Annotated in this window: 44 protein-coding genes (2 of these 44 running past the window's edge); 25 read left to right on the top strand and 19 right to left on the bottom strand. The window is 36.8% G+C overall.

From position 1 onward, the window contains the following. From AC3FI7_RS06150 to AC3FI7_RS06100, 11 genes are all read left to right on the top strand, one after another. Nucleotides 1-35: the final stretch of a hypothetical protein gene (locus AC3FI7_RS06150; RefSeq protein ID WP_491461653.1), read on the top strand. It extends 544 nt beyond the left edge of the window; only the last 35 of its 579 coding nucleotides appear in the window; its start codon lies beyond the left edge, outside the window; it ends in the stop codon at nt 33-35. A gap of 25 nt (nt 36-60) precedes the next feature. Further along, entirely contained in the window at nt 61-654 is a 594-nt protein-coding gene (locus tag AC3FI7_RS06145; protein ID WP_142722727.1) for a hypothetical protein, read from the top strand. 28 nt (nt 655-682) lie between these two features. After that, nucleotides 683-2044, top strand: coding sequence for a peptidoglycan-binding domain-containing protein (locus AC3FI7_RS06140; protein ID WP_491461652.1), 1362 nt, complete (start codon nt 683-685; stop codon nt 2042-2044). 101 nt (nt 2045-2145) lie between these two features. Further along, nucleotides 2146-2313 carry a bacteriocin-like protein gene (locus tag AC3FI7_RS06135; RefSeq protein ID WP_172616992.1) on the top strand — a complete coding sequence of 56 codons (168 nt, stop codon included), beginning with the start codon at nt 2146-2148 and terminating at the stop codon, nt 2311-2313. Between the two features lie 766 nt (nt 2314-3079). Further along, entirely contained in the window at nt 3080-3919 is an 840-nt protein-coding gene (locus AC3FI7_RS06130) for a hypothetical protein (RefSeq protein ID WP_142722729.1), read from the top strand. Nucleotides 3920-3931: 12 nt separating this feature from the next. Then, nucleotides 3932-4951: a hypothetical protein gene (locus tag AC3FI7_RS06125; protein WP_142722730.1), complete on the top strand. Its 1020-nt coding sequence runs from the start codon at nt 3932-3934 to the stop codon at nt 4949-4951. Continuing rightward, complete coding sequence (locus tag AC3FI7_RS06120) at nt 4951-10377, top strand: pyocin knob domain-containing protein (RefSeq protein WP_343658677.1); 5427 nt, start codon at nt 4951-4953, stop codon at nt 10375-10377. Before AC3FI7_RS06125 ends, AC3FI7_RS06120 begins: the two co-directional genes overlap by 1 nt. A gap of 252 nt (nt 10378-10629) precedes the next feature. Further along, a complete protein-coding gene (locus AC3FI7_RS06115) occupies nt 10630-11211 on the top strand; it encodes a Crp/Fnr family transcriptional regulator (protein WP_142722732.1) in 582 nt (193 codons plus the stop codon). Between the two features lie 76 nt (nt 11212-11287). Next, nucleotides 11288-11968: a CPBP family intramembrane glutamic endopeptidase gene (locus AC3FI7_RS06110; RefSeq protein ID WP_491461651.1), complete on the top strand. Its 681-nt coding sequence runs from the start codon at nt 11288-11290 to the stop codon at nt 11966-11968. A 160-nt stretch (nt 11969-12128) separates the two neighbouring features. Then, on the top strand, nt 12129-12644 hold the full coding sequence (locus tag AC3FI7_RS06105; protein WP_491461650.1) for a hypothetical protein: 516 nt from the start codon (nt 12129-12131) through the stop codon (nt 12642-12644). Nucleotides 12645-12667: 23 nt separating this feature from the next. Next, entirely contained in the window at nt 12668-14413 is a 1746-nt protein-coding gene (locus tag AC3FI7_RS06100) for a CocE/NonD family hydrolase (RefSeq protein WP_491461649.1), read from the top strand. A gap of 41 nt (nt 14414-14454) precedes the next feature. Here the strand turns inward: AC3FI7_RS06100 and AC3FI7_RS06095 are convergent, their stop codons facing one another. Then, entirely contained in the window at nt 14455-14910 is a 456-nt protein-coding gene (locus AC3FI7_RS06095) for a helix-turn-helix transcriptional regulator (protein ID WP_343658673.1), read from the bottom strand. 1337 nt (nt 14911-16247) lie between these two features. On the opposite strand from AC3FI7_RS06095, the gene AC3FI7_RS06090 reads away from it, so the two are divergent. Together AC3FI7_RS06090 and AC3FI7_RS06085 are read left to right on the top strand one after the other, a co-directional pair. Next, complete coding sequence (locus tag AC3FI7_RS06090; RefSeq protein ID WP_491461648.1) at nt 16248-18980, top strand: M4 family metallopeptidase; 2733 nt, start codon at nt 16248-16250, stop codon at nt 18978-18980. A gap of 920 nt (nt 18981-19900) precedes the next feature. Beyond that, nucleotides 19901-21700, top strand: coding sequence for a BamA/TamA family outer membrane protein (locus AC3FI7_RS06085; RefSeq protein WP_142722738.1), 1800 nt, complete (start codon nt 19901-19903; stop codon nt 21698-21700). Between the two features lie 109 nt (nt 21701-21809). Here AC3FI7_RS06085 and AC3FI7_RS06080 read toward each other — a convergent pair whose 3' ends face one another. The 5 genes from AC3FI7_RS06080 to AC3FI7_RS06060 form a co-directional block, all read right to left on the bottom strand. Continuing rightward, complete coding sequence (locus AC3FI7_RS06080) at nt 21810-22268, bottom strand: organic hydroperoxide resistance protein (protein WP_142722739.1); 459 nt, start codon at nt 22266-22268, stop codon at nt 21810-21812. A 42-nt stretch (nt 22269-22310) separates the two neighbouring features. Next, nucleotides 22311-23609: an epoxide hydrolase family protein gene (locus AC3FI7_RS06075; RefSeq protein WP_142722740.1), complete on the bottom strand. Its 1299-nt coding sequence runs from the start codon at nt 23607-23609 to the stop codon at nt 22311-22313. 260 nt (nt 23610-23869) lie between these two features. Further along, nucleotides 23870-24676, bottom strand: a complete 807-nt coding sequence (locus AC3FI7_RS06070) for an SDR family NAD(P)-dependent oxidoreductase (RefSeq protein ID WP_491461647.1) — start codon at nt 24674-24676, stop codon at nt 23870-23872. A 74-nt stretch (nt 24677-24750) separates the two neighbouring features. Continuing rightward, nucleotides 24751-25338 (bottom strand): TetR/AcrR family transcriptional regulator, encoded by a 588-nt coding sequence (locus AC3FI7_RS06065; RefSeq protein WP_343658670.1) that lies wholly within the window; start codon nt 25336-25338, stop codon nt 24751-24753. Between the two features lie 512 nt (nt 25339-25850). Continuing rightward, nucleotides 25851-26210 (bottom strand): prevent-host-death protein, encoded by a 360-nt coding sequence (locus AC3FI7_RS06060; protein ID WP_142722743.1) that lies wholly within the window; start codon nt 26208-26210, stop codon nt 25851-25853. A 252-nt stretch (nt 26211-26462) separates the two neighbouring features. Here AC3FI7_RS06060 and gnd point away from each other — a divergent pair, with 252 nt between their 5' ends. The 5 genes from gnd (at nt 26463) to AC3FI7_RS06035 (ending at nt 32696) form a co-directional block, all read left to right on the top strand. Continuing rightward, nucleotides 26463-27881, top strand: a complete 1419-nt coding sequence (gnd, locus tag AC3FI7_RS06055; protein ID WP_343658669.1) for an NADP-dependent phosphogluconate dehydrogenase — start codon at nt 26463-26465, stop codon at nt 27879-27881. A 13-nt stretch (nt 27882-27894) separates the two neighbouring features. Beyond that, nucleotides 27895-29376 carry a glucose-6-phosphate dehydrogenase gene (gene zwf / locus AC3FI7_RS06050; protein WP_343658668.1) on the top strand — a complete coding sequence of 494 codons (1482 nt, stop codon included), beginning with the start codon at nt 27895-27897 and terminating at the stop codon, nt 29374-29376. Between the two features lie 26 nt (nt 29377-29402). Beyond that, a complete protein-coding gene (gene pgl / locus AC3FI7_RS06045) occupies nt 29403-30113 on the top strand; it encodes a 6-phosphogluconolactonase (RefSeq protein WP_491461646.1) in 711 nt (236 codons plus the stop codon). Nucleotides 30114-30807: 694 nt separating this feature from the next. Next, the gene (locus AC3FI7_RS06040; RefSeq protein WP_491461645.1) at nt 30808-31446 is read left to right on the top strand and encodes a TetR/AcrR family transcriptional regulator; all 639 of its coding nucleotides are present in this window, start codon (nt 30808-30810) and stop codon (nt 31444-31446) included. A 611-nt stretch (nt 31447-32057) separates the two neighbouring features. Continuing rightward, nucleotides 32058-32696 (top strand): TetR/AcrR family transcriptional regulator, encoded by a 639-nt coding sequence (locus AC3FI7_RS06035; RefSeq protein ID WP_142722748.1) that lies wholly within the window; start codon nt 32058-32060, stop codon nt 32694-32696. Between the two features lie 74 nt (nt 32697-32770). On the opposite strand, the gene AC3FI7_RS06030 is transcribed toward AC3FI7_RS06035, so the two are convergent. Genes AC3FI7_RS06030 through AC3FI7_RS06015 form a run of 4 tightly spaced genes read right to left on the bottom strand, consistent with a single transcriptional unit; the run spans nt 32771 to nt 38308 of the window. Beyond that, on the bottom strand, nt 32771-34300 hold the full coding sequence (locus AC3FI7_RS06030) for a peroxidase, FMP-type (protein ID WP_343658667.1): 1530 nt from the start codon (nt 34298-34300) through the stop codon (nt 32771-32773). Between the two features lie 18 nt (nt 34301-34318). Then, on the bottom strand, nt 34319-35785 hold the full coding sequence (locus tag AC3FI7_RS06025; protein WP_491461644.1) for a ferritin-like domain-containing protein: 1467 nt from the start codon (nt 35783-35785) through the stop codon (nt 34319-34321). A gap of 4 nt (nt 35786-35789) precedes the next feature. Then, complete coding sequence (locus AC3FI7_RS06020) at nt 35790-37865, bottom strand: GMC oxidoreductase (protein WP_491461643.1); 2076 nt, start codon at nt 37863-37865, stop codon at nt 35790-35792. Continuing rightward, nucleotides 37862-38308 (bottom strand): hypothetical protein, encoded by a 447-nt coding sequence (locus AC3FI7_RS06015; protein ID WP_491461642.1) that lies wholly within the window; start codon nt 38306-38308, stop codon nt 37862-37864. Before AC3FI7_RS06015 ends, AC3FI7_RS06020 begins: the two co-directional genes overlap by 4 nt. A 455-nt stretch (nt 38309-38763) precedes the next feature. On the opposite strand from AC3FI7_RS06015, the gene AC3FI7_RS06010 reads away from it, so the two are divergent. Next, nucleotides 38764-40077 (top strand): M20 metallopeptidase family protein, encoded by a 1314-nt coding sequence (locus AC3FI7_RS06010; protein ID WP_491461641.1) that lies wholly within the window; start codon nt 38764-38766, stop codon nt 40075-40077. Here AC3FI7_RS06010 and AC3FI7_RS06005 read toward each other — a convergent pair. Both AC3FI7_RS06005 and AC3FI7_RS06000 read right to left on the bottom strand, forming a co-directional pair. Continuing rightward, on the bottom strand, nt 40074-40490 hold the full coding sequence (locus tag AC3FI7_RS06005) for a RidA family protein (protein WP_491461640.1): 417 nt from the start codon (nt 40488-40490) through the stop codon (nt 40074-40076). The two genes, AC3FI7_RS06010 and AC3FI7_RS06005, sit on opposite strands and share 4 nt — an antisense overlap. A gap of 153 nt (nt 40491-40643) precedes the next feature. Next, complete coding sequence (locus AC3FI7_RS06000; RefSeq protein ID WP_491461639.1) at nt 40644-41246, bottom strand: FMN-dependent NADH-azoreductase; 603 nt, start codon at nt 41244-41246, stop codon at nt 40644-40646. 117 nt (nt 41247-41363) lie between these two features. On the opposite strand from AC3FI7_RS06000, the gene AC3FI7_RS05995 reads away from it, so the two are divergent. Both AC3FI7_RS05995 and AC3FI7_RS05990 read left to right on the top strand, forming a co-directional pair. Next, a complete protein-coding gene (locus tag AC3FI7_RS05995; protein WP_142722756.1) occupies nt 41364-41720 on the top strand; it encodes a winged helix-turn-helix transcriptional regulator in 357 nt (118 codons plus the stop codon). A 108-nt stretch (nt 41721-41828) separates the two neighbouring features. Continuing rightward, nucleotides 41829-42425 carry a Crp/Fnr family transcriptional regulator gene (locus tag AC3FI7_RS05990; protein ID WP_142722757.1) on the top strand — a complete coding sequence of 199 codons (597 nt, stop codon included), beginning with the start codon at nt 41829-41831 and terminating at the stop codon, nt 42423-42425. A gap of 13 nt (nt 42426-42438) precedes the next feature. On the opposite strand, the gene AC3FI7_RS05985 is transcribed toward AC3FI7_RS05990, so the two are convergent. The 5 genes from AC3FI7_RS05985 to AC3FI7_RS05965 form a co-directional block, all read right to left on the bottom strand. After that, entirely contained in the window at nt 42439-43281 is an 843-nt protein-coding gene (locus AC3FI7_RS05985; protein ID WP_142722758.1) for a universal stress protein, read from the bottom strand. After that, entirely contained in the window at nt 43278-43754 is a 477-nt protein-coding gene (locus AC3FI7_RS05980) for a MarR family winged helix-turn-helix transcriptional regulator (protein ID WP_291896629.1), read from the bottom strand. Before AC3FI7_RS05980 ends, AC3FI7_RS05985 begins: the two co-directional genes overlap by 4 nt. 217 nt (nt 43755-43971) lie before the next feature. Next, nucleotides 43972-45177, bottom strand: coding sequence for an MFS transporter (locus AC3FI7_RS05975; RefSeq protein WP_491461638.1), 1206 nt, complete (start codon nt 45175-45177; stop codon nt 43972-43974). 88 nt (nt 45178-45265) lie between these two features. Next, complete coding sequence (locus tag AC3FI7_RS05970) at nt 45266-46180, bottom strand: helix-turn-helix domain-containing protein (protein WP_491461637.1); 915 nt, start codon at nt 46178-46180, stop codon at nt 45266-45268. Between the two features lie 168 nt (nt 46181-46348). After that, on the bottom strand, nt 46349-46864 hold the full coding sequence (locus AC3FI7_RS05965) for a hypothetical protein (RefSeq protein WP_142722762.1): 516 nt from the start codon (nt 46862-46864) through the stop codon (nt 46349-46351). A gap of 114 nt (nt 46865-46978) precedes the next feature. Here AC3FI7_RS05965 and AC3FI7_RS05960 point away from each other — a divergent pair, with 114 nt between their 5' ends. The 3 genes from AC3FI7_RS05960 (at nt 46979) to AC3FI7_RS05950 (ending at nt 50701) form a co-directional block, all read left to right on the top strand. After that, on the top strand, nt 46979-48394 hold the full coding sequence (locus tag AC3FI7_RS05960) for an aminotransferase-like domain-containing protein (RefSeq protein WP_343658658.1): 1416 nt from the start codon (nt 46979-46981) through the stop codon (nt 48392-48394). Nucleotides 48395-48698: 304 nt separating this feature from the next. Further along, nucleotides 48699-48875 carry a histone H1 gene (locus AC3FI7_RS05955; protein ID WP_002978882.1) on the top strand — a complete coding sequence of 59 codons (177 nt, stop codon included), beginning with the start codon at nt 48699-48701 and terminating at the stop codon, nt 48873-48875. A gap of 254 nt (nt 48876-49129) precedes the next feature. Beyond that, nucleotides 49130-50701 (top strand): M20/M25/M40 family metallo-hydrolase, encoded by a 1572-nt coding sequence (locus AC3FI7_RS05950; RefSeq protein WP_491461636.1) that lies wholly within the window; start codon nt 49130-49132, stop codon nt 50699-50701. Nucleotides 50702-50770: 69 nt separating this feature from the next. Here AC3FI7_RS05950 and AC3FI7_RS05945 read toward each other — a convergent pair whose 3' ends face one another. Continuing rightward, nucleotides 50771-51421, bottom strand: a complete 651-nt coding sequence (locus AC3FI7_RS05945; RefSeq protein ID WP_491461635.1) for an HAD family hydrolase — start codon at nt 51419-51421, stop codon at nt 50771-50773. 42 nt (nt 51422-51463) lie between these two features. After that, a complete protein-coding gene (locus tag AC3FI7_RS05940) occupies nt 51464-53587 on the bottom strand; it encodes a Tex family protein (RefSeq protein ID WP_491461634.1) in 2124 nt (707 codons plus the stop codon). Nucleotides 53588-53805: 218 nt separating this feature from the next. On the opposite strand from AC3FI7_RS05940, the gene cas9 reads away from it, so the two are divergent. Then, on the top strand, nt 53806-57671 hold the 5' portion of the coding sequence (gene cas9, locus AC3FI7_RS05935; protein ID WP_491461633.1) for a type II CRISPR RNA-guided endonuclease Cas9. The gene runs 322 nt beyond the window's last position; only the first 3866 of its 4188 coding nucleotides appear in the window; the start codon lies at nt 53806-53808; the stop codon falls past the right edge of the window.

The following is a 57671-nucleotide window of genomic DNA, read 5'->3' as shown; positions in this document are numbered from 1 at the left end:
ATTTAAATCATGTCCATTTTACGATTTCAAAATAAATACTAACCATCAAAACTAATACCGATGAAATCATTAACTTTTTTTCTGTCGCTGATCGCTATGTTTATATCAGCTGATCTTTTTGGACAGGGAACTTCCGGAACACCAGCTCCCAAACCTGTACCAACATCTGCAATACCTCTAACCCCGATATCAGATGTTGAAAAATGGGTTGCCATTTCTCCTGTTTTACTCTTTCTGTTAATTATATGCATTGTTTTTTTAAAACTGAAAAAAGACAAGGTATCTCTGAAAGACTTGCTTTTGGATAAAGATGCCAATGTACAGATGCAAGAACAGCAAACAGAAAAGCTTAAAGCTTTTGCAAAAGCAGATTTTGTAAATCAGAAGGCATTAATGGACGCAGCTGCTGAAGTTAATAATACCGTTGATCCAACTACAGAGCAGAAGCCTAATACAAGTGTAAGTCGTTTTTTAGCTTTTATAAGTGGTTTAGTCTCTGTGGGGCTGGCCTGTGTTCTTACCACTTTTGCCATGTGGAACCACTTTGATACTAATGAATTTCCAAAATTAAATGAACTGTTAGGAGTTTTACTTTCATTGGGAATCGGGGTGATACCATATGCATTTAATAAGATCAGTACAGCAGTTAAATAACAGAATCAATATTTAATTTAAAAAGACTATGAATACCGGAAAACAACTATTGGAAGCAGCCCGAAATCATATCGGAGAAAAATATGTTTATGGTGCCATTGTACCATTTGAAAACTCAGATTATAAAGGCCCATGGGACTGTGCAGAATTTATTTCCTGGATCGTCTATCAGGGTACAGGAATTAAAATAGGAATAAGAGGTAAAGAAGCCTACACGGGATACTGGGCCAAAGATGCAGCTGCTTTCTGCAGAAAAATAACCATTAATGAAGCCTCTCAAACCTATGGCGCTATTTTATTCAGACCGCCTGGTTACAAAGGAATAAAAATAGGACATATTGCTTTCAGTGATGGTAAAGGCGGAACTGTAGAAGCTAAAAGCGCAAAAGAAGGCGTCTGTGAAAGCACTATTAAGGGAAGACAATGGGAATACGGGTTTTTGATCAATGGAGTTGATTATGAGACTAATTTAAAAACAGTTGCTGATTATCATTATCCGTCATTGAATTTTTATGTGAAATCACCAGCTATGAAACATGCTCTTGTTGAGGAGGCTAAAAAAAAGCTTTCGAAACTCAATCTGTACCATGGTTCTATTAATGAGATCTACGATAGTGAAACTGCTAAAGCAGTTGTCAATTATCAAAATATGAAAGGGCTTGTAGTAGACGGTGCGTTGGGCAGAGATACCCTGAGATCACTGAAGGTACGGCAATATACTACTGTTGAAAAGAGCATGATATGGTTTAAACAAAATTTTGAGATGAAAATTAAAGAAAAGTTAACAGGGACTCCTTTTGATCTTCATCTCATTATGGCAATTGCCTACCAGGAGACCGGCTATGTATGGAGTAAAATGATCGGTAAAACCACACTTGCAGATTTATTGATGTGTTGTACCGGAGATACACTCGATGCTCCCAACAGAAGTGCTTTTCCCAAGGATAAAGCAGCTTTGCTAGCCCATACTGACGGAGACAAAATGTTTCTTATTGCACGGGAAGCTTTAAAAAACGTAGGGCGGTGGGAAGCTGTTTATAAAAAGCTTTATGACACTCAGCCGGATAAATTTTGTCACGGGTATGGTATTTTCCAATATGATCTACAGTTCTTTAAAACGAACCCCGGTTTTTTCCTTAATAAAGAATGGGGAAATATTGATAAAGTGATTGAAATGGCGGTTAACGAACTAAAAGCTGCACAAAACAGAATTCCTTCTTACAGAGGTAAAAACAAACTTACCATGATAGAACAAATCTATGTCGCAATTGCCTATAATAAAGGAACAGCCGATGTTACCAAAGACTTTAAGCAGGGATATCGGAATGATGCAGGGAAGTACTATGGTGAAATGATTTATGAATATTATTTATTGTCTGCTGCCCTGTGATTTATTCATTGTTTAGCAGAGAATTAAGGAGAAGATTTATTATGTTAAATCTCTTATTGGAGAATATTCTTTATATTTAAAGCTTAATTAAAATTAAAACAATGAAAAACTTAAAGAAAATCTCAAGAGATCAGTTAAAACAAGTTGCCGGTGGCGGAAACAGAGATGGTATTTGTAAACCTCAATATATGTGGGTTTGTGAAGCGACAGGTATTTGTGGCCCCGAGTCAGATGCAGCCTGCAATTGCTATTGCGTTCCTATAGTATAACAAACATATGATCCCTCACCTGAGGGATTTTTATTACCCATAAGATTTGAAAACCTATTTCTATCCCGCATGAAGATAGGAAATCAGTACTGAAAATAAGTTTCCGGTCCTTCTGCGGTCACTCATTGCCCCTTTTATCAGGGGCTTTTTTATTGCTATATTCATAGGGCCTATAGTTGTCATCATCATAGTACATGTTTAATTTTCCTTTCGGGTCATTTTATTTTACATTTTTCTTCTCCAAGCATTTTGACGCTCAAATTACAAATTAATATCATCTGTTTTTAAAATACTGCAGCTACCGAACAGAGAGGCCAAAAAACTTTCACAGGAACTAAAAAAAAATGAATTTTGAACATTGAAATTACGGGCAGTATCATCCGGTTCAAAAAAATAAAGGTTACTGCAACTACAGAATAGAGAGGTCAGAAAACTTTTATAAGAACAAAAGAAAAGTGAAATTTGAGTTCTGAAGAATGTAGACAGTCATTGCACTCAAAGAGTATTAAACTAAGAAAGCAGGCAAAAAGCATAATAAAAAGTATAAGTGATTTTGTTGATATGAAAATAAAATTACAGACTACCGACAGCATACATAATTTCCTGGTGATGACCCTATAAACAATTCACTAAAGAATAGTCTGATAAGAGGGATAAAATCAAATCACTCAATAAAGTAGAAAATTCCATTTGGGGTGATCGGCTTATCAATATTATATCCTTTCCCGAATTATCAATTTTATCAAAACTAATTTTCAATAATCAAATGAGTACACCATTAAATACAATTTTCAGTTGGTTTGAAACTGGAGATTTTCCCACAGAAACGCAGTTTAAAGAAACATTTTTATCTTTTTATCATAAAGATGACCCAATCCCATTCAAAAGTATTGAAGGGCTTGAAGAAATTTTTCACTTATTTGCCAGTGCGGAAGCATTTCAAGAACATTTAACAGATCCAAAGGCTCATTCTGAATATTTGGCTTTACTTGATGCCGGTAATCTAACCTCGACCCATATCAGCAGCTGGAAGGCTAAACTCGGGATCAGCAATGCTGCTACGGTTGACAGCTCTGATCAATCGGGCAATGTGTACACGAAAACACAGACAGATGGTTTTGTGAATGTACTGAAAGATGCAGATAAAAACCTGGAGCTGGAGATAAGAAAAATTAAAGAGATTCTCTTATCCAATGACCTGTCTTTAGATGAACTTCAGGAAATTGTCAATTTCATCAAAAAAAACCGTGATGATATCGAAGCTTTGAAAGCTGTCTCAGGAGAGACAAGGGAAGATAAAGTAAAACTCTTACTGGACTACAGTGGGTTAGGCAGTCCAAAAAATCAACAGGAGTTTAATAAGCAAGTTTACGATAAAGTATTACTAATCTCACAGACTCCTACAAGTGCCATAGTGCAGGTGACAGGAAGTACCGTTTTTCCCAATACCCTTGAAACAGAAAACGTGATCATCCAAGCACGGGACAGTGTTACAGGTAAAAAAATAAATATTGACGACTACGCTACCAATCAAGTCATTGAGGTTAAGATGTTCAGCGACCCCGTTAATCCAATTAATATTCTCATTTTAAAAGTTAAACCATAAAAAAATAAAGCTATGAATAATAACGCAGTAATAAGTAATAACGCACATCAGGACAATTTTTTTGGAGAGCTGCAACATACCCGGTTTCAATATTTTGATACACTTCCCAATACGGATAAAGCCCTTCCCGGCTGGATCATTGATTATAAAAATGAACTGCATCAGTGGAACGGTTCCCAGTGGATTAATCTTGCTCAAAATTATGTACATCCTGATTATCCGCTGACAAATAATCCCTTTCAGACAGATCAGACAAGTGGGCTTCTGCTGCTGAGTCAGATTCTGACCAACAGTTCAGGGCATGTTATTAAAATAGCAGGCCGAAATCTTACCAATGCTGATATTGTCTCTATTTTCCTGAACGATGCCATTCAGTCGGGTACCTTTACATGGTCCTCCAATAAGATCAGATCATATATTGAAAATTTCATAGGACAAAGCCTTACAGGAGCATTAATTTATCAGCCGGGAGGCTATATCCCTTCTGCTGTTAAAGGCTCAATGGCAGCTCCGTCACCCATTACATCTGCAGCCATTAAAACAGGTATGGTGTGGGTCATTACTGCAAACGGATGGGTGGGTAATGAACCTGTTTCTATTGGTGACCATCTTATTGCCAATACGGATAATGCTTCAAATGTTCCCGGAAATTATCAGATTATAGAGAAAGGGATTCCTGATATCGTAGATGCTACAGATGCAGTGAAAGGACTCATTCAAATAGCTACAGATATTGAAGCCGTTGCGGGAATTGATAACAGTAAAGCAATGACTCCGAAAGCGACAAAAGCTGTTTTGGATGCAAAGATCAAATCAAAGACATGGGATATTGGAGACGGCTCTTCTGCTAGTTTTTCCATTACTCATAACTGGAATACCTGGAATGTTGACTACATCTGTTACCGTAATACTGATAACAGAAAAATTAATGTAAGCTGTGTCCCTACATCAGCAAATGATGTGCAAATAGATGTTCTGGCACCTCTTACTCCGAACGAATATAGAATTACTTTAACCGCAAGACTTGATTAATGATCGCACCTGAATATTTTAATAATCACATCGCCATAGAAGGCGAAATTATTGTGAAAAGTGTTCCAAACGATGCAGGCTTTGTATTGGTTTGGAATCCTACTACAAAAAAAATATCCCAAAGAACAAAAGCTGAGATTATTGCTGATTTAGATATTATGACTTTAAGTACAAATCAGTTTGTATATGGTCACAAATCTTTTATGAGTTCTGGTGTGCCTGATGAACATGCCAATAATCTGTGGGTGAGAAGTGATGATGGCTCAGAACCGGGAATAACATTCTGGAAAACAGGATATATATCTTCTGCGCTTACTTTAAGAAATGATGGATTCCATTTTGGAGTGGGAGCCAATAATCATTATGATTATGTAAAAGCTGAAGGCTTTAGAAAGAATGGTTCTTCTGATAATTTTTTCTTAACAGGAGGAGGGAATGATTATGACTCTAGGAAAAAAGAGGATTCCTGGTTTCATTCCGGAAGAAACTTTCCACAGGGGACATTCATTGAAACCGATATTGATTATTCAGTAACATATGGAGACCAGTTCCTTTTGGAAATGAAAGGGAATATGTACAGTAATGGTCAATATTTACCTTTAGATGCTAAAATTCAGGGGTATATTTACAATGATACTATTATATCAGAAGGAGGCTATTCTACTTTAAATTATTTTAATTATGTAATATGCTTAAACTTCAATGGTAAACTGGCTGTTTGGTTTCCTGGTATGGGATACTGGCAAGGGTTTGATGCAAAAATAACAGTAGGATACGGAGGTTTAGACCAGGGAAGAAACAGAGTGACTTCAATCACGGACAGTACGGATCCGGGAGGAACAAAGAGAGTCCAAATTAACCTGAAGCATCTCCTTACAAAAGAAGAACTTATTTCTGGAAATACATTTTGGGAAAAGAAGGATGTTGGAGGATATTGGGCCTTAGATTCAGATAAACCTATAGCCGGGCTGAATGGTAGCGGGGCGCAAGTCATTTTATCAGGCGGTCTGCTTGCTTCACCTTCCTACTCTGATTCCCAATTTATTCCTGCTCATGGAATACATTCAAGAGGGTTTGTTCAATCTGACGAAGGCTTTCAAAACAGATTCTACAAAGTAAACGAAAGGAACAGAATCTGGTCATTTGCGAATGCAGATAATTATGGCATATCTTATTTTCAAGGAAGCGGGCATGTCTTAGGTGAAGGGATTAATTTTCACTTTGGTGATGCAGGCGCTACGGGTCATCAGTTTTTTATACAAAGTAACGGGAGGGTGTTTTCTGAAGCAGATGGTAATTCTGGAGATTGGAAACATAAAGAGTATAATATAAACAATTATCTGGGTGCTGATTATATCAGCGGAGGACAGGAAAAACCAAATTCTGCTTATTTTGGAGCAGGAAAATTAAAACTCCAGATGTTGGAAGCTGCTCAGATGGGGTTTTCCAATATGGGTTGGTCCGATGTATTATGGATGTCTTCTTATACAGGAAGTGATGTTAAAAAATCGACGGCTATTGTTTCATCCAAATATAACAACAGAATAGGCTTTGTAAAACAGGATTATGATTCAGACAAATGGGGAGAAGCCTACGACTTCTGGACTACCTTTAATCTCCCTAATCCGGTAGCAAAAGCTGATCTGGATAATTATGTTACATTGAATACCCAACAAACTGTTGATGCAAAAAAAACATTTAATGGGGCTACTGGAAATAGTTATTCAGAATCTGCTATTATGGTTAACGGTAACGGCTCTGGCTTATATCCGGCGATAGGTTTTCATCAACCTGGAAATTATGCAGGAACTATAAGTCTGAGAAATTCAAATCAATTTTATTTTAGAAATACTGATGATTCTGATTTCAATTATTTATTGGCTAAAGGATATGTAAAATCAGGCTCGGATGATTCTTATATACTATTAGGTGGGGGAGGACATAGATCTCTTTCAGATTTTGCTTTATCAGGACAATTAGGCAATTACCTGCCTTTAGGTGGAGGAACTTTAACAGGAGGCGGAATAATTTCTTCCAATGGAGATATCGTTTTAAAGCAGAATAATGTAGGAGGAAATGCTACAGGTGTCTGGTGGCAGAACAAGGATGGGAGTGGAAATAGAATTGCAGGAATAGGAGCATTGACCGAAAATGGAGATTTTGTCTATCATTATCTTGGTTGGGATGATTCACCCTGGAATCCTGCAACTGCTTTAGTAGTTAATGATAGTCTGCTTCAGTATAAAAATAATAAAGTTTGGCATGAAGGAATTTTAGAAGATTATCATAACTATGGTTTAGGCAGATTAAATATACCTGTACTTTCAGATCTTGACACCTATTCAGCATATCAGACCGGTATCTATTCATTTAATGATAATGCACAACATAGACCTTATGATTATGGTACGGTCATAAAAGCAATGAGAAGTACTAATGAAGGTACTGAAATTGCTGCTAACGTTTGGGGTACAGGTCTGGCATTCAGAGGATATGTTGGTGGAACTTACGGTCCATGGAGAGAGGTATGGCATTCTCTTAATTTCAACCCCGACACTAAAGTAAACAAATCAGGTGATACCATGACAGGTAATCTAATAGTACCTAATGTTGTATTATCATCAAATAGTTTATTAAGCCAGACCCTTAATGGTTCTCAAATCATTGCAGCACTTAATGATACAATGTATATTGGTAATACGGCTGGATTGGACTATTTAAATTTACAGTCCAGATATGGTTTGACGCATTATCAAAATGGAGTGCCCGGAAATATATGGACTTCACATAATTTTAACCCTGATAATTATATTCCAAAAACTCATCCGGTGTATAATATTACACAGAATCAAATTAATGGCTGGAATCATTATTTAGGATATTGGGATAACAGGATTATACAACCGGCAAACGCATTAACAGAAAAATTACAATTTGGTTTTACGTCCTGGAATAATGATGGTAATTATCCTTATGCCGACTATTTGCATTTTGGAGGGTACCAGGATGGCTCGGGAGGCAATCAAAACCTTATTACATTTAATAAAAATGGTTTTGGACTAAGACAATGGCAGGGAAGTTCTCAGGGAGTATCCCGATATCAGTCTTTTGTTGACTATTGGAATACGGGAGACTTTGCCCAGCAGGATGTTAATCAATGGAAGGCATTATATAATACCTGGGGTACATCAAATCCGGATAGCTTCGTTAAATTAAGTACCGGAAGCAGCTCTATTGATATATCCGGAACGGACTTAAATGATTTACAAAGAACCGGATTTTTTAAAGGAAGTGGTTTAGGTCATTCCCCTACAGGTACAACAGAATGGTTTTTTATAACATGTGAGCATCATTATACAGGATGGGCAAGTCAAACAGCTACTACTTACGGTACAGGTGCTTCCGATTCCCAGCCAAATAGAGTTTTTAAAAGAGCTTTTATAGGTGGAAGTTACTGGACGGATTGGGTTGAAATGACGACATCTGCTAATAATAATCAAAATAAAAAGAAAACGTATTTCTGGCAAAGCCCGGCATATACAGGTACAATGGTAAATAGGGTCTATTTACCTGAGTGGACTGTAGGCGATGTAACGGTCAGAGTCAATTCATCTTACCATGATGGTTATGCAATAGGAGTCATTGAAATGCAATTTACTTATGGAATTAATACCGGAGGGGTTTGGGGATTTGAACCTAAAATAACCCAGGTATTTGGTAACATAAGACAATGGATCTATGTTGAACCAAAGATTTTTTATGATTCAGCAGAAAGCAGACCTTATATTAATGTACATAAATTTAATCCGGCATCCAACCCAATTTATATTGATGTCACTTTAAGAAGCTTTTCAAACAATCTTACAGATAATTCTGTATTTTTTAGAGAAGATGCATCTACACCTGTACTTGATTTAAGGAATAATACCACTCTTGATGATAGTCTGGATCTCAAAGCAAATAAAAACGGAAATAATGCAACGAATACCTGGATAGATTCATCAAATGGTTTGCAGAGTAACCCTACCATTATTGGTAAAATGGCAAATTCAGGAGGACAAAGTGATTTGGCAAATGCCACTTACGGTCAGGTAGCGGGGTATATAAATACGAACGGAAAAGCACAAGGGTGCCCTACGGATGACTGGTGGTATAGATTTAAAATGCTTCATGCTAATTCTGCCGGCTATTACGGAGAAATGGCCGTTCAAATGACCGGAGGCAACTCATTCAGATATAAAAGAGTAGAAGCCGGAGGTGATTACGGCTGGATTCAGGTATGGGATAAAGAGAATTTAACCCCTTCACATATAGCTCTTTGGGATCTGGCTTATAATTTTACTTTAGCGGATGTATTAAACTTCAATGACACGAATGGAGACTGGACAAGGTTCTATAGACAGGATGGAAGTGCATTCGACAGACTAAGAATGGGGATGGGGATAATAGATTCCAGGGTACAGGGTAATGGATTGGGTGGAAATGGTTCACCTGATTTACCCAACTCAGGAATATCGGCACTTAATCATAAAGTCTTGCCATTATTCCATTCTACAAAGCAATTAGGCTGGAGTTCTTCTTTAATTTTTAAGGGTTGGACTGATTCCTACAAAGCGTGGAAAATAATGGGGCCAGCTGACAATAATAATACGGAACAGGATTTTTATTTAAGCCAGACAAGATCAGACAATGGGCAATGGATGACTGAAAGAAAAATATGGACATCTAAAGATTTCAGTCAGTCTAATGTTAACACCTGGAATAACTTGACCAATGCTGTTATATTAAATCAGCAATTTACGAATTATACAGGTAACGGATTAATTATCGTTGACGACTATCAGGGGGGAGAATCCGGTATATATAATGAAAATGATAAATTATATTTAGCAGCGTTAAAAGACGAGTATTATAAATATTCAAGTGGCTATGATGATTGGGAAGGTATTAATTTTAACAGAAAGGATCACAGGATTGGTATAGGCAGACCATCCAATGATACCGATAAGTTAACCGTAGAAGGTTCAGTGAAGGCTAGCGGAAACTTTAAATCTGAAAAAGAAGACCCTAATACGTTGTTTATTGCGGATGGAAGTTTAGCCTTTCTTAATGATGAGATTACCCATGAAGACGACAGAATAAGATTATCCCATGGGATGATTGATCAGCAGCCAGGGGTCCAGTCTTATGATTCCGAAAATAGAATGTTAGTTATTAGGTGTACGGATCCGTCGGAACCTTTTATATTAAAAGAATGTTTCCGGGGACAAAGAATACTGATATTAAATACCCACTATGAGAAACCGCAATTGTTTATTATAGAAAAGGCTGGTTATAAATATGATATCCCTCCCTATACCTCTGTCCAGTTATTTGCATGGGATGAAAAGACCGTCTATAAATATGCGGAAAATAAAATGTATTAAAACTGAAAAAATTCACAATAAAAGAATATACACTTAAAGCAGATTAATAATTTGAGGTTTTTTAAAAGGAAGGATGATCGGAATTTGCAAATCTCTGAATCATTCAAAAAGGGCAGATCATTTATGATTTGTCCTTTTATTTATTTTCAACATCACAGCCATCGAATACTTCAGCGCATGTAGCCTATATTTATAATCTGAATAATATCTTCCATATATATTTATTATTTTTACCGAAATTAAAAGCTTAATATGCCCACTCCGCAACAAATCCAGCAAATATTTGCACCTTACTATAATGCTGAAACCAATATTTGGGAGCGTTTTTCAGAAAAAATAACAGTCAGAGAATTTGAGAAAAATAATGTTATAAAAGATTATGATGGGGTAGAAAGATATTTGAATATTGTTGCCGCTGGTTCTGTTGGTTTATTTGTATGGAACGGGAAAAAGGATATTTGCATCAATCTTTTATATGAGCAGAGCTTTATGAGCGATTACTTCTCTTTCCTTAAACAGCAGCCTTCAGGCATAAAAACACAGGCATTGGAAGACTGTACATTATGGTCCATCAGCTATCCGGATCTTAATGAGCTGTATTCCCGGAATGAAACAGGATTGAGGATTGGTAAAGCGATCCCTGAAATACTATTCTTACGAAAACAACAGGATCAGATCAACCTTCTGACACTTAGTCCAAAGGAGCGTTATCTCAATCTTATCAGCCAGCGTCCGGAAATTTTTCAGCGTACACCTCTGAAAATAATAGCATCTTACCTTGGATTGACAGCAGAAAGTCTGAGCCGCCTCAGAAAAAGAGTTACAAAAAAGTAAAACTTACCCATCGTCAATTTTATTTCGCTTTCTTATTGCTAGTTTTGAATATTCTAATATTCAAATAAAAACTTTTATGAAAGAGAAAAAACGATTCCTGAGTATCTCTGTTTTTTATGCCATCGCCATTTTGTTCCGCTATTTGGCTGTTAAAACCAACCTGTTTCATTTTACTGATAATCAGTTGATACAGATTTTACTCCGTGGAATTGGTCCGGCTTTAGGCGCCTTTGCTTCTGCTATGGTATTCAATATCCCGTTAAAACTCTCTTTAAAAGGAAACTATCAGAATATACTTTTGCCATTGCTCATTTTCTGGATATTTCCAATAGTACTTATTGGAACAGTAACCTATATTCAGGAAGCTGAATTTCCTTTTTTGCTGCTTTTCACTGTTTTGGTGTATGGATTACTGGAAGAGATCGGTTGGCGTGGATTTTTGCAGGAACAGCTGAAAGATCTGCCAAAGCTTCAAAGCATAACTATTATCGCTGTTTTATGGTTTATCTGGCACCTGAACTTTGAATTCACCGGTTCCAATATGATTTTTCTCGGTGTCCTGTTTTTGGGAACCTGGGGGATTGGAAAAGTATACAGCAGCACCTATTCATTGCTGGCAGTAGCTGGTTTTCATTCGCTGAATAATTTTTTCAGAAATGGACTCCATGAAAAGGAATTGATTTTAATTACCATATTATTGGCAATCTGGATAGGGTTCATGATCTGGTATAAAAGAAATTATAAAGCTGCTGTTTAAATTTCAGTTCATTAGGAGTATTTATGCTGTAAAAGCCTTTAAAAAAACAAAATGTAATACTTCTGAAAAGAGAATTGTCTTACCTGTAAATGTATCCACATAACCCGTTTTCTTATCTGAAGACAGAAAAATGTTGAAAGCTGTGATGAATCAAAAAAATATGAAGCAATTGACCAATATTCTAATCATGAGTTTCTGCCTGTTAATCACATCCCTTTGTCAGGCTCAGAAAAAATCGAACCGGCTTATCAATGATTTTATGAAAGTGGAAGGAAACTGGACAGGACAATTAACCTATCTGGACTACAGTTCAGGAAAACCTTATACAATGTCTGCCGATATTGAAATAAAAAGAATTCCGGAAACCCATACGTTTCTTTTCGTTCATACTTATCCCAAAGAAAAAAGTGCGAATAAAACGGATACCGTTACCATCTCAAAAGATGGACAATATATAGGTAAGGAAAAGCTGGTTTCCAGAATAAAACTGCCCAATGGAGATATGAAAATCACCACTGAGAGAAAAGGTAAGGATGGAAACGAAGGCAAAGAAGCCACCATCAGGCAGACTTATACATTAGGGAAAACATTATTTTCTACACAAAAAGATATACTTTTTTCCGGAGAAAAGAGATGGATTAAAAGACATGAATATGTTTACAGAAAACAGTATTAATTGTAATTGTTCAAAATAACCTCATGAAAGTATATACAGTTATTCTCATTATATTGAATCTTTTGCTGACATCACCAGTGCATGCTCAGCAAACATTGTGGGGAAGTCAGCAGGAAAAAGAGGGTATATACAGTATTCAGGACAGTGTGATGATCCGTACAGGAGATGGAGCAGAAATTTCCGCAATGGTAGTGCGAAAAAAAAATGACAATATTCCACGACCTGTAATATTGCAGTTTACAATCTATGTAAGAGATCAGGGACGGGATATACAGTCGCTTAAGGAAGCTGCAGATAAAGGATATGTAGGAGTTATGGCTTATACAAGAGGGAAGCGCTTCAGCAAATCTGAGATTTATCCGTACGAAACCGATGGAAATGATGCCTATGATGTTATTGACTGGATCAGCAGACAGCCATGGTGTAATGGTAAAATAGGAATGTATGGAGGAAGCTACAATGGCTTCACGCAATGGGCAGCCGCTAAAAAGCTGCATCCTGCGTTGAAAACGATTGTTCCTTATGTTGCCAATCGCCCGGGGATGGGGCTCCCTATGGAAAATAATATCTTTATCAATCCCAATTACGAATGGTCATTTTATGTAGGCAACAATAAATATCTGGATAACAAGACAGGTGATGACCGGAAAAGATTCCGGAATATGATGTTCAAATGGTGGGAAGCTGGAGCAGCCTATCATAAGATGGATAGTATTGATGGTACACCGAACCGCCTTTTTCAGCGTTGGATCAGCCATCCCGATTTTGATTCTTACTGGCAGAATATGGCTCCCTATAAAGAGGATTTTGCCAGGATTAATATTCCTGTGCTGGCATTTGACGGCTATTATAATGATTCTCAGAATTCGGGAATTTACTATCTGCGCGAGCTCAATAAATACAGTCCCAAGACACCGGCTTATCTGGTAATTGGTCCTTACGGACATTTCGGAACACAAATGGGAGGACAGGAGACCATTAACGGATATACTGTCAGTAAAAAGGCTTTATTTCCGATCAAGGAATATACCTACCAATGGCTGAATTACATACTGAAAGGAGCTGAAAAACCAGCTTTTTTGAAAGATAAAATAAACTATCAGGTTATGGGAACAGATGAATGGCGAAGTGCTTCTTCACTGGAGGCTATGCACAACCGCTATTTGAAATTCTATCTAAGCTCAGCTAAAGTGAGTGATGAAGGATACCTGCTAAGTCAAAATAAACCTGAATCCAGTACATATTTAGTTCAGAAAGTAGATTTTGCAGACCGTACTGTCAGCAATAATGATTATTATCCGGACCCTATCATTCGGGAAAATGTATCCGGTAACGGTTATATTTTCATAAGTGAACCCCTGAAGGCTATGCTGGTAAACGGATCATTTCTGGGAAATATCAGACTGAGTATTAATAAAAAAGACGTAGATCTTGGAGTAACCCTTTACGAACTCACCCCGGAAGGTAAATATTTTCATCTTTCGTACTACATCGGCCGCGCAAGCTATGCCAAAGACAATACTAAAAGACAATTATTGACCCCTGGTAAAAAAGAGATGATCACTTTTGAAAATACTCATCTGATCAGCAAACAATTGCAGAAGGGAAGCCGGCTGGTAGTTGTACTCAATGTCAATAAAAATCCTTTTTCAGAACTGAATTATGGAAGTGGAAAAACAGTAACTGCCGAAACCATTGCCGATGCAAAAGAACCGTTGGTTATTCATTGGTTTAATGACAGTTTTATTGAGATTCCTGTTTTACAATGACAAATATAAGTTTTCGGTAATATTGAGTTTATCTCAACGAATTATACAACACCTTCACTTGCCATATTCTGCAGTTCTTCTATAAATTCCTTAAGGCTTGTTTTGGGAGGAATATTAAGCTTCTTCCGGATTCTGTACTTTCTGCTATCAACAGCTCTTATAGAACTTTTGGTATACATAGAGATTTTTTGTCCATCCAATCCCAGTTTGATCAATGCGCAAAAATGCAGTTCAGAATCGATAAGAGAAGGACATATAGCTAATAATTCAGATCTGAAGTGAGGAAATAGCGCATCAAATTTGTCCATAAATAAGGGGGAATTGTCTTTGGCCAAATTATAAACACCGTGAAAATCATCTTCCTTAATTGCAAGATTACTTATCTGATTATTAAGTTTTTTATTTGCTTTCGTAAGCATTTTAAGATCGGCGTACATATCCTGTCTGCTTTCTTTTAAACTTGAAATCAGAATATCTTTTTGAGAAATAAAAAGCATATCTATAAAAAAAATGGCCAGTAAAAAGAAAAAATTAATGAGCTTCAGAAGCTTAAAATCATAATAGTTTTTTAAAAAACGGCTTGTTATTATAAACCCACAGTCACAGAAAAGACAGACCGAAAAATTAATACATATTATAAAAGATATAAAGAATATCAGTAAGAAATCCTTCTTTAAGTTAAAGAACAGAGGAATAGTGAATAATAAACACAGATAAAAGTATTCTACTCCGGCACGTTTATACGTATAAAGAAAAAGGAAACTTGTTGTGAATGTTAATAAAAGAAAAGAAACTAAGGTCATTGATTTCAGATGCTTTATAAATAATACCGTGATTTTTTCCACACTTATTATCAGAAGATAAAGCAAACTGAGAAAAATTAAAAATATTGATATGACAATATCTTTAAAATATAAAAGGATAAAAATTGAATAAAACATAAATAAGCTAAAAAGAAACAATAGATATCTTTTTACAAATTTTAAATAGTAATCTTCTAAATTCATTGCAGCAGAAATGTTTTCAAAAAAATGATAAATCAAAAAGGTTATTGGCAAGTGATTAAATATCGGATGATCAAATACAATGTTGTTGAATCAATGTATTTAATCCATAAGTAAATCCTTCTGTTAGCCATAGGATATGGCTTTATTTCGCGCAAAAATATAAGTTAATATTTAAATTCGTTTATAAATAATTCACATGTTTAAGACAATTATTAAATACGTTTTAATCAGAATATCAAAAATTGAATGGATGCAAATGATTAAATCAGAAATAAGGTTTTATGATTATCCTAAGTTTTAAATATTTGACAGATGGTAGAAAAATTATATGGAAAATTCCTGTTTCCATCAGGGTTTTAAAGCCCTGCCGGTGGGTTTGTCATTTTGACTGTTTTTTTGATAGAAAATTTAATTACTATTCAAGATGTATAGTTTTTTATTCATCTTACCAATTTAATACAGCTTATAATTTTCTTTAATTTTTAAAGAAATAAAGGAGATCTAAAGATCTGTATTTTCAAGTTAAAAAGCAACATATTCCTGTTGTAATTCATTCAAAAAACACTTTTTTTCCTGTGAGCGTATCTATACGTAAGCAATTATTGCGGATTACAAATCTGCCTTTCTATTTTTGGACAACCAATGAACATTATTAAAACTGATTGACAACATCAGCTTCTTTATTCAGAGAGCAATAAGTTAATTTTTAAGCTTACAGAAAAAAGTGGATGTTAATAACAATTTCAATCAGTATAAACAGAGTAAGATCTTTTATTCTGTCCAGTATTTAATAACTATTAACTGTCTAACTAAATAGATATATTTTTATGAAAAACAAACTAACTTTCGCAATTTTTATACCGCTTTTGGTAAGTGGTATTTCAATCAACGCTCAAAGATTCATTGAGCAAAAAATTACCAATGATGATGGCAGGTCAATCTTTGTTACATTTAACAAAGGAACAGATGCCAAAAATCTGGCGTTATCTGATCAGGGAAAATTCTTTTCAGAAATTTTAAATCTTCCTGCGGGATCTAAGTTGGTGAAAACTGAATCTGCAAAATTATTCAGTGACTTTTCAGATGAAAAGTATCAGCTTTATCATGATGGGATCAAAGTGGAGTTTGCCAATTATGTACTGCATTATATAAAAGGTAATCTTGTAAGTATGAATGGGGAAGTGTATGATACAAATGATACAAACATCCATCCGGACCTTTCAGAAGCTGCAGCGCTTAAGATTGCCACAAAGTATGTAGGGGCAAAAGTTTTGATGAATACTACAGAACATGGAAAAGAACTGGGGTATCAGCCTAAAGGGGAACTGGTTTTACTTCCTGTAAAATCTTCCAACGGAAAATTCAGACTTTTGCTGTCTTATAAATTTGATATTTTCTCAGCAGAACCTTTTTTAAGATCTCATGTCTATGTAGATGCCAAATCAGGTGCTGTTCTGCTTAATGATCTGATTATGAAGCATGCCGGAGACAATGCACACGGGATAACATTGGGTAAAAAGGCTTTTATAGGGGCTGAAAATCAGGCGCAAAAAAGCTTTATGCCTTTTGTTTCTGGAAGTGCCCAAACGCTTTACAGTGGAACAAAGACTATTGAAACGACCCTTGTAAATGGAAAATATGTGCTGAAAGATGCTACCAGAGGAGGAGGAGTTAATACCTATACCAACAATAATGGAAGTGAAAACAATCTTGTGAAAAACAATATTACGGATGCGGATAATAACTGGAGCAATGAAATCGGACTGGATGTGCATTGGGGGGTAGAAAAAACATATGACTATTTCAAAGATACATTCAACAGAAACAGTTATGATAATCAGGGTGCGGTACTTAATAGCTATGTTCATGCCGGAAATTCATTCGAAAATGCCTTTTGGTCCGGAAGTGAAATGGTATATGGTGATGGTGGAAGTACCTTCAAACCGCTTGGAGCATTTGATGTGACTGCACACGAACTGGGACATGCAGTATGCCAGTCAACAGCTAACCTGGCATACCAAAAAGAATCAGGGGCTCTTAACGAAGGTCTTTCTGATATTTGGGGAGCGGTAGTGGAAAATGCTTATGCGCCCGAAAAACAAAACTTTTTGATGGGAGAAGATATTGTAAAGGTATCTCCTAACTATCTGAGATCAATGAGTAATCCAAATTCAGGGTTATCCAAACAGCCGGATACTTATAAAGGAACTTATTGGAAAGACGCAAGCAGCAACTGTTCCCCTAATGATAACAATGATTATTGCGGAGTTCACACGAATAGTGGTGTAATCAACTATTGGTTCTATCTGGTAGTAAAAGGAGGATCCGGAACGAATGATATTGGAAACAGTTTTAATGTGAGCGGAATAGGGTTTGAAAAGGCCGCTAAAATCGTATACCGCCTGGAAACTTCTTATCTGACCTCTAACTCTACGTACAATAATACTTTGACATATGGTATTCAGGCAGCAAAAGATCTTTTTGGAGCAGACTCAGCTGAACATCAGGCTGTTCAAAATGCATTTTATGCAGTTGGTCTGGGGCAGGCATATTCTGGCGGTGGAAATTCCACTGATAATCAGGCTCCTACTGCTCCTCAATTGTCTGCATCTTCCACTACACAAAACGCTACTGTATTATCATGGAGTGGGGCTACGGATAATGTTGCAGTAACTGGATATGATGTGTATAAAGACAATACGCTTTTAAATTCAACCACATCAACTACCTATTCTGTAACAGGATTATCGCCGGCAACATCATATAATTTTACTGTAAAGGCTAAAGATGCGGCAGGAAATATTTCCCCGGCAAGTAATAGTGTAAACGTAACCACTCTGTCCGGAGCAGGAAATACATCATATTGTACATCATCTTCAAACTCTGCTTCGGATGAGTCTATCAGTAATGTTAAATTTGCCAATATTAATAAATCATCAACGGGTACATCAGGATATGAAAACTTTACTTCTGTCATCGGCAACGTAACAAAAGGGAAAACATATCCTATAACGGTGACGCCATATTGGCCAACTTATACGTATGGAGAAGCCTATGCTGTTTATATTGATTATAATGGTGACGGTGATTTTGCTGATTCGGGTGAATTAGCGTGGTCACAGGCAGCAACGATAGCCTCTTCTGTCTCCGGAAATATAACCATTCCAACGACTTCTACTACCGGAGATGTAAGAATGAGAGTAATCCTGAAATACAACTCATTACCGGCTTCTTCTTGCGGAACATTTGATTATGGGCAAGTTGAAGATTATACACTAAGAATAGCTCCGGCTGCAGCTGTTACTTCATTGGTTGATTCTTCATTAGCAGAGAGCAGTAATATAAGTGTGTATCCGAATCCGGCAAAAGACGTTATTAGCATTAAGTCATCTTCCCGTTCGGAGTTTAAATACCAAATTACGGATGCTTTAGGAAAAGTAGTATTATCCGGAAATACAGAGGCTAAATCTATTAAAATAAGCTCCTTACTTCCTGGTGCATATATCATTACATTAGATAACGGAGAAAAACAAAGCACTGTAAAAATAATTAAAAACTAATCACATTTTTTTAGCGCTATATTTTTAGCAATAAAAGCTCATAAGCAGTTGTGAAGTCATGACTTCACAACTGCTATTTTTAAATGATAATTTTTATATGCAAATACCAGATTGTTGGAATATAAAAAATAATCTGAATTTCCGATAACACTAAACACAAATTCACTATACTATTTTAAAGTCTCCCAATTTGATGGAGACTTTTTTATCACTGATATCTGCTGAATCCGGGTATCTATTCTGCTACAGATATTCCTAAACCGTGCAGCTAAAATGCTTTTTTATTATATAATAAGATTTACAGAATGAATTCAATTTTTAATTCCTATTTTCCTAAATTGCCAGCTGTATAATAGAGGATCAATATGAATGAAGCAAATAAAAGAAAGATATTTTTTTTATTGAAAACTGTAATTTATACATCAGGATTACTAAGTTTGATACTGGTTTCAAAGTTTTGGATCGGATCTGAAGAAAGTTGGAATACTATGGTAAAAAATGAATTTATTCCGGCTCTTATCACCAGAACTGTTTTTGGGGTCGTAACAGGATTGTTCTTTTTAGGTTTATCTTTTTGGATACATTGCAGGTATCAAAAGAAGAGTGCTTTTTCAAAAGAATTGTTTGTATTACTGTTATTTTCTTTATGTCTCAATTTAATTGGAATGTTAAAAATTGCCTGATAAATAATATGAAAGGTTGGGAAATATGCAATATGAAGCTGTAAGTGAAATATAATTGATAATCAGTGTGTTATTAAAGAGATTTGAAGGCGGTATAGCTCCTGGTCCTGATTTTATTATGAAAACTTATCTATGAAAGATCAGAATATGCAGCATAAAATTTTCAGATCCTGGTATATTTCGTGCACTGTTGGCTTGCAAATTGATACTACAAAATGTACTGAATTTTGATGACTAATGACTAGATCGACTGCAACTTTACTTTTCTTTTTATGTGGCTTTTTCTTTTTAAACGCACAAGAAAAGAAAGATTCACTGTATTACAAAATAGAGAAATTTTCGGACCAGAGAAAAGTTACCAAATTCCTTCATCGTTTTATATTCCGGAGAGAGCCGGATTCCACTTCTGTTAAATCCAGAACAGAAAAACTCTCACAGGAAACTTATAATAAAAAATATATCCGAAATATCCGGATTGAAACAATAGACCCTTTCGGATATGGATCCAAAGATAATAAAGAAATATCCCGATGGTATGATTGGGTAACGGATCACCTGCATGCTGTTACAAAAGTTTCCACAGTCAGTAATTATTTACTTTTTCAGAAAGGAGAGGAATACAATGCCCAGAAACTTTATGAATCTGAACGTTTGCTGAGAGCAATGCCTTTTATAAACAGGGTGAATATCAGTGTTTCTGACAGTACTTCGGGAAAGGATTCTGTCGATGTGGTGGTAAAAGTTCTGGATTCCTGGAGCCTGAAGCCCAGATTAAGCTATTCCGGAAGCAAGCTGGGTTTGGGAGTTACTGAAGAAAATGTACTGGGACTGGGCCATACTTTTGATTTCCTTTACAGAAATGATTCCAAAGAAAAACAGAATTACGTTTTGGGAAGCTATACTGCCTATAATCTTTTTGGGTCTTATATAAATGCCCAGGTTTTGGGAGAAAGAGATTTTTTCAGAAATGAAAGAATTAATTTCAATCTCAGAAGAGACTTCTTCTCTCCACTTACCAGGTGGGCAGGTGGTTTTACATTTGAATACTTTATGCGGCATGTTTTGCTACCGATAGAAACTGACACCGCTTTTCCGGAAGTTCAGATCAAAGTGTATAATCAGGATTTATGGGGGGGATACCAGATTCCCGTTTCTTCTGATCCCAGTGAAAAAGTATCCAGCAATATTGCGATAATAGGAAGGTTTCAGAACTATCAGTACAAGGACAGTCCCGGTATCGATCAGTATAAATATTTTAGTTCCTATAACAGTTTTCTGATGTCTATAGGGTTTATTCAGAGAAACTTTTCAGTTCAGAAGAATATTTTCCAGTATGATTTGCCGGAAGACGTTGCCTACGGTAACTCGGTCAATATTATTGCAGGAGGTTTATCAAGAAATAAAGAAGTGAATCCATACGTTGGGATTTCTGCATCTTACGGCCGTTTTACTAAGATGGGATACTTCACAGTAAAAGCTCAGTTTGGAAGGTTTTTTAATGAAGACAGCCAGAACAGGGAGTCTTTCCGCTTTGACGGAACTTATTTTACAAATCTTATGGATTGGAAATTCGCCAAAGCCAGACATTTCTTTTCCCCAACGTTAGCACTGGGAAACCCACAGCATAATTACTCTTATAAAGATAGGATAAACCTTTCATCCCCGGACGAATTTCCGGTTTACAGTTCAGATTATATCGGAACTAAAAAGCTTGTTCTAAGATATCAGCTTCAATTATTTATTAATAAAACCTGGAAGAATTTCCATTTCAGCCCTTATCTGACAACCGCTGTCGGATGGTTGGGAATGCCTGATGATAAATTATTTAAAACAAAGACCAACACAAAAATCGGAATCGGTGTTTTAATCAATAATCCCTATCTGGTGTTCAACAGGATTCAGATTTCTTTCATGTATTATCCTAGCGTTCCTTTTGATAATAATTCAGTCTTTGATTTTAACAGTAACCGGAATAACCTGTTACCGATGAACAGTTTTGCAACGGATATTCCGCATTTTGTGAATTTTGGAAATTAATGATATCAGATTAAACGGATCAAAAACTTTTTCTTCTGTAAATAAAAAACCTTCCTTACCCAAAGGCAGGAAGATTTTCAATCAGAATGTTATTATAATATTCTGAACATTACACCACCACATCAATCTTCACATTGATATTACCCCGCGTCGCTTTTGAATAAGGACATGTTGCATGGGCAGTTTCCACTACTTTTCTGGCTTCATCTATCGGCAGACCAGGTAAAACAATCTGCAAATGTGCCTGCAGAAAAAATCCGTCATCATGGGTTGCCAGATCTATTGTGGCATTGACAGACAGATCTGAAGGAAGATTGACTCCCAGTTTAACAGCTCCCAAATGCATAGCTCCGATAAAACATGCTGACCATCCGGCTGCTAGTAACTGTTCCGGATTGGTTCCGTTTCCCTTTGAACCTGGAGAAGTCAGTTCAATATCCAGTTTGTCATCACTGCTTTTTGCCTGTCCGTTGCGGCCTCCTGTTACAATAACATTACCAGAGTATAAAACTTTGCTGATGTTCACTACGGTTGTATTTTCTACTTCCTGAATGGTATTTAATTCCATATTTTTATTATTTAGATTGAATGATATTTATTGATACTTTTATTAAAGCTTTTTTCTTACCTCTTTGAAAGCGGCCCTAAGCTCTTCCGTAAAGATCTGTGGCTGCTCCCAGGCTGCAAAATGTCCGCCCTTAGGTGCTTTATGGTAATAATATAAGGTTGGATAGGCACTTTTTGACCAGCTTTCCGGAGCCTGATAAATTTCATGAGGAAATACCGAAATGGCTACAGGAACCTTAATATCTTTTGTCTTTTGTGCTTCTGCGCTGAAGTTGTTTTTATTATTTTCCCAATAGAAACGTGAAGAAGATGCTCCTGTATTGGTAAGCCAGTAAAGGGTAATATCATCAAGGATAGCATCACGTCCTATTACATTTTCAGGATGAAGGTCACTTTCACTCCATTCGGCGATCTTCTCATATAAGAATGCTGCCAGAGCACCTGGAGAATCGGAAAGTAAATATCCTGTTGTCTGTGGACGCGTTACCATCATTCCTCCATACGCTGCATTTCTTCCAAAGAAAGTACTCATGGCATTATAAGCCTTTGTTTCCGAAGCTGAAAGTCCGGATGGGGCAGGGTCACCGGCATTGATAGGTTTTACGAGTTCAGCAGGAATAGTAGCCGGCATTGTAAGATGGATACCCAGAAGTCCTGAAGGAGCCTGTTTGGCCAGTGCATCAGATATTACGGATCCATGGTCACCGCCTTCAGAAACATACTTTCTGTAACCAAGCCTTTTCATGAGTACATCCCAGGCAAAGGCAACACGGTCGGGGTTCCAGCCCTGTTCTCTGGGAATTTCTGAAAAGCCATATCCCGGGATGGCAGGTATGATCACATCAAATGCATCACTTGCTTTACCTCCGTATTTTACCGGATCAGTTAACGGACCTATAGCATCAATAAATTCCAGAGGAGACCCTGGCCAGCCATGAGTAAGGATCACCGGCATTGCATTGGGCTCTTTTGAACGTACATGGATAAACTGAATATCAAGTCCATCGATATTGGTTACAAACTGCGGGAGAGCATTCAGTCTGTTTTCCACTTTTCTCCAGTCATATCCATTAGCCCAATAGGTCATCAGCTCTTTTAACTGCTCAAGCTGAATTCCCTGAGAAGCGTCTTTTACGGTCTCTTTATCTGGAAAACGGGTTTCTGAAATACGTTTTTTAAGATCATCCAGCTGGGATTGCGGAATACTGATGTGAAAAGGACGGATACTGATATCTGGTTTTGATGATAGAGCAGCAGCCTTATTATTTTGCGCTTTAGAAATAGCAGGGGTTCCTAAGATAAAAGTTGCTGCTAACAGGATTGTTGAAATTGTTGTTTTCATTGCGTTGTAGTATTAGAGTTTAAATCTGTTTTCTTTTTTGATGAGACAAAATTATGCTCTGGAAAAATCCTGAGAAATAAGTAATTTCCTGGAACAGTCATATTTCATGACGAAATAGACATTCAGGGAGGTGAACAGGAAAATGATCAATGATGAAATAGAAAACTGAGAAAGGAATCTGGCTGCTGGTTTCAGAAAAGATAAAAAATAAGCTCTGTTTATAACAAACAGAGCTTATTTTTTATCAATATATTTTTGAATTATCCGTGAGCTTCTACGGATACATCGTTCCATTCTTCCCAAACTTTTAACCGTTGCTCATAGTTGTGTTTTACAAATGGAAGAGCTACTTTTCCCAATAATAAACGCAATGGAGGATGTTCCGTTTCTGCTAATTTTATAATTGCGGGAACTGTAGCGTCGACATTTCCAAAAGAAGTTTCAGATTCAGCGAAAGCCTTTTTAACACCATCATAAACAGGGTTGCTTTGGGTATTGATTCCTGTATGCCAGATATTGGATGCATAACCGTTAGGTTCTACCAAGGTCACATGAATTCCAAATCCTTTTACTTCTGCCGCCAGCGTTTCACTCAAGCCTTCAATAGCAAATTTAGAAGCATTGTAAAGTCCCATGGTAGGTAAAGTCGCCAATCCTAGGATTGAAGAAACCTGAATAATATGGCCGCTTTTCTGATCTCTCATAATGGGAAGTACTGCCTGGGTAAGCCATAAGGTTCCGAAGAAATTGGTTTCAAACTGTGCTCTGGCTTCCTGCTCGTTCGTTTCTTCAATAGCACCTGTTAATGCATATCCCGCATTATTGATCAGAATATCAATGCTGCCGAAGTATTGATGTACTTTCTGAACTACAGCTAAAGATTCTTCCCGTTTGTCAACATCTAAAGTCAACGGGAGTACAGAATCTCCGTATTTTTCTTTTAGTTCATTCAGTGTTTCTACATTTCTGGCAGTGGCTGCCACTTTGTATCCTTTTGCTAAGAAGGCTTCTGCCCAGGCTTTTCCAAAACCTTTTGATGCTCCTGTAATTAAAACTGTTTTTGACATTTTTTTGTTTTTTAATTAATTGTTGTGATAGTATTTTATATTGTGACCGATCGGTCATTTTTTATTTAAAAAAATTACAGGCTGTTCTCCTGTATAATTTTTTTAAGATTATGGCCAATAACTTCTATTTTGGCATTCTTCCCGGACATTCTTGCCATGAGATGTCCACCTTCAAGCATTGCAAAGAGAACGGTTGCAAAATCTGAAGCATTCCAGTCTGCCCTGAATTCTTTATTGACAATTCCTTTTTCTATAATGCCGGAAAGCAATTCTTCCCCTTGTCTGATCCCCCGGTTTACTCTTTCTTTTACAATAGGATTGGTGTCGTCAGCTTCCGTCCCAAAATTTAACAGCGGACAGCCTCCGACTACCGGAGGATGATTGGGATCACTGAAAAAATCGATATAGGCAAATAATTGTTCTTTAGCAGTTTTGAATCTGCTTAAGTGCTTCTGAAGCTTATCATTCAGCATTTTCATATTATGTTCAACAGCTGCGCAGGCGAGAACTTCCTTATTCTCAAAATGAACATACATGCTGCCTTTTGACAATTGGGTTGCCTCCATAATATCACTCATAGAAGTGGCAGCAATTCCTTTTGTATTAAAGATAGGAGCCGCTTTTTCTATAATGAACTGTCTGGTTTCTTCACCTTTTGTCATGATGAGTAAAAATTAGGATACAAATATATGACCGATTGGTCATAAAAGCAAAAGAAATTTCATATTTTTTTATCAAGTAAAATAGAATAAGCCCCAAATGTAGAAAACTTAACGGTTTTTTACGATGAAAAAGCTAAAGCTGATATACTGTATATGGCAATGCAGAGCAGAGATAAGATATGTTTAAATCAATTTACAAAACTCCAGTCACTCAATTCTCATGAGTAATAATAGATGTAGCTGGCGGTTAAAGTCTGTAAGGTTTAAACTGTTGATATCAGATATTCTAAAGATCAAAAGTCTATTGGATATAGAGTGGCTGTATTAAAAAGGATTATAAATAATTTCCTGAAGTAAGGAAAATTGATGGATATACTTGTAACACCTAGAGCTACAAAATTCCTTTATTAATAACGCAGTGTTTTTTGACATAAAATACCAAATGGTGTTGGTATAGTTGTTTCCTGAGAATTGTCCCTCCACGACAATAGAGGGACGATCCCCTGAACAGCTTAATTAAGCTGATAATTTGCAATGACTAAACTCAGAATGAAATGAACATAATTCTGTTCTACTTCTTTTCTGTTAATCAATTTGTTTTTGTACTCGTAAGAATTCAGATCTCTGGATAATTTCTGATAGGTTTCAAAATCATCACCTTTGATCTTTACTCTTATATTGCCATCCTTCCTGTTGATAATAACATCATCTAAAGTTCTTACCTTAAACAAAACTTCACATAATGTAGGGCGGGCCTTCATGGACCCGATATATCTTTCAACTATATTAATCTTGAACGAATCAAATATGATATTATTAAAAACGATTTTAGAATTAGGCTCCTGAGTGTTGAGTTCAAGTTTATAGTTCATTACTTTATAAATTTTGGCAAATATAAGTTTAATTATGCCAAAAAACAGACTGTTTTAATAGATCATTACCATAATAATGATTGAATTTTATTCTTTAAGCCCAAAATCATGTGAAAATGTGAATATTAGCAACTCATCGATAAGTACAAAACATCATACCAAAGAACTTTTTCTTTCCTTTTATTTTTTTCCTTATAGGCATTTGCGTAATTTTATTCTCTGTATAACAAAATTCATATTAATACCAATATAATGGAAAGATATAGTTATGGAATGGTTGGCCTTGGAGTAATGGGGCGAAATCTGCTTTATAATATCGCTGACAATGGTTTTTCAATCGCAGGATTCGACCTTGATCAGGAAAAAGTTAAAGAATTGGAGGAAGGAGCTGCTGCAGCGATGAAAGTAAAAGGGATAGGCTCTTTGGAAGATTTCGTATCAGCGTTGGAAGTTCCGAGAAAAATTATTCTTATGGTTCCTGCAGGAAAACCTGTAGATGCAGTACTGGAAAATATTACCCCGCTTTTAAGTGAAGGTGATATTGTCATTGATGCAGGGAATTCTTATTTCGAAGACACCAACAGACGTGTTGCTGATCTGGCATCCAAAAAACTGCATTTTATGGGAATGGGAGTTTCAGGAGGTGAAAAAGGAGCCAGAACGGGACCCAGCATTATGCCGGGAGGAGATCTTGAAGCTTTTAAACTTTTGAAGCCAATGCTTGAAGCTATTGCAGCAAAAGTTGATCATGAAGCCTGTACGGCCTATATGGGAAAAGGATCTGCCGGAAACTATGTGAAAATGGTGCACAATGGTATTGAATATGCAATCATGCAGCTTATCAGTGAGGCATACGATCTTTTAAAAAGAGGAGCCGGCTTAAATAATGATCAGCTGTACCATGTCTTTAAAGAATGGAATAACGGCGAAATGAATTCATTCCTTATTGAAATTACAAGAGATATTTTCACTCAAAGAGACTCTTTGACTGATAACTATCTTGTTGATCAGATCTTAGATAAAGCGGGAGCAAAAGGCACCGGCAAATGGACCTCAGAGCAGGCCATGGAAATCGGGGTCTCTATACCCACTATCGATATTGCAGTAACCTCTAGAATTTTATCCGCATATAAAAATGAGAGAGTCCAGGCTTCCAAGCTCTATGCTGATAATGAGATCACAAAACCGGAAGATACGGAACTTTTCATTAAAGAAGTAGGGGATGCCCTTTTCCTTTCAACATTGATCAGCTATGCACAAGGTTTATCTTTACTGGTAAAGGCATCTGAAGAATATGGTTTTGAAATTCCACTGAAAGATGTGGTGAAAATCTGGAGAGGAGGATGTATTATCCGTTCCTTATTGCTGGAAAAATTCTATTCTGCCTATACTAAAGATCCTAATCTTTCTAATATTCTTCTGGATCAGGAGATTTCTGAGCTGGTAAAATCAAAAATCAAAGCCCTGAGAAAGACAGCAGGATATGCCGTGTCAAACGGAATTTCCAGCTTAGGAATTCAGACAGCGTTGGGGTATTTCGATGCTTATACTACAGAATCTCTTCCTGTAAATCTTATTCAGGCTCAACGTGATTATTTCGGGGCCCACACTTATCAACGTATTGACAGAGAAGGTGTTTTCCACACCTCTTGGCAAAGTGCAAACAATTAAAATTCGGAAAAAAATGAATCAAAATAGAGTCTTGCAGCCAACAACTATTGTTATTTTTGGTGCAACAGGCGATCTGGCAAAAAGAAAACTTTTTCCGGCTTTTTATAACTTATACATCGATGGCAGAATGCCTAAAGGCTTCAATATTATAGCGTTAGGAAGAGCAGAAAATACCGATGAAAATTTCAGAAACTACATTAAAGAAAATCTTGAAAGTTTCTCCCGAAAGAAAGTGACATCTGAAGATTGGGCAGGTTTTCAGGCCCATATTACTTACTTTCAGCATCAGCTGGATGAGGAAGATTCTTATCAGAAGCTGCAGCAGAAGCTTCAGGATTTTGATGCTGTTTACGGAATGAGAGCAAACAGGTTATTTTACTTATCCATCGGCCCTAATTTTATCTCCACAATATCCAATCACATTAAAACGACATCACTGGCTTCCGATCCGAAAAAAGACCGGATCATTATTGAAAAGCCTTTTGGTCACAATAAACAGTCTGCCATTGAACTGAACAGCCTTTTGGCAAAAACATTTGAAGAAGAGCAGATCTACCGTATTGACCACTATCTTGGAAAAGAAACCGTACAGAATATTTTGGCATTCAGATTCGGAAATTCAATCTTTGAACCTTTGTGGGATCATAAGTACATAGAATCTGTACAGATTACGGTAGCCGAAGAGGTGGGGGTTGAAACAAGAGGTGCTTTTTACGAACAGACAGGAGCGCTGAGAGATATGATCCAGAATCACCTGCTTCAGATTCTCTGTATGGTAGCCATGGAACCGCCGGCTTCAGTAGAGTCCGGTGAGATCAGAGACCGTAAAGTAGATGTCCTGAAGTCAATCCGCAGAATATCACCGGATCAGGTGGATCATTATGCCGTAAGAGGGCAGTATGCAAAAAGTACAATAAACGGAATTGAGGTGAAAGGGTACCGCCAGGAAGACGGTATTGCCACAGATTCCAATACAGAAACTTTCGCAGCAATAAAATTCTATCTGGATAATGAAAGATGGCAGGGAGTTCCTTTCTATGTTCGTACAGGAAAGAAAATGAAAGAAAAGCACTCTTATATTACCATTCAGTTTAAACCGCTTCCGCATTCAACATTCTCAGATACGCCGCACCATTTATCGGCCAACAGATTGATCATTAATATCCAGCCGATGATGGATATCAGGCTGCAGTTTATGACGAAAAAGCCGGGACTTACCCTGGATCTGAAACCGGTAGAAATGATTTTTGATTATTTTGCCTGTCAGGAAGATACTCCGGAAGCGTATGAAACTCTGCTTCAGGATGCCCTTTTAGGAGATCTTACTCTATTTATGCGTTCCGATCAGGTAGAAGAAGCATGGGATGTTGTCACTACCATACAGGAAGCATGGGAAAATAATAAAGATCTGTCATTTCCGAATTATAAAGCAGGAAGCTGGGGTCCGGAAGACAGCAATGCCCTGGTTGAAAGACAGGGGCACAGCTGGGTATAAAAATAATATTAATATAAACAGATAAAATGAATATTACAGTATTTGACGATCTGGAAAAACTGTATACAAAAGCAGCAGACACATTTGTTGATCTTTCCAAAAAGTCCATTCAGAAGAATGACCGTTTTGTAGTGGCCCTGAGTGGAGGATCTTCTCCCAAAGCTATTTTCAAACTATTGTCCACTCCAGAGTATAAAGGAAAAGTTGAGTGGAATAAAGTATACTTTTTTTGGGTAGATGAGCGTTGGGTTCCTTTACATGATGATAAAAGCAATTTCCGGATGACGGATGAGACACTTCTCAGCCAGGTTCCTGTTGATAAAAATCATATTTTCCCTATGTATGCTGATGGAGTAGCTCCTGAGGATTATGCAAAGACTTATGAAAAGCAGATCAGGAACGTTTTAGGTAAGGATGGGATTTTTGATTTTATCCTTTTAGGGATGGGAGATGATGGTCATACTGCCTCTCTGTTTCCTGGTGAAGCAGTGTTGGACGAAAAAGAAAAATGGGTATCTGCCTATTATCTGAAACCTCAGGAAATGTTCAGGATTACGCTGACGGCACCTGTGATCAATAATGCCGAAAATATTCTGGTGATTGCCTTTGGAGAATCTAAAAAGCATGCTTTGAATGAAGTGCTGAACGGTGAATATAATCCTGCATTATATCCTTTACAGCTTATTGAAAAAAAGGCAGGCTTTCAGTTTTATACAGACCAGAAAGCAAAAGGTTAACAGAGGTTGATCTTTTAAAATATTAGAGACTGTCCAAGGACAGTCTCTCTTCATATCAACTATTTTGATACCGAACCGTCGGCATCTGCAATTTTCTGTACATCAAAAACACCTCTAATTTAAAAACAGTATCACTAGAGATTTAATGATACTGTTGCATTTAGTGTTTTTACCTTAGTTGCTTGTTTTCGAAATTTTTAATTTTCCAATACAATAGTGCTTCTATATAAAATGGTTATTAGTTTGAAGCAAATATACAAAATAAGACACTATGAAGTGTCTAATATTGAAAAAAAATAAAAAATTTATTAATAAAAATTTGTTCAAGTAATGAAAACCTTATTCTAAAGAGCTTTTTAAGGCGAAAATTTAAATCGAAAAATGACGTTTAACTTTAAAATAAACTGAATTATTTGCTTTTTATTGTCTGGTTGAGGTCAAAAATGTTTTTTATCAACAAAAAACAGCAACATTATATAATGATGCTGTTTGGGTAATGATTTACCTCAGTCATTGCATATAAAGCAATCAGGCTGAGGGAACTAACGGTGCAATCTGATCTCTCTAACTCTCACAGCTTTGATTGTCTGTTGATATAAAATGGTTATTAGTTTATGCAAATATATAAATTTAGACACTAAAAAGTGTCTAAAATGAAAAAAAATTCATAAACTTGTACGATTGAAAGTTTACCATGGAAAGAAAGCCTGCAGCAGGAAGTATCCGCAACACAGAACGCAGTAGAAAAAAATTTTTGGATGCAGTTGGAAAAATATTGAGGACAAAAGGTTATACTGCATTGAAAGTGAGTAGTATTGCTGCCACGGCTGGAGTGGACAAGAAAATGATCTATTCTTATTTTGGAGGATTTGATGGTTTGATTGATGAATATATCCAGTCACAGGATTACTGGAGTAAAGTAAACATTGATGATGTTAAAAAAATACAAACTCAATCAGAGGATGAGGAAAGATCTTTTATAGAAAATATACTGCTTTTACAATTTGACTATGTCTATACCAACAGGGAAGCACAAAAATTACTTCTATGGCGTTTGTCAGAATCTAGGAGATCATTAAAAAAATTGACCGATACCCAGGAGGAAAACGGAGAATATATTTTTAACCGACTGATGGATTCGCGTTTCAAAGATAGAATAGATACTTACCGCTCTATCATGGCCATTATGGTGTCTGGTCTTTATTATCTGAATCTGTATGCAGCCATGAACGGAAGTATTTTTTGTGGAATAGATGTCAATACGCCCCAGGGACGGGATAAAATCAAAAAAGCAATCTCTTTTCTATTACGTCAGACTTATGAAAAGCTATAGGTTATGCAGACTCCTGATATTAAAAACAGACCATTAGAATCTAATGGCCTGTCTGTAAGTTGTGTTTCTACCTTAGTTGTTTCGTGTTCGAAATTGTCTTAAAGTGAGGGAACTAAAATAATACAATCTGAATTGTCTTATTTTCAACCTAAAAGTGTTTTAAAATATATAGATGGTTTTAGTTTGTACAAATATATAAAATAAGACACTACAAAGTGTGTAAAATAATAAAAATTTCTTTGTTTTTGTTTAAGTTTCTGTATATCAGTATATTATTTTTTATTGTAAAAATTTTATCCTTTTATATAAAATATCTATTGAAAAGTATTTTATTTAATTTTTGGAACATTTTTTTTAATCAAAACAGTATCATTATGTTAAATAATCCTGTCGGTTGTATTTTTTTACACAAGCTATAGACAGCCGAAATGTTTTAAAATGAGGAAAGTAGCAAAACAATCTGCTCACTTTAATTTTTCAGCTTCGGACCGGGCTTTATGTATCAAAGCGTCTTAATTAGTGCAAATATATACAAACAGATCATTTTAAACACTAAGTAGTGTCTAAAATGATAAAAAAAATTCATAAACTTGTATATTGAATGTTTAGTCATGGAAAGAAAGTCAGCATCAGGTAGTATTAGGAATAAGGAACGCAGTAAAAAGAAGTTTTTGGATGCCGTTGGAAAAATTCTGAAAACAAAAGGGCATGCAGGATTGAAGATTAATGATATTGCTGCTGTTGCCGGAGTGGATAAAAAAATGATCTATACCTATTTTGGCGGAATGGACGGTTTGATGGACGAATATGTTCGTACACAGGATTACTGGGTGAAGGTAACAAGTGAAGAGGTTGAAAAGGCAAACCCTAATTTTGAAGATGGAGGAAGAGAGTTTATTGAACAAATGCTTCTGTCACAATTTGATTATGTCTATACCAATAAGGAAGCCCAGAAACTGTTGTTATGGACCATTTCTGAACCTCGTAAATCATTAAAAAAACTGATCGATACCCAGGAGGAAAATGGGGAATATATTTTTAAGAGACTGATGGAATCCCGTTTCAAAGATAAAATGGATACGTACCGCTCTATTATGGCCATTATGGTTTCAGGGCTCTATTACCTGAATATGTTTGCCTCCCTGAACGGAAGTCTTTTCTGCGGTATAGACACCAACACTCCTGAAGGACGGGAGAAGATCAAAAAAGCAATATCCTTTATTGTAGATCAGACGTACGAAAACCTGTAATTTAAAGATCAGGGTTGAAGGTATAAAAAAGAGGCAAATGAATGCCTCTTTTTGTGTTTAATCGAAAGGAAATATTATCCTTTATGGTATGGGCATGCTGAAGCCGTACCAGTATTTTCTGCAGAATTAAAAAATTGCTCTTCAATCACTTTTCTCTGATCCTCAGGGATATCTTCTAATTTACGAAGGGTATTGACCTGGATATGCGGCCAGCTTGTAGTACCTCCGTCATTTCCGAAATCAAACTCAAAGAATACAATCTGCTCATATTGCAGCTGAAGAATCTCTTTTCCATTCTCAATTACCGTTTCAATCCACATATTCATGTCCACTTCTACAGTCGGAACAAAACGGTTGACAAAAGGAACATTCAAAATTCCGCCCTGTGCCCCGGTTTTCATCTTGGAAGACATTCTTACATGAACATAATTGCTGACCTCCTGGCCTCTCAATGTATCCCTGAGCCTCAGATCAGGACGTACAGAGTAAGGATATAAATCATCGGCCAGTATTCTCTGGGTATAGATTTTGTTTGAGCCCTGATCATTTTTATCATCTAAAGTCTCATGAACCCAGGCCGGTGCAGGTTGGTCAAGATCAATAATATTGTCAGGTGTTACTCCTGCATTTCCCATCGTACGGGAAATCGAAAGATGATTAGTATCCCATGCCTCTTTACCATAAGGAAATTTAGGGGAACCATTAATTAAATAATAGGTTTTATCAGCAATATTCTGAGGAACAATATCACCAAGTAGAGTAATGGTACTCCCATGAGGAATAACACCGCTTCGGGAAATAGAATAGTCCGGAATAAAATAAGGCCCGTCAACTCCAGCTCCCGGCTTTATTTCCTGTGCGGGGATAATTTCATAATATTCCTGTCCTGGCTGCAACTGACTTAAAAGAATATATTTAGGATTTTCCTCGCCATCCGGTGTTATTCTTACAAGAGGTTCGTCTCTGTATTCACCGGTATATCCATACTTTTCAGCATCTTCGGTTGAAACAGCATGAATACCTCGGTCTCTTTCAATAGATTCCTTCGTGGCTGCATGATTATACACATCACTCAGCCATAGATACATTCCGTTTTCTTCATGAATAGGAGTGTATTTTAAAGTTTCCTGACCCTTTACAGTATTCACACTTTTGATACTTTGTTCATATTTAACGGCTCCACAGAAAAGCTCACTGGCTCCACCACGGTTACGTACTCCACCGGGAACAATTGAAAATGTTAATTTTTCGATATATTCTTCACTGTCAAAAGCGAATTTTCCTGGTATTGTCCCTGGATTAGTTCCGGGGGAAGGCATAATCGTAGTATGTATGCCACTTGCTAATGAAGGTTGGGTAATATTCTTATTATAATTCACATTATAGCTTACCCATGTTCCATCTAAAGCAGCAAGAACTCCGTAGTCTACATTATTCTCAATAGCCTGCAGGTTCTCTTCTCTGAAGGGTCTTACCGGATCATCAATAAGAAGTTTTGAATATCCATCCATTAATTGAGCCAGATTGACTTCATTTTGGCCTGGCATTTTACGGAACAGCTGTTCTCCTCCCAATTCGGGACTCTCTTTTTTTCTTTTAAGCATGATATCTGATTTTTATGGTTATAAATTGATAAATTCAAATGTAGGGCCTGCATTATACTGAGCATCATAAGGCTGTTTCATTAATCCTACGGCCTGTTCTTTCAGAGCATACATATACATGATCGATTTTTCGAGCTCTCTCTGGTTTCCTTCCACTGCACTTTGAATAGCATCTAACAAACGTTTGTAGGTTTTATTAAACTCAGTAGCCTGTGCGTGTAATTCCTTATTTTTGATATAATCTTCCAGTTTGGGATTCGGCTTCATAGGATATGCCTGGCTCCAGTCTACAGGCAATTCTTTTCCGGTAGGTGGCGTTGTAACGGGCATCATTCCGTTTTCATCCATAAAAGGTTCATAGTTTCCTCCCAGATAGAAATGCTCATGAAATACTTCTTTGAACCTGAAATAGTGTGCCAGCTCCACACCTTCTTCAAACTGTGAGGGATCAATATCAAAAATAGAATCGTCAGCACCTTCGCCCTGTCCCTTGATTTCCTGGAAAACAGCGATTACTCCTGTTAAAGCTTCTACAGAATGCAGTTTACCGCCGCTTCCATAGTATTGCTCGGGACGGATCTGTTTTGCAGAATCTCCTGTGAAAATTCCTCCGGTATTTAATTCTTCAAAGTTCTTCGGAAGTGTTCCATGTTTTTTGTAGTAAGCAATGATTTGAAAAATAACGATATAAAAAAATAAGACATCATAGTATTCACCAATAGTATGTACGTTTTCCATGATGAAACCTTTCATATTTTCAAGAGTCCAGAAGTTATTTTCCTGCACAGCTGCTCTTTGGGAATATAATGCTGAAGAATCTGTTTCATGATCATATTTCGGTGCCTTTACCAAAGGCTTGCTTGGACTTTCAATTGCAATAAATGTTGCAATACTGTTGGTAGAGAATGTTTCCAGACCCACATAGAAATCAACATTCATCGGCAGTTTCATCGGGTATGTAGGATAGTTCTCCTGTTGGTTGACAGAAGGCCTGATATCAATTGCATTCAGGACATTGCAAACCATGATCAGGTGAAGCATTTCCTCCACAGCAACGCTTCGTATAATTTGTGAAGCCAGGGCATTGGTTCCGTCCTTGATTGAATATAAAGCAGTAAGATAGGGTGGAATGGTAGAATGTTCAATAAGAATAGCGGTCTGTAAAAGATCTTTTAAAACCGGTTTATAATCAATTTCTGTCAACCCTTTTTTAATTTCTGGAATTCCTGAACCCAACTGTGATTCGAGATAAGCATTGAACTCTTTGATCTGATCATTCAGCAAAAAGCCTGTCAGGACTGTACTGTGATGCTTCACTCCTTCTGTCCAGTCCTCTTTGCTCAGTGATGGATCAAATAACAAAGAAGGTAACGAAACACTGTCTGCAATGGCTACCGCACTTCTGCCTGCTATTGCGGCTCTTTTTGCAGATTTTGATAATGTTTCCTGCGGTTGTTCTGTTTTATGGATAAGTCTTTGTCTCATGTGATTATTTTTTTAATTGAATTTCAAGATCAGCAAGAATAGACTCCACAGAACGGATTGTAAATGCTGATAATGTTAAAGTAGGGTTTGAAGTGCCCAGTGTAGTCATATTTCCTGCTCCTACGATGTATAAATTAGGATGATCCCAGGCTTTACAATAGCTGTTGGTTACAGATTCTTCTGCTTTGGACCCCATTCTGTGGGTTCCTACAATATGACCTGCTCCGTTATAAGAATATCTCTTATGGTTGTAGATCACAGAGTTTTTGTCTGCTTCGGTGTATTTTGTAAAATCTTCGATATGTAATCTTTCAAACATCTGGTCTGAAGCTTTTTTAGCCTGTTCCATAGCTTTCATTTCATATTCCGTCAGCTCATAATGAATGACCGGCCGAGGAATACCCAAGGCATCCAGATATTGGTCATTAATGGTCACCCTGTTATTGGGATTAGGCAGCTGTTCAATTTCAAAATGGAATAAAACCTGTTTCGAAAGCCTGTTGGTAAGTGCTTTTCTTAATTCTGCTCCGAAAAGACCTTTGCCGATGAATTCTGCAACATCAGATCCCGGAGAAAATGCAGGCCAGCCCCAACCCCAATTGTCAAGCGGGGAAATCCATGCTGAAAACTCACTTCTGAAACTTCCGTCGCGGAAGGACGAAATGTTTGTAGTAGACCCCGGACCTCTGTATGGATAAACCGGTTCAGGGAAAAGCCCCCAGGTAAGCATTACCATATGGTCCATCAGGTTTCTCCCTACCTGATCACTGCTGTTGGCAACCGTTTTTACACCATTGCTGGTGGTATATTGGGAATTCAGTAGAATCTTTGGATTTTCAAAAGCATTAGCAGCAAGAATGACAATGGCATCCGACGTATCAATTGATTCTTCAACAAAGTCTGTTTTTTCTTTTGAAGTGTATCTTCTCAGATGAACTCTGGAAATTTTATCTTTATCATTCTGATCAACACTTAATCTGTACACAACGCTCTGAGCCTGAACCTGCATGTTAGGATTCCGGATGAGGTTTTCGTTATCATTCAATTTATATAAAGCTTTTTTCAGTGTTTTTAAAGCGTTGTATTTCGCCTGTACAGGGCATATCGGAACGCAGGAAGCATTTCCCTCACATCGTTCTCCCATGTAAGGATTCCAGACTGAACCAAGTGCTTTATATTCTTCTTTTTCAGAACTGTCCAAAACCAGTTTATATCCGGATTCTTTTGATTCAGCTTTAATGATCTTTGTTTTTCCGTATTTTGGATTCGGAACGGAGTTTCTTCCCTGTGGAGATGGTACCAGCAGCAGAGGAATATCTCCTGAGCTTAGCGTTACGCTCGTTCCTTTGAGCCCTTCAATAATTTTGTGATCCATATAGCTCTGGGGAATTTCTTCCATCGGGAAAACATAATCTCCATAATATTTTTCCCTGCTTTCAGAAATAGGATATTCCTGTCTGGAAACTTCTCCCGAAACCCCGATTTCGAATTCAGCCATTTCATAATAAGGCTTTAGCTCATCATAATCAATTGGCCAGTTGATTGATATTTTTTCTTTCGTATCAGGTTTTTCAGTTGTAATGTTATACTTTTCAGTAAGCCTGAAATCATTCGGAAGCATTCTTGGTGTGGTTCCCAGCCAGTGAAGGGTAGTTCCGCCTCCCACTCTGATCGCATCGCTGGCAAATGGCATGGGTCCAAACTGTACAAGATACCCTTTTTTATCAGGATAAGGCTGAACAATATGTTCCATATCAAGGACATTCGGGGAAGGTGCCTGCTTCAGATTCGGATAAGGTGAGTTGGGAACTTTGGCTTCTTCCCTGTAAAAAGTACGTATATACTCATTATAGGTGGTCATTGAAGAGACGGAATCCAGCTCCACACCGGCTTCCAGACCGGCTTCGTACATAAGGATTGATACTTCCCTGATATGATCGGATTTTCCTGCATCTGCACGATGGATCATTTTCCCTTTGGCTACATCAAATACATGATCGGACAGCAGTTTTGCAATTAATGATCCTGCGATCCCCGTTCCTACGATGATCACATCTTTTTTGTTTGAAGTCTGATTCATGAGTGGGTGTTTACAGGTTTGATATTCCATGATTTGTAGCCAGGTTGTTTTGCTCCAGGCGGGTGGGAATACATCAGGTTCCACACAAGACCTTCTTTGTAAGAAAGATCATTCACATAGGCACCTTCCCATGTTCCCATGTACCACATGGTCATAACCTTTCCGGCCATGGCATTCATCCCTGGATTTTCAATAATTTCGGCTTGTATGGCCTTTTTCAGTTCCTCTTCACCGGAAGATTTTTCAAGTATATTTTTAGAAATAGTAAGAAACTCTGCAAAAGTAGCTGCATCAAGACTTTTGAGAACATACGTGTAATAGGTTTCTGCCAGGCCGGTAGACTGTAATTCGTTTACAGTAAACCCTGCAAGCGCTTCCGAGATAGACATAAACACATCGAAATAATAATCATCGACGTTGAGGATTTTGTTAATAATATTCATTACATTAAAATTTGGATTAGAGATCTTCAATTTCTTTCAACAGAAGTTGATCACACCAATTGTCCTATCGCTGCAGGGCTTTCAGATACCACATTTTTTTCTGAAATGATTGAATGTATGCCAAGCGATCCATAGTTATCAGTTTTATTTATCCGAAATTAATCAGATCCCGGCAGATACGATTCAGTATTTCTACGTAATTTATATTGGTGCAATTTTAATTTTTTGCAATAAACCCTTTGTATATAATAGTTTCAGTGAATATTGTTTTCACTTTGTTTAGAATTATTTTAAATAATGTGGTACCGATATCTGAAAGCCGGACAGTTTCAGTGATCTTTAAAAAAATAAACTGATGATCAGGATGTAACGAAACTGAATCTGCAACTGTCTTATCATTATGAGTAAGCTTTTGATACACTCATAACCCGAAATAAAACTCAAAACCATTGAACATGAAACGATTTACAGTCACTTTATTATGCTTCGCTTCAACTTTATTGTCCGCACAGGGACTGAACAGTAAAAAAGAAGCCATTTCTTCCCAAAATATAAAAGTACAACAGGTACATCGATCTGTTCAGCAGGACACAGACAGGATATTTGATAAGTTGGTTGCTCTCAGGAGAAGTTTTCATGAAAATCCGGAACTTGCAGGGAATGAAAAACAGACTCAGGAAAAAATTAAAAAATATCTACTTGATCTTGGACTGGAAGTTAATACGGATATATATGGTTATGGTGTCATAGGAATTCTGAAAGGAGAAAAAAAGGGGAAAAAGATCGCTTGGAGGTCTGACATGGATGCTCTTCCGAGTGATTATGCCGACCCCGAAGCTTTCAGGTCAAAAGTAAAAGGAGTTCAGCACGGTTGTGGTCATGATATCCATATGGCTGTTGGACTGGGAATTGCAGAGGTTCTTGCAAAAAATAAAAAATCCCTGAGAGGAACCGTATATTTTATATTCCAACCTGAAGAAGAAACTTTCAAAGGAGCAAAAGAAATGCTGAATAATGGATTGCTTACCGCCATACACCCTGATGAAATATATGGGCTGCATGTAACGGCCACTCCTGTGGGGCAGATCATGGTGAAGTCCCATGAAATGTTTGCTTATCAGAAAAAAATAAGGGTTCAGTTAAAAAATAGATTATCTGAAGATGAAACCAATAGACTGACTAAAAAGATCAGTAATTTTCTGATCCGTCTTCATGCTGAAGGTAAACCTTGGGAAATACAATCCATCGTTGATCCTACAATCGGATTAACAAATCCTGATACCATTTTCAAAGATTATCTTTTTACAGACGGAAAATTCAATACTTATTCTAAAAATAATGAGTTTTTTCTTGAAACCTACCTGTATGAAACAAACCCTTCGAATTTAGATAAAATAATTCCTGGAGTTCAGAATGTTATTGAAGACAGTGGATATAAAAATGAGCTCTTTTCTGTTTCATTCGTGCAGGGAAATCCAACAGTGATCAATGACGATAAGCTTACCCAGTCTGCAACAGAAATTCTTCAGAATATTTATGGAAAAAATACTGTGACTGCAGATTATGGGCAAGTTCCTTTTTTCAATGATGATTTTTCTTATTTTCAACAAAAAATTCCAGGAGTATATTTTTTCCTGGGTGGATCTAACTTTGAAAAAGGAGTGATTGCTATGAATCATGCTCCCAATTTTCAGGTGGATGAAGAAAGCATCAGAATCGGAGTAAAAAGCTTTTCATCATTGATTATTGAACGGCTTACCAGCAATTAGCTTTTCACGGCAATGGCATCAATCTCAAACAACATTCCGGGTAAAGCCAGCTTAGTTACAGGGATAAGAGTACTGGTAGGAAGGAATGACTGTTTCCATACTTTATTAGCTTCCTCTGTCCATATCTCGAGTTTTTCCTCGTTATGATCTACGATGAGCAAAGTGATTTTAACAATATCCTCAAATGTCATCGAATGACTTTGTAAAACAGTTTTTACATTTTTCAAAGCCTGCTGTACCTGAGATCTGAAGTCATCTGCTAATGCATGGGCAATTCCCTGGCCGCCGCTCTGCCCCGATATAAAACACATTCTGAAGGGTGATTCTACAGAAATGCTGTGGGAAAAACCATAAGGAGAAGGATCAAATAATTCTGAAGGATTGATCAGTGTTGGATGTGGATGGGTTTCCATAATTTTTTCTTTTTGATGATGTAAAATTGAGAGATAAAAACTGAAAAAACCTTTACATATGTTGAGAAAAATACTGTTTTTAAGTAATAAATTACGAAAATGATAAGGTTGAATGTAAAAAATGCTGCTCATAAGAACAGCATTTTTAAGATTTTACTCTACAACAATACTCTCGATTCCTTTTTGCAGGGCCGTCTCCTGAATAACGGGAACAGAAAGCCCTTCTGCGCGGACAACAGAAATATCTGTCATGCCCATAAATCCTAATGTTTTTTGAAGATAAGGAATCACGAAATCATATGCCTGCCTCTCCCCTTCAGAATAAATACCGCCACTTGAAAAAGCAAGATATACTTTCTTGTTTTTCACCAGACCTTCCGGTCCGTTTTCGCTGTAGCTGAATGTTTTTCCGGCTCTGGCAATATGGTCAAGCCATGATTTCAGGGTAGAGGTGATGCTGAAATTGTATAGAGGAGCCTCAATAACAATAATATCCGCTTCATGCAGCTCATCCACTACTGTGTCGGATAATTTTACAGTTTCAATCTGTTCTGAAGTACGGTGTTCAGCCAGGGTAAAAAATGCATTGATATGGGCTTCTTCCAAATGAGGGAAAAGAGGATTGGCCAGGTCACGCTTTTTTAATATACGGTCAGGATATTTGTCTGTAATTTTTTCTACAATTGCATTGCCCAGTTTTTTGCTGATGGATGATTCGCTTCTTGGACTTGAAATAATATGAAGTACTCGTTTCATTTTTTTATTTTTTTAAAAATTGATGTTTCAAAATTATTTATATTTACTAATAAAAATATAGTAGTTACCAAAAGGTTAGTAATAACATTTAGGTTAGTAACCAATAAATACGAGACAATGGAAGAAGAAAAAATAACATATTCACGGCCGCAATGCAGTAATCACCTGTCTGCTACAGAGGATGCTTTGTATGTCCTTGGGGGCAGATGGACCATTCGTGTAATGATTGCGATTTTGGGAGGCCATACACGTTTTAATGAATTGCAGAGGACCATTAAGGGAATATCTGCCAGGGTACTATCCAGCGAATTAAAAAAACTGGAAGTCAATCACCTGGTGGAAAGAACCGTTATTACAGATCAGAAGCCGGTATTGGTAGAATATATGCCCACAGAATATAGTGAGTCTCTGAAGGATGTCATTGCTGCGCTGGCTGATTGGGGAACAAAACATAAAAAGAAAATTACAGCATAATAAAAGAAGGGCCGTGTTGGTATTGAAATATTACTTTTTCTGTGGTATTTGATAAGTTGCAACATTGCTTATACTTTAAGTATTTTTACTCAAATTAATAATGGCAAGATGATCATATGTGAAGAGTTATTATTTTCCCGTGGAGCAAGTCTGGAAAGTTATGAAGCAGGAGAGACTATTTTTCAGGAAGGAACCGCTGCAAAATATTATTTTCAGATCAGATATGGTACTGTGAAGCTGAATACTTTATTGGAAGACGGAAAGGAATTTGTTCACGGCCTTCCTTTTGATGGTCATTGCTTTGGGGAAAGTTATTTATTTACCAGCCATCATTACGCGGTCAACGCCGTTGCGGTCACCAATTGTGAAATTATCAGGATTTCCAAAACCAGATTTCTTGAAATATTACTGGAAAAACCTGAATTAATGCTTGAAATAAATAAATATACAGCAGACAGGCTGCATTTCAGGTATATGATCTCCAGTTTTCTGGCCATTTCAGATCCTATTGTAAAGCTGGTGAAGCTTTTTGACCATCTTAAGAAATATTTTGGATTTGAGGACGCTTATTCATTCCTGATCCCCTATACCAGACAGCAGATAGCAACCCTCACCGGTCTTCGGGTGGAAACGGTAATCAGATATGTCAAAAAAATGCAGGAACAGAAACTGGTTAAGATTGAAAGCTCCAAAATTTACTATTAATTTTCAGGATCTGCTATTTTAGGATTAATACTGGCTGATGGGTGTTCTGGTAAATTCCTTCGGAAATACTTCTGCTGGCAAGATAATATAGAAAGCTGTGCCTGCCCGGTAAAGCAATAATAAGATCAGCTTCATTAGAGGCTGCAAAGGTCAGAATCCCATTAATGATATTTTCGTCATGAGAGTAATGAATGCTGCTTGGGATTTCCGTTAAATGTTCACGGATATAGTTTTCCAGTTCTCTTTTTTTGTTCTCATCCTCTGTTTCTCTGGTATTGATATTTAAAAATGACAGATGTACATCCTGATTATGAATAACAGATTTGTGATGGAAAAGCCTTTCCAGTCTTTTAATTCCTTTTATATCACAAGGGATAAATATGTTCTTAACAGGAGTATAATGATAGCTGTTTGGAACAATTAAGGTCTTTACAGGACTTGTTCTTGCAATGCTGATGATATTATCAGAAACAAAACTTTCTGTAGAAGAATTCCTGTCGTCACTTCCAAGAACGATCAGTTCTACAGACGGCTCGTCTTTTAAAAGTTCATTGATGCTCCTGGTAAGCGCCCAGTCACTTAATATTCTGGAAACCTTAATATCCGGAAACTTATCGGTTACAATACTGCTCAGCTGATCAAATAAAGATTCCGTTCTCTGTAGTAAGCTATTGACACTTTCTTCATTTACAAATGAATGCCCTTCTGCAATATGCAGATAATCAAATTCAGACTCTCCGGCAGTTTTCAGCAGGATAATGTTTTGATATTCGTAGGTTTTTGCCCAGTCTGCGGCAACTCTTACTGCATTTTCTGTAGTTGATGTAAAATCAACAGGTACAAGGATTGTTCTCATATTGTATTATGTTTTGGTCCTGATTCTTCCAGGTTTGCTGTCATTTTTTTTACTAATAGCAGTGCTTTGCTGATCTCTATTTCATCAATGCCGTCAGCAGCCTTCTTATAAAGATCCAGTGCCCAGGGATAAACGGTTTCTACAATCTGTTTACCTTTCGGGGTTAAAAAGATCTGTTTATTCCTCCTGTCATTTTTATAAGCAACCCTTTCCACCAGATCCCTTTTTACAAGACTGTTGATGAGGTAGGTAATACTTGATTTGTCTTTGCTTACTTTATTTCCTATTTCCTGCTGGTTAATCCCATTATTACGTGAAAGCAATCCCAGAATTTCAATCAGTTCAAAAGACAGATCCGGATCATACTCATTAACGGCAGCATGAATCTTCTGCCGGAGACGGCTTTTCATTTCACTCATCGCAAGGCCAAGTTCCAGAGCCAGTTCTGATATGTTATTCTGTTTTGCAGGCATATTTTATAATAGCGTGAGATAACAGGGTATTTCTGAATCGGTTTTAATCATAACTTACCCTAACAAATATACGGAAAATTAGTTTTAATTAAAACTAATTGGATAAAAAATAACAGCTGAAAAAAAAGTACATTGAGAGGCCACTTCACGGATTTACTGCCTTGATACTTTATTTTTATTCTGAAAAAGATAACGTTAATAAAAAAGCAGAGACTGGTTAGTTCTCTGCTTTTTCTTTTTTTACAGCCTGATTCATGATGAGAATAATTCCGAAAAGGAAACATGCGATGATCAGATAACGCCAGGAAAGATCTTTCTGTTCACTTACGGTTCCGCTTACAGAAATGATAAAACTTGTTATAGAAGTGATTACATAGACCAATCCTCCCATCAGTCCGCCGGCCGTACCTGCATTTTTAGGAAAGTAAAGCATACTTGTCGTAAAGAAAGAGGTAAATAAAATTCCGGAACAGATATGAATGAAAAAGGCAAAAGGTATCATGATGAAAAGACTTTCTGCAAAATAGCTTGTGATAATCAGTCCTGCGATAAGGATCAGCTGAAGAAGAATCGGCTGTAAAATTCTTGGTTTAAAATCAAGGGTCAGTCTGCGCTTTCCGATAAAGCCTCCGATCATCCAGGAAAATCCTAAGATCAGGGTACAGTATCCAATGACTACCGGTGTAAAATGGAAAGTATTTTCAATGATAAAAGGTCCGGTAATATTAAACAGCATAACAATCGAATAGCTGAGTCCCAGAATAAAGATGCCCAGCATGAAAATTCTGTTTTTAAGCATCATTTTGTACAGACTGATATTCTCTGAAAGATCCAGTTTCTTTTTTTGAGGAAGACTCTCTCCACTGAAGAGCCATTCAAAAAGGAAAAGAAATCCGGCGTATCCTGCCAGAAAATAAAAGTTAGCATGCCAGTTAAACATTTTTTCAAGATATCCTCCGAGGAAAGGTGCCAGGATGGGGCCGCATGACCATACAATGGTAAAATAGCTCAGATAGTGCTTCACTTTTTCTGCGTCATAAATATCCACGAAAATAGCACGGGTAGCCACTACCAGGACTGAAACAGCTGCTCCCTGGAGAATACGGAGCAAACAGATCAGTAAAATGCTGTTCGTCATGGTAATTAAGATACTCGTCAGGATTAGCAGAAATAATGCGATTAGTTTGGGGCGGTAACGGCCGATGCTGTCCAGGATTCCTCCCACAAACAATTGTGAAATTCCGTAGCTCAGGAGATATGACGTTAAAGTAATCTGGATATCTTTTTCAGAAACCATCATTTCTTTGGCCATAGAGGGGAATGATGGCAGATAAATATCTGTGACAAACCCCGAAAGCGGGATCGACACGAAAGCCATTATGGTAATTAATCTGATTCGTTGCTCAGATGCTTCTCTCAACATATTCATACATTTTTTACAATGCAAAAATAAGTCAGGAAATATAAAAATGAATTTTAAAAGACAAAGTAAAAATTACAAAAATCAAATATTAAGATAAATTCTTAAATTTCAATGGTGAAGTCTGGGCGTGCTTTTTAAAGAAGTTATTAAAGTGGGCAGGCTGATCGAACCCTAGGGTATAACCTATCTGTGCAATATCCCAGTTGGTATATTTCAGCAGATTTTTGGATTCTTCAAACATCTTTTCCTTGATGATCTGGGTGGTTGTAAGATTGGTGACGGATTTTACTGAAGAATTTAAATGATTGACATGTACATTCAGATGTTCTGCAAAGTCGGAAGGTGTCTTTAATGCCAGTGGATAAGCGGGAGAGTCCAGAGGAAACTGTTTGTTGAGCAGTTCATCAAATAGCTTGTACAGACGCACATTTGCAGGAAGTTCATTAGGATTGATGTCCTCTACACGGTTTTCAAGAGCCAGATGCATCACGGAAGCCAGGTTGCTTTTGATGCTGCTGCAGCGGAAAGGATAAGCAGAATTATTCATTTTGTAAATCTGCTCGAAATAAAGAGTTGCGAGTTGGGTTTGTTCCTCTGTCAGAAAAACAACCGGCTTACTCCATTCCTTAAACATTGATGTTTTTTTAAACAGACTGAATTCAGAATTCCCATTAAAAAATTCCTGATTAAACAAACAGAAATAGCCTTCCTGTATATCGCTCTCACACTCCCAGGAATAAGGGATGCTTGGAGATGGAAAAAATAAAACAGGACGGTCAATATACAGCTGGTGGGCCCCATAATGAATAGTGCCTTTTCCAATGATAAAGCTGATTTTATAATAATCACGCCGGTTGTAAGGACTCTTGAAGCTGCAATATCTCCGCATGGAAATATTGAAATGGGATTTTCCGGTTTCAAAATCCTCAGAATCAAACATTTTGATCTGATTTTTTCGGACACGTCTGTAGTAATCTTCTATAGTTTCCAGCTGATCGCTCATAATGAAAAATTATAAAAATCAAAGATAAGCAAACTGCTGCTCAATCATGATGATTTTGTGTGAAATAATAAAAATAAGTATGATAGTTTGACTCAATAACACCAACATTAAAAGAACTCAATAGCTATATTAACAGGTGCAGACATCTATGTAAACCTGTGGTAAGAATTAACTTTTATTAATCTCCAGTTCCAAAATATGAGACGGAAGCTGAAAAGGTCCTGCCTTTGAATCAGCTACAGCAATAAATCCAGAGTCTTTTAAAAACGCTGCAAGGGGATCATGATCCGGCATATTGATCCATATGATATCGGTGAAGCTTACTGCTGATCTGCATTTTTTCCAAAGTGACTGCCTTGTTTCCGGGAAATCAAACTCAGAAAGAATCACAAAGCTTATTTCTGTTGCTCTTTTTCCCTCAGGAATTCCGGGATGCAGAGAGCCGCTTTTGATGATGCTGTATCCAACAGGTTTCTGATCTGCATAGGTCATGATCAGCTGGTTAGAAAGATCATTCAGGTCATTGATCATTTTTCTAGGATCTATTCCGTTATGAATATATTTTCTGATATCTTCCTCACTGACAAAATCTTTATGTAAGCTGTAAATGGAAGAATCAATAATGGCTATAAGATCAGAAATACCCTCTTCAGAACCTACTGTAAATTTTGAAATAATATCCATGTAATTTTTTTATTCAAAATTATAAGATTAATCTATTCAAAATGGATACAGTTCGTTAAAATATCATCGGTACAGAATAGTATTTTTGTAAATTTGTTCGGTACAGTTGACGATATGATGAAACCTTATAAGTACGAAGTTTTTACAGAAACAATAGAGGAACAGATCCGCAATGGAATTTTGAAGGAAAATGACAGGCTTCCATCTGTTCGTGAGATAAAAGAAAAATACAAACTGAGTACAAGTTCTGTACAAAGCGGATTTGAATACCTTATGATCAAAGGGCTTGTCAGAAGTAATCCGCGGTCAGGATATTTCGTTGCAGGAATTCAGGCGAAAAATATTCCGGAACCAAGAACAAAGCTTCCCGCTGTAGTGAGAGATGAGGTATTCATGAAAAATATAATACTGACTTCCAAAAGGACTTCCGAATCCAGCTCTTTCAATGCAGCAGCCCCCGGAGATCTGCTGATTCCGCAGAAGCTTATCCTAAGAACGATGCAGGAGGTTATTCGTGAAAAAGGGGCATCACTTCTCAGATATTACCCTTCCAACGGTTCGGAAGAATTAAGGAAGCATATTGCCAGGCAGATGGGAGCTTACGGCTCTTTCTTAAATCCTGACAAAATAATAATCACTGACGGCGCACTCCAGGCCCTTACCATTGCTTTAAAATCAGTAACAAAATCAGGTGATGTGGTGGCAGTTGATAGTCCATGTGTATTTTCTATACTGGAAGTGATTGCTCACCTGGAGCTTAAAGTCATTGAGATTCCTGTCCATTATAAAAGCGGTTTCGATACTGAGTATTTCCGGAAAGCCTGTCAGGAAAACAATATCCGCGCTTTAGTCACTACTCCGAATTTTCACAATCCTACAGGAATACTGATGAATGATGACACAAAAAAAGAAATCCTGAACATTTCAGAAGCCTATCAGGTATGTGTCATTGAAAATGACATGTATTCTGACCTTTATTTTGGAGGACAAAAGCCCCGCAGTATAAAAAGTTTTGATGCCAGCGGTCGGGTGATGATCTATTCGTCATTTTCAAAAACACTGGCACCTGGAATCCGCTTGGGCTGGCTGTATGCCGGTGACTTCTATGCCCAATCTGAAAGAGTAAGGTTTGTCTTAGGGCGAACTGTTTCTCCTTTCTACCAGGAACTGGTACTGAAACTGCTGCAGGGAAGCAGTTACGAAAGACATCTTCGGTCATTCAGGAAAAAGCTCAACCAACAGGCTGCTCAGGTCTTAGATACTTTAAAAAATTCTTTTCCTGAAGGTTCTTATTTTCACAGGCCGCAGGGAGGTTACAGTATTTGGGGGCAGCTTCCGGAAAATATTGATATGAAAAGGTTTTACCAGTATTGTGATCAGCACCGGATTTTATTTACCCCTGGAGATACCTTTTCGTTTACTGATAAATACCATTATCATTTCAGGATTATTTTTACTGAAAGAATTACTTCTGAAAGTATGGCTTTATTGGAAGATGCAGGAAGAAAAGCACAGGAACTGTTGTTTTAACCCATTAATAATAAAAAGTAGCGGCAGGATGATCAATGCCATTACATCACTGAGTAAACAGTTTTTTTAAAAAAGACTATTTTTGTTTTTTTATTCATTTCTTGTTGATAATTAATGATTTAGTGTGTTCTTTGTTTTTGGTTTAATTCTATGGCTAATTTGCGGCAGTAATTCAATTTTAATTTAAAAATTAAAATGAATGTAAGAAAGACTAAAAAAAATAATTAAATCCACTATTTTTTTTCAACACAATTAGGCTGGAATCACCATAAAACCTATATTTGCAGCCTAAATTTTTAAATAAATGAAAGAACTAATTGAAAAAATCAACGCAGAATTTGAAGCGTTCACAACTGAGGCAAACCAACAAGCGGAAAAAGGAAACAAGGCAGCTGGTACAAGAGCTCGTAAAGCAGCTTTAGAACTAAGCAAATTGTTCAAGGAATTCAGAAAAGTTTCTGTAGAAGAAGCTAAGAAATAATTCACCTTTAGCCGGCTTTTGAAGCCGGTTTTTTTATGTCTGATTACAATATATTTTTGAATTGTTTTTTTATACAACTTATCTGAAGATCATATTCTATGGATGATCTTTTCTGTAAATACTGATATTAGTCAATTTCTGTTATTGTTTTTAAACAAAAATGTTTTATAATATCATGTGAATACCTCTTTTTTAGGACTAATCCTTCATCATTTCCCCAATTTCTGTTATCTTTAAACCAATCAATATATATTATGAGGATAAATAGATTTTTTGCAGTGCCTGCAGTATTGCTGGCTGCTCAGTTTTACTGGGCTCAGGTGAAGGTTGACCCAAAGGAAAGGTTAGACCCTATCGTAAAAAGTTTTGTAGATGAAGTCAATAATAATTCCCAGCTGGAAAATCTGGCGTATGAATTGTTAGACGGTATAGGGCCCCGTCTTGTAGGAAGTCCGGAAATGCTTGCCGCCAATGAATGGAGTGTGGGTAAGCTTCGTTCCTGGGGAGTGGATGCCAATCTTCAGCAGTTTGGAACCTGGAAAGGATGGCAGAGAGGTACTACGCATGTTGATATGACGTATCCACGCGTAAAATCTCTTTCAGCAACACAGCTGGCCTGGAGCCCGGCTACTAAAAAAGCAGTTGAGGCGGAAGTTATTATTCTCCCAAAAGTATCTTCTAAAGCAGAGTTTGATCAATGGCTGCCTTCCGTGAAAGGAAAAATAGTGCTGATGGCACAATACCAGAAAATAGGACGTTCTGATGAGCAGATCAAAGAATTTGCTACCCCGGAATTATATGAAAAACTGAAAGCTGAAAGAGATCAGGCTGCGAAAGATTTTACAGCATATGTGAAAAATATTGGGTATGATAACAATACTTTACCGGATGCATTGGAAAAAGCAGGAGCGGCTGGTATTGCCATCTCAAACTGGACGGGTATTATGGGGGCTAACAGAATATTCGGGGCAAAGACAAGTAAAATCCCAATGATTGATATTGATTTGGAAGATTATGGAATGCTTTACCGAATGGCAGAAAAAGGAGGGAAGCCTAAAATAAAGATTGATGCCCAGTCAAAAATACTTCCTGAAGCTAAAAGCTTTAATACGATCGGTATGATCAAAGGAAAAGAAAAGCCTGATGAATATGTTATTCTTTCCGCTCACCTTGATTCATGGGACGGCGCTCAGGGAGCTACAGATAATGGGACGGGAACTATCACAATGCTTGAAGCGATGAGAATCCTGAAAAAATACTATCCAAATAATAAGAGAACGATTGTCATCGGCCTTTGGGGAAGTGAAGAGCAGGGATTGAATGGTTCAAGAGGCTTTGTAGCAGATAACCCTCAAATCATAAAAGGAGTACAGGCTGCTTTTAATCAGGATAACGGAACCGGTCGTGTGGTAAACATCAGCGGTCAGGGATTTGTAAAAGCTTATGATTATATCGGAAGATGGCTTGACGGTGTTCCTAAAGCAGTAAAGGGCCACATTAAAACCGACTTCCCAGGAATGCCTGGCGGCGGTGGATCGGACCATGCTTCTTTTGTGGCAGCCGGAGTACCGGGATTTTCTTTAGGCTCCCTGAACTGGGGATATTTCGGATATACATGGCACACGACAAAAGATACCTATGACAAAATTGTTTTTGATGAGGTAAAAAACAATGTGATTCTAACGGCGGCATTAGCGTATATGGCTTCTGAAGATCCTGAATTTACCAACAGAGAAAAGAGAGCTATGCCCCAGGATGATAAAGGAGAAACGGTAAAATGGCCGGAAGTAAAAGAACCCAGAAGAAGTTCTAAGGATTATAAATAATAATTTTTCTTCTTTGAAAAAATCAAGGCTGCCTAACAGGCAGCCTTGATTTTGATATACAATCTTATCTTATTTTACACTATCAGAAATATGAACCTTTAAATCAGGAAATGTAAGAATTGCTGGTTCGTAAAGTGGATCGGCCAGTTTTCCAAATCCGTATTTACAGAAAATAAAGGGCAATCCATTAGTATCTGCTGAATTATAATCGGTTTGAGTGTCACCAATGTAAAAAGAATCTTCGATGGACAGCTGATTTCTTTCCATAAGGAGCTGTATATTTTCAGCTTTTGGCTTTTGGGTCCGTCCATGAGATTCAAAATCAACAAACAGATCATTAAACTGATAATAGTCTAAAAATGATTCTATATAACCGTCCTGGCAATTGCTTACAATGAAAAGAGAGTGGGTGTTGGCAAGATTCTTTAAAGTTTCTTCTACACCCTCATATAAAATTCCACCCTGTATGTGCAGTATTTTATTTTCTTCGGCTACAATTTCAGAAAGAAGTTCCTGAGCCTGCAGGTCTGAAATATCCGGAATAATATCTTTTATAATATCATGAGCCAATAATCCCATATATTGATTCATATCTTCAGGCTTAAGCTCTTTTTGGATTAACTGACGTCTGCTCAGTACTTCATTCCATATTTTAATGATGGTCGCTCTGGAATCCCATAATGTTCCGTCCAGATCAAAAATTAAATTCTTTGTGTTCAAAATCAATATTTTGTGTTTATATTTTAATTTACAGCAGTTATTTTACAAAATCATGCTCAGCTGTACTCTTTTTCTAGCTTCATCTACTTCAGTTACCTTCACACGGACATACTGGTGGAGCTTTACCACTTCGTTGACATCGGAAACAAATCCGTCTTTGAGCTGGGAAATATGAACCAGCCCGCTTTCTTTGATTCCCAGATCCACAAAACATCCGAAGGCTGTAATATTGTTGACAATTCCCGGAAGGATCATGCCTGCTTTTAAATCTTTAATGCTTTTTACATTGGGGTCAAATTCAAATACTTTTGCGGCTTTTCTTGGATCAAGCCCCGGTTTTTCAAGCTCTTTTAAAATATCTTGAATGCCCAGGATCCCAATCTCACCTGTAATGTAGTTTTCTGGTTTTATCAGCGCTATTTTTTCTTTATTGGCAATCAGTTCGTCAGTTTTTATTCCGAGGTCTTTTGCCATTTTCTCAACAATTCCATATGCTTCAGGATGTACAGCCGAGTTATCCAGCGGGTTTTTGGCATTTGCAATTCTTACAAAGGCTGCTGCCTGCTGAAAAGCTTTTTCTCCAAGTCTTGGAACTTTTTTAAGCTGTTTCCTGTCCTCGAAAGCTCCATTTTCAGTACGGTAACTGACAATATTTTCAGCCATTTTCTCCCCGATTCCTGAAACATAACTTAAAAGGGATTTGCTGGCTGTATTGAGATTAATTCCCACAGAGTTGACACATTTCATCACAGTAGAATCCAGTTCATTTTTTAGCTGTGTCTGATCTACATCATGCTGATACTGGCCCACACCAATAGATTTGGCATCAATTTTCACGAGTTCTGCCAACGGATCAGAAAGTCTTCTTCCAATAGAAACAGCCCCACGTACCGTTACATCATAGGAAGGAAACTCATCCCTTGCAATCTTACTTGCAGAATAAACTGATGCTCCGGCCTCCGAAACCACGAAAACCTGTAAAGGCTTATCAAAAGCAATCTTTTTGATAAAGAATTCTGTTTCACGGCTTGCCGTTCCATTCCCGATAGAAATGGCTTCAATATTATAGGCATTCACCATAGAACGGATCTTTTTCATGGCCATTCCGCTTTCATTCTGTGGAGCGTGAGGGTAGAGGGTTTCATTGTGCAGTAAGTCTCCTTTTTCATCCAGACAGACTACTTTGCAGCCGCTTCGGTATCCGGGATCTATTGCCAGGATTCGTTTCTCTCCCAAAGGAGGAGCCAGAAGAAGCTGGCTTAGGTTCTCAGAGAAAATTTCAATCGCTTTTTTATCTGCTTTTTCTTTGGCCTCCTGTAATGTTTCATTTGAAATAGCGGGTTCCAGAAGTCTTTTATAACTGTCTTTTATGGCCAGTGCAATTTGCTCTGAGCTTTCATTTCGGGATTTAATAATCGCTTTTTCAATAAAATCAATCGCTTCTTCCTTGTCTATTCCTACATTTGTTTTGACAAAACCTTCGGCTTCTGCTCTTAACATAGCCAGAAGTCGGTGGGATGGTGTTCTGCTGAGGCTTTCTTCCCATTCAAAATACTGGGAGAATTTCTGTGCATCTTCTTCCTCTTTTTTAGCTTTTACCACTTTGGACGTAATCACTGCTTTACGCTGGAACAGCCTGCGGAGGTTTTTGCGGACATACATGTTTTCATTGATCCACTCCGCCATAATATCTCTGGCTCCCTGAAGTGCTTCTTCTTCGGAAGCAACCTCACTGTTGAGGTATTTTGATGCCAGAAACTGCACATCATTATTTTTCTGGCTCATGATAATTCTGGCCAAAGGTTCCAGTCCTTTTTCCTTGGCTGCATCAGCTTTGGTTTTCTTGCGCTTCTTGAAAGGCAGGTAAAGGTCTTCGAGTTCCTGGGGATCAAAGCTTTCTTCTATTCTCTGCTGAAGTTCAGGCGTTAAGGAATTCTGTTCTTCTATTGATTTTAAAATAGATTCTTTTCTTTTGATGATTTCTTCAAACTGTTTGCTGATCTTGGAAATCTGCTCAATCTGTGTTTCATCAAGATTTCCGGTTCTGTCTTTCCGGTAACGGGAAATAAAAGGAATAGTGCAGTCTTCTGCCAATAGTTGTAATGTATTGTTGATGCTCTTTTCTGAAATATTGAGCTGCTTCTGTATAAATTCTACGGTCGTCATTGTTCGGTTTTCGGATAGCTAAAATAGGGTTTTAAAACGAAAAAAGGCGAGTTGCCCCGCCTTGAATGTTTTCACAACGGAATAATCCTTATTGTGAATTGCTTTTCAAAATTATTGATACAAATATAGAAGAAAAGTGCTTAAGTTGATTTACGGGAAACCTCATTTTTAATAAATTTTTTCTTTCTATTTTTATGTGGTATCAAAAATTAATAACGATGACTAAAAATATACTTGGACTGGATTTGGGGGTTTCCTCAATTGGCTGGGCTTACGTTCAGGAAAATCCTGAGAATTTAGAAAACAGTAAAATTATCAAATTAGGAGTTCGAGTAAATCCATTAACTGTTGATGAACAGTTGAATTTTGAAAAAGGAAAACCGATTACAACTAATGCAGGAAGAACTTTAGCCAGAAGTGCGAGAAGAAATCTTCAGAGGTTTAAATTAAGAAGAGCCAATCTTATTGATGTTTTAAAGAAAAACAATATTCTTAAAGAATCTGACTTACTTGCCGAAGTTGGCAAAAATTCAACATTTCAAACGCAGGAGTTAAGAGCAAAGGCAACAAAAGAAAAAATAGAACTTTCTGAATTGGCCAGAGTTCTGCTTCTTATCAATAAGAAAAGAGGATATAAAAGCAGCCGTAAAGCTAAAAATGAAGATGAAGGACAGATAGTAGACGGAATGGCTGTTGCTAAAAAATTGTATGAAGAGAATGCAACACCTGGAGAATACTCATATCAACTTTTACAGCAGGGCAAAAAACAATTGCCTGATTTTTACCGTTCAGATTTACAGGCTGAATTTGATAAAGTATGGAATTTTCAAAAACAATATTATTCAGAAATCTTAACCGATGACCTTTATAAAGAACTACAAGGCAAAAATAAAAATGCAACTTGGACAATTCTGAAAGAACCATTTTCTCTCGTTGGAATCAAGCAAACTGGAACAATGCAGGAAAAGAAAGTTGAAAGATACTTTTGGAGAAGCGAAGCGGTAAAGAAACAATTGGATTTTGAAAGTCTGGCTGTTGTATTTCAGGAGATCAATAGCAATCTGAATAATTCGAGCGGCTATTTAGGAGCAATTAGCGATCGAAGCAAGGAACTTTATTTTCATAATCAAACGGTTGGAGAATATTTATTTCAACAATTAGAAAAGAGTCCACATACAAAGCTTAAAAATCAGGTTTTCTACAGGCAGGATTATTTAGATGAGTTTGAGAATATATGGGAAACTCAATCAAAGTATTATAAAGAACTGACAAGAGAATTAAAGGAAGAAATTCGGGATATTGTTATTTTCTATCAAAGAAAGCTCAAATCACAGAAAGGTTTAATCAGTATCTGTGAGTTTGAAAACAGGGAAATTGAAGTTACAGAAAACGGAAAAACAAAAAAGAAGACAGTTGGGCTAAAAGTAGCACCGAAATCCTCTCCCTTGTTTCAGGAATTTAAAATCTGGCAGGTTCTGAATAATTTACAGTTTCAAAATCTAGAAACAAAAGAAGTTTTCCCTATTGATTTAGATTTCAAACAATCCATTTTTAATGAAGTTAATATCAAAGGAAAACTTTCTGCAAAAGAAGTTTTAGATCTTGTTGGATATTCAGGAAAAGAATGGAAGACGAATTTCAAAGAGATTGAAGGAAATTATAGCAATGAAAATTTATATACTGCTTTTCTAAAGATTATTGCCAATGAAGGAATAGAATTTCTAAAAGAATTTAAATTGACCATTGATGACGAAATTAAGGTTTCTAAAATAAATGCTTCTGCAGAAATTATAAAATTATTCGTTAGAGAAAAGTTTTCAGGATTAGGAATTGATACATCTATTTTGGATTTTAATCCGGAGCTGGAAGGAAGTGATTTTGAAAAACAGGCTTCTTATCAACTGTGGCATTTGCTATATTCCTATGAAGGAGATGATTCTCCTTCAGGAAACGAAAAATTGTATGAATTGTTGCAAAAGAAATTTGGTTTCAGAAAAGAACATTCCCAAATATTAGCGGAAATTGGGTTTGCTCAGGATTATGGAAGTTTGAGTTCTAAGGCAATGCGAAAGATTTATCCCTATATTAAAGAGCATAAATACAGTGTAGCGTGTAGCTATGCAGGGTACAACCATTCTAAAAATTCATTGACCAGAGAGCAGTTAGAAAACCGCACTTTAAAGGAGCGTTTAGAAATTCTTCCGAAAAACTCTTTACGAAATCCTGTAGTTGAAAAGATTTTAAATCAAATGATTAATCTTGTGAATGAAGTTTCAAGGGAATACGGAAAACCTGATGAAATAAGAATAGAATTGGCGCGAGAACTCAAACTTAATGCAGAAGAACGCGCTACGATGACTTCTGAAATTAACAAAGCTACCATACAGCATCAGAAATATGTGGAAGTTTTGCAAAGAGAATTTGGCATAAAAAGTCCTTCAAGAAATGATATCATTCGCTATAAATTATATTTAGAGTTGGCAAATAACGGTTTTAAAGATTTATACACAGATGCGAAAATTGAAAGGGAAAATTTATTTACCGATAAATATGATATCGACCACATTATTCCACAATCCCGATTTTTTGATGACAGTTTTTCCAATAAAGTTTTAGTTCCAAGAAATGCTAATCTAAAAAAAGGAAATTTTACGGCTTTCGATTATCTTGAGAATGAAGGAAAGGAAAAATCAGAGAAATTTCTTAATATCATAAAAGATCTTTATGATAAAGGAGCGATTACCAAAGCAAAATATGAAAAGCTACAGAAAAAAGGCTCTGAAATAGGAGAGGGGTTCATTGAAAGGGATTTACGAAATACGCAGTATATTGCGAAAAAATCGAAGGAAATACTTTTTGGAATCACTAATTCTGTTGTTTCCACTTCAGGAAGAATTACCGATAAGCTTAGAGAAGACTGGAATCTTGTCAACACAATGAAGGAACTTAATCTGGAAAAATACAGAAAATTAGGCCTTACAGAAACAGTGATCAATTCAAAAGGAGAGGAGAAGCAGAGAATCATAGACTGGACAAAAAGGAACGACCATCGTCATCACGCAATGGATGCTTTAACGGTTGCTTTTACCACCCACAGTCACATCCAATATCTGAATTATTTGAATGCAAGAAAAGATGAAAAACATAAAGAACATCAGAATATCTTTGCTATTGAAAATGCAATTACAGAAATTGTAGAAAAGAAAAATGGATCAAAAGAAAGAAGATTCAAATTACCGATTCAAAATTTCCGTACTGAAGCCAAAAAACAATTGGAAGAAGTTCTGATTTCTCATAAAGCTAAAAATAAAGTAGTTACCAAAAATATCAATAAAATTAAGAAAAAAGGAAGTGTAATTGCAAAAACAGAACTCACTCCGAGAGGACAGCTTCATAAAGAAACAATTTACGGAAGTGCTCAATTCTTAAAAACAAAAGAAGAAAAAATATCTGGAAAATTTGATGTAGAAACAATTCAGAAGGTTCAAAATGAAAAATATAGAAATGCTCTGCTAAAAAGATTGAAGGAGTTTAGCGGAGATTCTAAAAAAGCATTCACCGGAAAAAATGTTATTTCTAAAAATCCAATATTTCTTACTACTGAAAAAAAGGAGCAATTACCTGAAACCGTAACTTTAGCCTGGTATGAAAAAGGTTATACGATTAGAAAAGCTGTTAATCCTGATAATTTTAAAGATTTCAAAAATATTGAAAAGGTTATTGATAAAGGAATTCGTGATATTCTAACTGAAAGATTAAAAGAATTTAACGGAAACTCAAAAGAAGCTTTTTCTGATTTGGAAAAGAATCCGATCTGGCTTAACAAATCAAAAGGAATTTCAATAAAGACGGTTACTATTACAGGAATTAATAATGCCGAAGCTTTACATTATAAAAAAAATCATTTAGGAAAAGAAATTTTAGATGAAAACGGTCAAAGGATAGCTGTTGATTTCGTGAGTACAGGAAATAATCATCACGTTGCAATTTATGAAGATGAAAAAGGCAATCTACAGGAGAAAGTTGTGAGTTTTTATGAAGCCGTGGAAAGAGTAAATCAAAATTTACCAATAATTAACAAAGA

The sequence above is a fragment of the Chryseobacterium sp. TQ-BC-N36 genome, from assembly GCF_058382295.1.
This window is presented reverse-complemented; position numbering and strand designations above follow the sequence as displayed.

Coding starts and splice junctions, on each gene's coding strand:
- AC3FI7_RS06145 (WP_142722727.1), top strand. CDS start 61: ATGAAATCATTAACTTTTTTTCTGTCGCTGATCGCTATGTTTATATCA.
- AC3FI7_RS06140 (WP_491461652.1), top strand. CDS start 683: ATGAATACCGGAAAACAACTATTGGAAGCAGCCCGAAATCATATCGGA.
- AC3FI7_RS06135 (WP_172616992.1), top strand. CDS start 2,146: ATGAAAAACTTAAAGAAAATCTCAAGAGATCAGTTAAAACAAGTTGCC.
- AC3FI7_RS06130 (WP_142722729.1), top strand. CDS start 3,080: ATGAGTACACCATTAAATACAATTTTCAGTTGGTTTGAAACTGGAGAT.
- AC3FI7_RS06125 (WP_142722730.1), top strand. CDS start 3,932: ATGAATAATAACGCAGTAATAAGTAATAACGCACATCAGGACAATTTT.
- AC3FI7_RS06120 (WP_343658677.1), top strand. CDS start 4,951: ATGATCGCACCTGAATATTTTAATAATCACATCGCCATAGAAGGCGAA.
- AC3FI7_RS06115 (WP_142722732.1), top strand. CDS start 10,630: ATGCCCACTCCGCAACAAATCCAGCAAATATTTGCACCTTACTATAAT.
- AC3FI7_RS06110 (WP_491461651.1), top strand. CDS start 11,288: ATGAAAGAGAAAAAACGATTCCTGAGTATCTCTGTTTTTTATGCCATC.
- AC3FI7_RS06105 (WP_491461650.1), top strand. CDS start 12,129: ATGAAGCAATTGACCAATATTCTAATCATGAGTTTCTGCCTGTTAATC.
- AC3FI7_RS06100 (WP_491461649.1), top strand. CDS start 12,668: ATGAAAGTATATACAGTTATTCTCATTATATTGAATCTTTTGCTGACA.
- AC3FI7_RS06095 (WP_343658673.1), bottom strand. CDS start 14,910: ATGCTTTTTATTTCTCAAAAAGATATTCTGATTTCAAGTTTAAAAGAA.
- AC3FI7_RS06090 (WP_491461648.1), top strand. CDS start 16,248: ATGAAAAACAAACTAACTTTCGCAATTTTTATACCGCTTTTGGTAAGT.
- AC3FI7_RS06085 (WP_142722738.1), top strand. CDS start 19,901: ATGACTAGATCGACTGCAACTTTACTTTTCTTTTTATGTGGCTTTTTC.
- AC3FI7_RS06080 (WP_142722739.1), bottom strand. CDS start 22,268: ATGGAATTAAATACCATTCAGGAAGTAGAAAATACAACCGTAGTGAAC.
- AC3FI7_RS06075 (WP_142722740.1), bottom strand. CDS start 23,609: ATGAAAACAACAATTTCAACAATCCTGTTAGCAGCAACTTTTATCTTA.
- AC3FI7_RS06070 (WP_491461647.1), bottom strand. CDS start 24,676: ATGTCAAAAACAGTTTTAATTACAGGAGCATCAAAAGGTTTTGGAAAA.
- AC3FI7_RS06065 (WP_343658670.1), bottom strand. CDS start 25,338: ATGACAAAAGGTGAAGAAACCAGACAGTTCATTATAGAAAAAGCGGCT.
- AC3FI7_RS06060 (WP_142722743.1), bottom strand. CDS start 26,210: ATGAACTATAAACTTGAACTCAACACTCAGGAGCCTAATTCTAAAATC.
- gnd (WP_343658669.1), top strand. CDS start 26,463: ATGGAAAGATATAGTTATGGAATGGTTGGCCTTGGAGTAATGGGGCGA.
- zwf (WP_343658668.1), top strand. CDS start 27,895: ATGAATCAAAATAGAGTCTTGCAGCCAACAACTATTGTTATTTTTGGT.
- pgl (WP_491461646.1), top strand. CDS start 29,403: ATGAATATTACAGTATTTGACGATCTGGAAAAACTGTATACAAAAGCA.
- AC3FI7_RS06040 (WP_491461645.1), top strand. CDS start 30,808: ATGGAAAGAAAGCCTGCAGCAGGAAGTATCCGCAACACAGAACGCAGT.
- AC3FI7_RS06035 (WP_142722748.1), top strand. CDS start 32,058: ATGGAAAGAAAGTCAGCATCAGGTAGTATTAGGAATAAGGAACGCAGT.
- AC3FI7_RS06030 (WP_343658667.1), bottom strand. CDS start 34,300: ATGCTTAAAAGAAAAAAAGAGAGTCCCGAATTGGGAGGAGAACAGCTG.
- AC3FI7_RS06025 (WP_491461644.1), bottom strand. CDS start 35,785: ATGAGACAAAGACTTATCCATAAAACAGAACAACCGCAGGAAACATTA.
- AC3FI7_RS06020 (WP_491461643.1), bottom strand. CDS start 37,865: ATGAATCAGACTTCAAACAAAAAAGATGTGATCATCGTAGGAACGGGG.
- AC3FI7_RS06015 (WP_491461642.1), bottom strand. CDS start 38,308: ATGAATATTATTAACAAAATCCTCAACGTCGATGATTATTATTTCGAT.
- AC3FI7_RS06010 (WP_491461641.1), top strand. CDS start 38,764: ATGAAACGATTTACAGTCACTTTATTATGCTTCGCTTCAACTTTATTG.
- AC3FI7_RS06005 (WP_491461640.1), bottom strand. CDS start 40,490: ATGGAAACCCATCCACATCCAACACTGATCAATCCTTCAGAATTATTT.
- AC3FI7_RS06000 (WP_491461639.1), bottom strand. CDS start 41,246: ATGAAACGAGTACTTCATATTATTTCAAGTCCAAGAAGCGAATCATCC.
- AC3FI7_RS05995 (WP_142722756.1), top strand. CDS start 41,364: ATGGAAGAAGAAAAAATAACATATTCACGGCCGCAATGCAGTAATCAC.
- AC3FI7_RS05990 (WP_142722757.1), top strand. CDS start 41,829: ATGATCATATGTGAAGAGTTATTATTTTCCCGTGGAGCAAGTCTGGAA.
- AC3FI7_RS05985 (WP_142722758.1), bottom strand. CDS start 43,281: ATGAGAACAATCCTTGTACCTGTTGATTTTACATCAACTACAGAAAAT.
- AC3FI7_RS05980 (WP_291896629.1), bottom strand. CDS start 43,754: ATGCCTGCAAAACAGAATAACATATCAGAACTGGCTCTGGAACTTGGC.
- AC3FI7_RS05975 (WP_491461638.1), bottom strand. CDS start 45,177: ATGTTGAGAGAAGCATCTGAGCAACGAATCAGATTAATTACCATAATG.
- AC3FI7_RS05970 (WP_491461637.1), bottom strand. CDS start 46,180: ATGAGCGATCAGCTGGAAACTATAGAAGATTACTACAGACGTGTCCGA.
- AC3FI7_RS05965 (WP_142722762.1), bottom strand. CDS start 46,864: ATGGATATTATTTCAAAATTTACAGTAGGTTCTGAAGAGGGTATTTCT.
- AC3FI7_RS05960 (WP_343658658.1), top strand. CDS start 46,979: ATGATGAAACCTTATAAGTACGAAGTTTTTACAGAAACAATAGAGGAA.
- AC3FI7_RS05955 (WP_002978882.1), top strand. CDS start 48,699: ATGAAAGAACTAATTGAAAAAATCAACGCAGAATTTGAAGCGTTCACA.
- AC3FI7_RS05950 (WP_491461636.1), top strand. CDS start 49,130: ATGAGGATAAATAGATTTTTTGCAGTGCCTGCAGTATTGCTGGCTGCT.
- AC3FI7_RS05940 (WP_491461634.1), bottom strand. CDS start 53,587: ATGACGACCGTAGAATTTATACAGAAGCAGCTCAATATTTCAGAAAAG.